Annotated in this window: 52 protein-coding genes and 2 pseudogenes (1 of these 54 only partly in view); 32 read left to right on the forward strand and 22 right to left on the reverse strand. The window is 61.6% G+C overall.

The genetic code is table 11. The features are described 5' to 3' along the window. From Thiosp_RS23660 to Thiosp_RS23680, 5 genes are all read left to right on the forward strand, one after another. A protein-coding gene (locus Thiosp_RS23660; protein ID WP_323696737.1) for an EAL domain-containing protein crosses the window boundary here: on the forward strand, positions 1 to 52 show its end. 2,453 nt of this gene lie to the left of the window's left edge; the window shows 52 of its 2,505 coding nt (coding positions 2,454–2,505); the start codon falls outside the window, past its left edge; it ends in the stop codon at positions 50 to 52. Between the two features lie 26 nt (positions 53 to 78). Continuing rightward, a complete protein-coding gene (locus Thiosp_RS23665) occupies positions 79 to 579 on the forward strand; it encodes an Hpt domain-containing protein (protein WP_242518218.1) in 501 nt (166 codons plus the stop codon). 555 nt (positions 580 to 1,134) lie between these two features. Further along, entirely contained in the window at positions 1,135 to 2,811 is a 1,677-nt protein-coding gene (locus tag Thiosp_RS23670) for a methyl-accepting chemotaxis protein (protein WP_201063322.1), read from the forward strand. Positions 2,812 to 3,175: 364 nt separating this feature from the next. Next, a complete protein-coding gene (locus Thiosp_RS23675; RefSeq protein WP_201063323.1) occupies positions 3,176 to 4,069 on the forward strand; it encodes a transporter substrate-binding domain-containing protein in 894 nt (297 codons plus the stop codon). A 16-nt stretch (positions 4,070 to 4,085) separates the two neighbouring features. After that, complete coding sequence (locus Thiosp_RS23680) at positions 4,086 to 6,830, forward strand: EAL domain-containing protein (protein WP_201063324.1); 2,745 nt, start codon at positions 4,086 to 4,088, stop codon at positions 6,828 to 6,830. Between the two features lie 54 nt (positions 6,831 to 6,884). Here the strand turns inward: Thiosp_RS23680 and Thiosp_RS23685 are convergent, their stop codons facing one another. Then, positions 6,885 to 8,210, reverse strand: coding sequence for a ClC family H(+)/Cl(-) exchange transporter (locus Thiosp_RS23685; protein WP_201063325.1), 1,326 nt, complete (start codon positions 8,208 to 8,210; stop codon positions 6,885 to 6,887). A 527-nt stretch (positions 8,211 to 8,737) separates the two neighbouring features. Between Thiosp_RS23685 and Thiosp_RS23690 the strand changes: the two genes are divergently transcribed. The 5 genes from Thiosp_RS23690 to Thiosp_RS23710 all read left to right on the forward strand — a co-directional run bounded on the left by Thiosp_RS23690 (position 8,738) and on the right by Thiosp_RS23710 (position 13,369). Further along, entirely contained in the window at positions 8,738 to 8,941 is a 204-nt protein-coding gene (locus Thiosp_RS23690) for a hypothetical protein (protein WP_242518219.1), read from the forward strand. Between the two features lie 64 nt (positions 8,942 to 9,005). Beyond that, the gene (locus Thiosp_RS23695) at positions 9,006 to 10,247 is read left to right on the forward strand and encodes a cation:proton antiporter (protein WP_242518220.1); all 1,242 of its coding nucleotides are present in this window, start codon (positions 9,006 to 9,008) and stop codon (positions 10,245 to 10,247) included. A gap of 323 nt (positions 10,248 to 10,570) precedes the next feature. Beyond that, a complete protein-coding gene (locus Thiosp_RS23700; protein WP_201063326.1) occupies positions 10,571 to 11,167 on the forward strand; it encodes a MarC family protein in 597 nt (198 codons plus the stop codon). A 201-nt stretch (positions 11,168 to 11,368) separates the two neighbouring features. Next, positions 11,369 to 12,067 (forward strand): carbonic anhydrase family protein, encoded by a 699-nt coding sequence (locus tag Thiosp_RS23705; protein ID WP_201063327.1) that lies wholly within the window; start codon positions 11,369 to 11,371, stop codon positions 12,065 to 12,067. A gap of 39 nt (positions 12,068 to 12,106) precedes the next feature. Next, positions 12,107 to 13,369, forward strand: coding sequence for an aromatic amino acid transport family protein (locus Thiosp_RS23710; protein WP_201063328.1), 1,263 nt, complete (start codon positions 12,107 to 12,109; stop codon positions 13,367 to 13,369). Between the two features lie 7 nt (positions 13,370 to 13,376). Here the strand turns inward: Thiosp_RS23710 and Thiosp_RS23715 are convergent, their stop codons facing one another. The 3 genes from Thiosp_RS23715 to Thiosp_RS23725 form a co-directional block, all read right to left on the reverse strand. Beyond that, the gene (locus tag Thiosp_RS23715; protein ID WP_201063329.1) at positions 13,377 to 16,370 is read right to left on the reverse strand and encodes an amino acid adenylation domain-containing SDR family oxidoreductase; all 2,994 of its coding nucleotides are present in this window, start codon (positions 16,368 to 16,370) and stop codon (positions 13,377 to 13,379) included. 117 nt (positions 16,371 to 16,487) lie between these two features. Continuing rightward, positions 16,488 to 18,251: a chloride channel protein gene (locus tag Thiosp_RS23720; protein ID WP_201063330.1), complete on the reverse strand. Its 1,764-nt coding sequence runs from the start codon at positions 18,249 to 18,251 to the stop codon at positions 16,488 to 16,490. Positions 18,252 to 18,374: 123 nt separating this feature from the next. Continuing rightward, a complete protein-coding gene (locus Thiosp_RS23725; RefSeq protein WP_201063331.1) occupies positions 18,375 to 18,758 on the reverse strand; it encodes an H-NS histone family protein in 384 nt (127 codons plus the stop codon). Between the two features lie 496 nt (positions 18,759 to 19,254). On the opposite strand from Thiosp_RS23725, the gene modD reads away from it, so the two are divergent. Beyond that, positions 19,255 to 20,121, forward strand: a complete 867-nt coding sequence (gene modD / locus Thiosp_RS23730) for a ModD protein (RefSeq protein WP_201063332.1) — start codon at positions 19,255 to 19,257, stop codon at positions 20,119 to 20,121. Here the strand turns inward: modD and Thiosp_RS23735 are convergent. Together Thiosp_RS23735 and Thiosp_RS23740 are read right to left on the reverse strand one after the other, a co-directional pair. Beyond that, complete coding sequence (locus Thiosp_RS23735; RefSeq protein WP_201063333.1) at positions 20,097 to 20,786, reverse strand: DNA-J related domain-containing protein; 690 nt, start codon at positions 20,784 to 20,786, stop codon at positions 20,097 to 20,099. The two genes, modD and Thiosp_RS23735, sit on opposite strands and share 25 nt — an antisense overlap. Continuing rightward, complete coding sequence (locus Thiosp_RS23740; protein WP_201063334.1) at positions 20,786 to 22,156, reverse strand: MFS transporter; 1,371 nt, start codon at positions 22,154 to 22,156, stop codon at positions 20,786 to 20,788. Before Thiosp_RS23740 ends, Thiosp_RS23735 begins: the two co-directional genes overlap by 1 nt. A gap of 62 nt (positions 22,157 to 22,218) precedes the next feature. Between Thiosp_RS23740 and Thiosp_RS23745 the strand changes: the two genes are divergently transcribed. The 5 genes from Thiosp_RS23745 (at position 22,219) to Thiosp_RS23765 (ending at position 28,754) form a co-directional block, all read left to right on the forward strand. Beyond that, positions 22,219 to 23,976: an alpha-amylase family glycosyl hydrolase gene (locus Thiosp_RS23745; protein ID WP_201063335.1), complete on the forward strand. Its 1,758-nt coding sequence runs from the start codon at positions 22,219 to 22,221 to the stop codon at positions 23,974 to 23,976. A 28-nt stretch (positions 23,977 to 24,004) separates the two neighbouring features. Then, entirely contained in the window at positions 24,005 to 24,820 is an 816-nt protein-coding gene (locus Thiosp_RS23750; RefSeq protein WP_201063336.1) for an HAD-IIB family hydrolase, read from the forward strand. Between the two features lie 129 nt (positions 24,821 to 24,949). Next, complete coding sequence (locus Thiosp_RS23755; protein WP_201063337.1) at positions 24,950 to 27,088, forward strand: molybdopterin-containing oxidoreductase family protein; 2,139 nt, start codon at positions 24,950 to 24,952, stop codon at positions 27,086 to 27,088. Positions 27,089 to 27,170: 82 nt separating this feature from the next. After that, a complete protein-coding gene (locus Thiosp_RS23760; protein ID WP_201063338.1) occupies positions 27,171 to 28,028 on the forward strand; it encodes a hypothetical protein in 858 nt (285 codons plus the stop codon). Between the two features lie 81 nt (positions 28,029 to 28,109). Beyond that, positions 28,110 to 28,754 carry a CDGSH iron-sulfur domain-containing protein gene (locus Thiosp_RS23765; RefSeq protein WP_201063339.1) on the forward strand — a complete coding sequence of 215 codons (645 nt, stop codon included), beginning with the start codon at positions 28,110 to 28,112 and terminating at the stop codon, positions 28,752 to 28,754. 130 nt (positions 28,755 to 28,884) lie between these two features. Here the strand turns inward: Thiosp_RS23765 and apbC are convergent, their stop codons facing one another. The 3 genes from apbC to Thiosp_RS23780 all read right to left on the reverse strand — a co-directional run bounded on the left by apbC (position 28,885) and on the right by Thiosp_RS23780 (position 31,533). Next, positions 28,885 to 29,976 carry an iron-sulfur cluster carrier protein ApbC gene (gene apbC / locus Thiosp_RS23770; protein WP_201063340.1) on the reverse strand — a complete coding sequence of 364 codons (1,092 nt, stop codon included), beginning with the start codon at positions 29,974 to 29,976 and terminating at the stop codon, positions 28,885 to 28,887. Positions 29,977 to 30,351: 375 nt separating this feature from the next. Further along, on the reverse strand, positions 30,352 to 31,065 hold the full coding sequence (locus Thiosp_RS23775) for an integrase core domain-containing protein (protein WP_242518221.1): 714 nt from the start codon (positions 31,063 to 31,065) through the stop codon (positions 30,352 to 30,354). Between the two features lie 132 nt (positions 31,066 to 31,197). Beyond that, on the reverse strand, positions 31,198 to 31,533 hold the full coding sequence (locus Thiosp_RS23780; RefSeq protein WP_242518222.1) for a hypothetical protein: 336 nt from the start codon (positions 31,531 to 31,533) through the stop codon (positions 31,198 to 31,200). Positions 31,534 to 31,728: 195 nt separating this feature from the next. On the opposite strand from Thiosp_RS23780, the gene Thiosp_RS23785 reads away from it, so the two are divergent. From Thiosp_RS23785 to Thiosp_RS23800, 4 genes are all read left to right on the forward strand, one after another. Continuing rightward, positions 31,729 to 32,814 (forward strand): Druantia anti-phage system protein DruA, encoded by a 1,086-nt coding sequence (locus Thiosp_RS23785; protein ID WP_323696510.1) that lies wholly within the window; start codon positions 31,729 to 31,731, stop codon positions 32,812 to 32,814. Between the two features lie 32 nt (positions 32,815 to 32,846). Next, positions 32,847 to 33,245, forward strand: coding sequence for a hypothetical protein (locus Thiosp_RS23790; protein ID WP_323696739.1), 399 nt, complete (start codon positions 32,847 to 32,849; stop codon positions 33,243 to 33,245). Between the two features lie 3 nt (positions 33,246 to 33,248). Continuing rightward, positions 33,249 to 33,527, forward strand: coding sequence for a hypothetical protein (locus tag Thiosp_RS23795; protein ID WP_323696740.1), 279 nt, complete (start codon positions 33,249 to 33,251; stop codon positions 33,525 to 33,527). A gap of 85 nt (positions 33,528 to 33,612) precedes the next feature. After that, positions 33,613 to 34,578 carry an RpnC/YadD family protein gene (locus Thiosp_RS23800; protein WP_201063251.1) on the forward strand — a complete coding sequence of 322 codons (966 nt, stop codon included), beginning with the start codon at positions 33,613 to 33,615 and terminating at the stop codon, positions 34,576 to 34,578. 258 nt (positions 34,579 to 34,836) lie between these two features. Here the strand turns inward: Thiosp_RS23800 and Thiosp_RS23805 are convergent, their stop codons facing one another. Then, positions 34,837 to 35,190 carry an integrase core domain-containing protein gene (locus Thiosp_RS23805; RefSeq protein WP_323696741.1) on the reverse strand — a complete coding sequence of 118 codons (354 nt, stop codon included), beginning with the start codon at positions 35,188 to 35,190 and terminating at the stop codon, positions 34,837 to 34,839. Between the two features lie 102 nt (positions 35,191 to 35,292). On the opposite strand from Thiosp_RS23805, the pseudogene Thiosp_RS23810 reads away from it, so the two are divergent. The 3 genes and pseudogenes from Thiosp_RS23810 to Thiosp_RS23820 all read left to right on the forward strand — a co-directional run bounded on the left by Thiosp_RS23810 (position 35,293) and on the right by Thiosp_RS23820 (position 38,562). Continuing rightward, a pseudogene (locus Thiosp_RS23810) lies at positions 35,293 to 36,694 on the forward strand (IS4 family transposase). 69 nt (positions 36,695 to 36,763) lie between these two features. Continuing rightward, positions 36,764 to 36,973, forward strand: coding sequence for a hypothetical protein (locus Thiosp_RS23815; RefSeq protein WP_242518204.1), 210 nt, complete (start codon positions 36,764 to 36,766; stop codon positions 36,971 to 36,973). Between the two features lie 23 nt (positions 36,974 to 36,996). Beyond that, positions 36,997 to 38,562 (forward strand): O-linked N-acetylglucosamine transferase, SPINDLY family protein, encoded by a 1,566-nt coding sequence (locus tag Thiosp_RS23820; RefSeq protein ID WP_201063252.1) that lies wholly within the window; start codon positions 36,997 to 36,999, stop codon positions 38,560 to 38,562. A 67-nt stretch (positions 38,563 to 38,629) separates the two neighbouring features. Here Thiosp_RS23820 and Thiosp_RS23825 read toward each other — a convergent pair whose 3' ends face one another. The 9 genes from Thiosp_RS23825 to Thiosp_RS23865 all read right to left on the reverse strand — a co-directional run bounded on the left by Thiosp_RS23825 (position 38,630) and on the right by Thiosp_RS23865 (position 46,477). After that, positions 38,630 to 38,980 (reverse strand): HVO_A0114 family putative DNA-binding protein, encoded by a 351-nt coding sequence (locus Thiosp_RS23825; RefSeq protein WP_201063253.1) that lies wholly within the window; start codon positions 38,978 to 38,980, stop codon positions 38,630 to 38,632. Further along, a complete protein-coding gene (locus Thiosp_RS23830) occupies positions 38,977 to 39,342 on the reverse strand; it encodes a toxin-antitoxin system TumE family protein (protein WP_201063254.1) in 366 nt (121 codons plus the stop codon). The genes Thiosp_RS23825 and Thiosp_RS23830 overlap by 4 nt, the downstream gene beginning before the upstream one ends. 442 nt (positions 39,343 to 39,784) lie before the next feature. Next, positions 39,785 to 40,861, reverse strand: coding sequence for an IS110 family RNA-guided transposase (locus Thiosp_RS23835; protein WP_201063255.1), 1,077 nt, complete (start codon positions 40,859 to 40,861; stop codon positions 39,785 to 39,787). Between the two features lie 177 nt (positions 40,862 to 41,038). Next, complete coding sequence (locus tag Thiosp_RS23840; RefSeq protein WP_201063256.1) at positions 41,039 to 42,253, reverse strand: IS110 family RNA-guided transposase; 1,215 nt, start codon at positions 42,251 to 42,253, stop codon at positions 41,039 to 41,041. 146 nt (positions 42,254 to 42,399) lie between these two features. Further along, positions 42,400 to 42,642 (reverse strand): hypothetical protein, encoded by a 243-nt coding sequence (locus tag Thiosp_RS23845; protein ID WP_323696742.1) that lies wholly within the window; start codon positions 42,640 to 42,642, stop codon positions 42,400 to 42,402. A gap of 139 nt (positions 42,643 to 42,781) precedes the next feature. Beyond that, positions 42,782 to 43,279, reverse strand: coding sequence for a hypothetical protein (locus tag Thiosp_RS23850; protein ID WP_323696743.1), 498 nt, complete (start codon positions 43,277 to 43,279; stop codon positions 42,782 to 42,784). 58 nt (positions 43,280 to 43,337) lie between these two features. Beyond that, positions 43,338 to 44,473 (reverse strand): IS630 family transposase gene (locus Thiosp_RS23855; RefSeq protein ID WP_323696744.1). Its coding sequence is split into 2 segments (ribosomal slippage): positions 43,338 to 44,047 and positions 44,047 to 44,473, totalling 1,137 coding nucleotides; the frame shifts between segments, so codons are not numbered across the junction. A 24-nt stretch (positions 44,474 to 44,497) separates the two neighbouring features. Then, the gene (locus tag Thiosp_RS23860) at positions 44,498 to 45,994 is read right to left on the reverse strand and encodes a tetratricopeptide repeat protein (RefSeq protein WP_323696745.1); all 1,497 of its coding nucleotides are present in this window, start codon (positions 45,992 to 45,994) and stop codon (positions 44,498 to 44,500) included. 204 nt (positions 45,995 to 46,198) lie between these two features. Then, a complete protein-coding gene (locus Thiosp_RS23865) occupies positions 46,199 to 46,477 on the reverse strand; it encodes a type II toxin-antitoxin system VapC family toxin (RefSeq protein ID WP_323697139.1) in 279 nt (92 codons plus the stop codon). Positions 46,478 to 47,188: 711 nt separating this feature from the next. Here Thiosp_RS23865 and Thiosp_RS23870 point away from each other — a divergent pair. From Thiosp_RS23870 to Thiosp_RS23895, 6 genes are all read left to right on the forward strand, one after another. Next, positions 47,189 to 47,758 carry a hypothetical protein gene (locus Thiosp_RS23870; RefSeq protein WP_323696484.1) on the forward strand — a complete coding sequence of 190 codons (570 nt, stop codon included), beginning with the start codon at positions 47,189 to 47,191 and terminating at the stop codon, positions 47,756 to 47,758. Between the two features lie 93 nt (positions 47,759 to 47,851). After that, complete coding sequence (locus tag Thiosp_RS23875; RefSeq protein WP_323696457.1) at positions 47,852 to 49,309, forward strand: DDE-type integrase/transposase/recombinase; 1,458 nt, start codon at positions 47,852 to 47,854, stop codon at positions 49,307 to 49,309. Next, positions 49,306 to 50,157, forward strand: coding sequence for an ExeA family protein (locus tag Thiosp_RS23880; RefSeq protein ID WP_323696456.1), 852 nt, complete (start codon positions 49,306 to 49,308; stop codon positions 50,155 to 50,157). Before Thiosp_RS23875 ends, Thiosp_RS23880 begins: the two co-directional genes overlap by 4 nt. Continuing rightward, positions 50,157 to 50,966, forward strand: coding sequence for a DNA-primase RepB domain-containing protein (locus tag Thiosp_RS23885; protein WP_323696455.1), 810 nt, complete (start codon positions 50,157 to 50,159; stop codon positions 50,964 to 50,966). The genes Thiosp_RS23880 and Thiosp_RS23885 overlap by 1 nt, the downstream gene beginning before the upstream one ends. Before the next feature lie 306 nt (positions 50,967 to 51,272). Then, a complete protein-coding gene (locus Thiosp_RS23890; RefSeq protein ID WP_201067332.1) occupies positions 51,273 to 51,965 on the forward strand; it encodes a tetratricopeptide repeat protein in 693 nt (230 codons plus the stop codon). Then, a complete protein-coding gene (locus Thiosp_RS23895) occupies positions 51,914 to 53,260 on the forward strand; it encodes a tetratricopeptide repeat-containing sulfotransferase family protein (protein WP_201067331.1) in 1,347 nt (448 codons plus the stop codon). Before Thiosp_RS23890 ends, Thiosp_RS23895 begins: the two co-directional genes overlap by 52 nt. 18 nt (positions 53,261 to 53,278) lie before the next feature. Here the strand turns inward: Thiosp_RS23895 and Thiosp_RS23900 are convergent, their stop codons facing one another. Both Thiosp_RS23900 and Thiosp_RS23905 read right to left on the reverse strand, forming a co-directional pair. Beyond that, positions 53,279 to 53,836: a hypothetical protein gene (locus Thiosp_RS23900; protein ID WP_201067330.1), complete on the reverse strand. Its 558-nt coding sequence runs from the start codon at positions 53,834 to 53,836 to the stop codon at positions 53,279 to 53,281. Positions 53,837 to 53,872: 36 nt separating this feature from the next. After that, complete coding sequence (locus Thiosp_RS23905; RefSeq protein WP_201067329.1) at positions 53,873 to 54,286, reverse strand: methyltransferase regulatory domain-containing protein; 414 nt, start codon at positions 54,284 to 54,286, stop codon at positions 53,873 to 53,875. 15 nt (positions 54,287 to 54,301) lie between these two features. On the opposite strand from Thiosp_RS23905, the gene Thiosp_RS23910 reads away from it, so the two are divergent. Further along, a complete protein-coding gene (locus Thiosp_RS23910) occupies positions 54,302 to 54,430 on the forward strand; it encodes a hypothetical protein (protein ID WP_274607939.1) in 129 nt (42 codons plus the stop codon). A gap of 84 nt (positions 54,431 to 54,514) precedes the next feature. After that, complete coding sequence (locus tag Thiosp_RS23915; protein ID WP_201067327.1) at positions 54,515 to 54,847, forward strand: hypothetical protein; 333 nt, start codon at positions 54,515 to 54,517, stop codon at positions 54,845 to 54,847. 1 nt (position 54,848) lies between these two features. Here Thiosp_RS23915 and Thiosp_RS23920 read toward each other — a convergent pair whose 3' ends face one another. Beyond that, positions 54,849 to 55,703, reverse strand: a complete 855-nt coding sequence (locus Thiosp_RS23920; protein WP_323696746.1) for a hypothetical protein — start codon at positions 55,701 to 55,703, stop codon at positions 54,849 to 54,851. 300 nt (positions 55,704 to 56,003) lie between these two features. Here Thiosp_RS23920 and Thiosp_RS24910 point away from each other — a divergent pair. After that, positions 56,004 to 57,098, forward strand: a pseudogene (locus Thiosp_RS24910) (recombinase family protein); the annotation flags it as partial. Positions 57,099 to 57,671: the final 573 nt, after the last annotated feature.

The raw sequence follows: 57,671 nt of genomic DNA on the forward strand, positions 1-57,671 counted from the left end.
GCAAGACACGCACGATCTCAACACAACCTTCAGCCAGTCGATAACAAAGTGACATAACTTGCAGCCCATGCCGAGAATTTGGCGCGCATCGACGCAGCACTGGCGGCCGGCGACATCGCACTGGCCGAGCGTGGGGCACACAGTTTGGCCGGTGCCGCCGGCAATCTGGGGCTGATGGCAATTCGCACCGCCGCGCGGGCGCTGGAAGATGCGCTAAGAGACCAGCCGCCGGCGGATGCCGCGCTGGCCGAGGCACGCGCGCAGCTCGCCGAGCGGCTGGAGCCAGCAATGGTCGCCATCGCCGCCTGGCGCGACCAGGCTGATAAGGATCAGACGACTACTCAGGCACCGGTCGAGCCGCCCACAGCGGTCAGCCGCGAACGCCTGCAAGCCGTGCTGGCGCGACTGTACGAGTTGGCCCAGGCATACGATCCGCTCGCGGAGGACCTGTGGCAAGAGGAGAACATCTTGCTGCAGGCTGGCCTCACCCCGCATCAATATCGACGCCTGGAGCGACAAATCACCGGCTATCGGTTTGCCGAAGCCAGCGAGACGCTGGCTCAGTTGCGGAAAACATAACGACGCCTGTCGCTTCCTGCCCAGTGCTAATGATGAAGCGCCGATGACCGCCGCGGACACAAAGCCTGAACAATCGCGGACTCGCCCGCGCTCCGGATTCCGGCCATCCACGCCCTTGCACCGCTTTGGGCTGCTGTTCGCCTACTTTCTGGGAGTCGACGGCCAGCATCGCGCCTGCGGACTGCAGGCCATTACAGTGCTCAAACAGCGGATCCTGGCTGAACATCAGCCACACAGCTCCGGACCCCAGCGACCCGATTTCCTTCCTGCTACTGTGCCTGCTGCTCGCCGGCATCGTGGCCTTGCAATTGTGGTATCTGCGCAAGAAAAACTGGTTTTAATCCCCGAAAGAAAACTGGCATATACAGTTTGAGTGAAATCGGCATCGGTGCGCCAATTATGAATTTGGTTGGCGTTTGTGATCTTGCGACGGCGTTAGGACTCCTATATAAAATAGTGCCAGGAGTTAGGAGGGGTGGGTCTCTGTTTTACCTTAACAGCGCCTGCGAAAACTATAAAGCGCGGCAATGACCGCGGAATTCGGGGATTGAAATCATGGGATTCTGGTTGATCGGCATCGCAATCGGTGCCTTCTCCGGAGCGGGCGGCATTGCGCTTTCGGCAATGACTGGCACGTTCTCGACCCCGGTTTTTGCCGGCAATGTAATACTGGGGGTTGTGATCACGATCACGTCCTCGCTTTTCCTGAAACACCTGTTCGGTGATCCTCTGGCGTGCTTCGCATCCACCTTGCAGGTGATGACAAAGGATGGTGATCTCTCCCTGCGCGTGCCGGCGTCCTCGGGGCCGGTCGGGCACTGCGCGGAAAGCTTTAACGCGCTGATCGAGTGCTTCCAAGGGATTATCGGGAAAGTCATCTTCGACGCGCAACGGGTCGCGGATGCCTCCGATGTGCTCGCCGAGCATGCCCGCAATGTCGCGGATGGCTCACACGCTCAGCGCCAGGCATCGGGCAGCTTGGTCACCGTGATCGAGACCATGACGGCTGGCGTGAACGCGGTGGCCGGTCATGCGACCCAAACCTCAGAAAACGCTCGAGATGCCAGGGATTTATCGGATGACGGAACGCGCACCGTCTCCGATGTATCGAACGAAATCGAACGCATCGCTCAGTCCGTCGAGGCATCCGCTCAGGTGATTGAGGGGCTTGGTCAGCGCTCCGAGGCGATCGGCGGCATTGTCCAGGTGATCCGCGAGATTGCTGAGCAGACCAACCTGCTCGCGCTCAATGCCGCCATTGAGGCAGCCCGCGCTGGCGAGCAGGGCCGAGGTTTCGCGGTGGTCGCCGACGAGGTCAAAAAACTCGCGGAGCGCACGGCTTCCGCCACCAGTGAGATCAGCACCATGATTGCTGCCATTCAGGATGAAACGCGCGCGGCGATCACCTCAATCCGCGCGGGCAGCGAGCAGGCCCATGCTGGTGCGGAGTTGGCGGGACAGGCGGCTGGTTCGCTTGAACGCATCAATCAGGGCGCGCAGCAGACGATGGACAGCATCGGCGAAATCGCAACGGCCATTGCCCAGCAAAGCCAAGAGGCTGATCGAGTGGTCGGGCATGTGCATGAGATCATGTCGATGGTGGAGCGTAACGCAGCGGGTGCCGCCGAGACACTCCAAGAGGCGCAGGCACTCGAAAGCCTTGCGGTCAACCTGCACGAGATTAGCAAAATTTTTAGATTGGGCACTGAGGGCCAGCAGGCGATGGTCATTCACCAGCGCATGCCGGCGATTACCCAGCAGGCCGCAGCCGCGATGGGCAAGTTATTGGATGAAGCGCTCGCCTCGAAACAGGTCAGCGAGGAGGCGCTTTTCCAACCAAGCTACAAGCCGATTCCCAATACCCGACCGGCGAAATTCACCACCGGCTTCGACGCGCTGACAGACAAGCTCTTTCCGCGGATTCAGGAGCCGATTCTCAAGGAAAATTCAGAGGTGGTCTACGCCATCGGCTGTGATCGTAATGGCTATGTTCCCACGCACAACACCCGTTTTTGTCAGCCATTGACCGGGGATGAGGAAATTGACCTCGCCAACAACCGGACCAAGCGTCGCTTTGACGACCCGGTCGGTAAGCAATGCGGGGCGCACGAATTGCCTTATCTCATCCAAACGTATCGACGCGACACCGGTGAGATTATGCATGACATCTCAGTACCCATTTACGTCCAAGGTCGTCATTGGGGCGGGTGTCGCATCGGTTACAGGGCTTGAGCCTAATTCGGCTCAGTCTTTCGATCTCGGGAGCATACGATGAGCAAAGTTCTTTGGACGCATTCATTCAGTCACTTTGACCTGCGTATATGCGACGTTCCAAGACCACACTGCTGTTATGAAGTCGACACCGAAATCATTCGCCTGAGCGACGGCGGCGAAGGCACTTTCTGCTGCGCAAGACACGTACGATCTCAACACAGTCGTCGAACCGTCGATAACAAAGTGACGTAACTTACAACCGGCACCCGGCCATTTCGTTCGAAGTCCGGGCAATATTCATGAAAGCACTCGGACGCGATAGCAGCCGGCGCAGCCCAGCAGGTATCATCGCCGCGTCAATATTGAGGATCGGCAACAAAAAATGACTTCTTATCGCCTGCTCTCGCTCCCGGTTTTCCTTGCTTGCTGGCTCGCCGTGAGCGTCGCGGCAGGCGCGGCCGATCTACCTGAGATCAAGGCCAGGGGCGAGCTGCGCCACTTGGGAATCCCCTACGCCAATTTCGTGACCGGCGCTGGAGATGGTTTTGATGTTGATATGACCCGGGGATTCGCCGAGTTCCTGGGCGTGGATTACAAACTGGTCTACAGCGACTTCTACTCGGTGATGCGTGATCTGCTCGGCAAGAAAGTCGTGCGATCAGGCGACACCGTCACCCTGGAAGGCGACTTTCCGATCAAGGGGGACATGATCGCGACCGGATTCACGGTCCTGCCCTGGCGCGAGCAGGTGCTGCTCTATTCTGAACCCACTTTCCCGTCCCAAGTGATGCTGATCGCCCGTGCTGACTCGCCAATCCAGCCGATCAAAGGCAGTGACAACCTGCTCCAGGACATTGAGGAGACCAAGGCACTCATCGGTCAACAGAGTTTGCTGGTCATGGAGAAGACCTGTCTGGATCCGGCCAACTATGGCCTGGATGGCGTCGGGATTGAGCTGCACGTCTACACCAAGAGCAGCAACATCAATGAAATGGTCCCGGCCTTGCTCAAGCTGGATGCTGATCTGTCGCTCTTGGACGTCCCTGACCTCATGCTCGACATGCAGAAGTGGGCCGGCACCTTCAAAGTCATCGGTCCCATTTCGCAGGAGCAGGCGCTAGCCGCCGCCTTCCCGAAGGACGCACCACAGCTGCGCGATGCCTACGACGCCTATCTCCGCCAAATCAAGGCAGACGGGACCTACGACCGGTTGGTGCAGAAATACTATCCAGGAGTGCAGCGTTACTTTCCCGCGTTCTTCGCCAAACAGGACTAAGGCGGGGGAGCCCAAGGTGCGATCTTTGCAGCTCCATCGCCACTGGCTGCTTCTGGTCGCCGCCGTCTTCTCCCTGTACCTTGCGCTCCTTCTGACTAACGCCTATCGGTCCCAACATCAGCTGCGCGCCGCTGCGGAGGCACGTCTGCTGGCCGAGTCGCAGCAAATAGCCACCCTGATCGGCGGCTTCCTCGCGGATCAGGAGGACTTCGTCTCCGACCTCGCCGAGATCAATGAGATCCAGACCTTTCTCGGCAACAAGGCCCTCGGCATGTCGATGCGCTATGGCTTGAACGTCAATCTCTCTGCGATTGATGAGAGTTTCCGCCGAAAGCTGAAACAGAAGCGCCTGCTCGGCGCGCCCATCTACCAGCGGCTGCTCTATTTCGATGAACAGGGGGCCCTGCTCGTCGACACTGCCCCTGACACGCCATTGGACCCGCACGTCAGCGGGCAGGACCCTAGTTCTCGCCTGATCATTGACGAACAGCACGGCAAGTTCTTCGTTGCGGCGCCAGTCGACTATCGCGGTCAACCGGGCGGTCTGGTGATGACTGTGTCCGAACTTGATCTGCTCTCTCGTTATCTATCCCCGTCTGCGGTCGACCTGAGTTTCCGGCAGTTTCTCATCACCGACGTCGGACGGATGCTGACAGCGGCAAGCCCTGAGCTTCCAATTGAAGCCCCTGAACCACGCCTGGCCAGCATTGCGCCGAACAGGCTGACTCCGCTGAGCGACCTTCCGACCCTCAAGGCAATCGGCTTGGCCCGAGACTTCGATCTGGTGTTGCGCGTCCCAGTCGCCCAAGCCCCGCTTTCTGTAGTGACCTTGCTGCCCGATTCTCTGCTGTATGGTCACATCACCTCGCGCGGATTCCTGATCTTTGCCAGCACGGTTCCGCTGATCCTGCTGCTTGCAGCGGCCTGGATCCTTCGCATGCGCCAGCAAACCCAGCGCCTGGAGGCCGATGTCATCGCGTCCAACCGCAACCGCGCGGAGCTGCAGGGTCGCAACCTCGCCTTGACCACCGAGATCGCGCGGCGCGAGGCTCTGGAGCATCAGTTGCGCGAGAGCGAGGAGCGTTACCGCACCTACATTGAGCATGCGCCAGAAGGCATCTTTGTTTTGAACGAGAATGGCCGGTTCGTCGATGTCAATCCATCAGCCTGTGCCATGGTTGGCTACAGTCGCGATGAGCTGCTGGAGATGGCCGGCGCGGACCTCGTCCCACCGGAGTTGGTGGGCAGGCATGCCGGCGCATTTGCCAAAGCTCTGACCGATCGCCACCACGAGCTGGAGATCGGTCTGCGCCGCAAGGATGGTGCCGACATCATCAGCAGCCTGCGCGCGATCATCTTGCCAGATGGACTCGTCATGGGCTTCTGCGTAGACATTACAGAACGAAAGCGCGCCGAAGAGCAGATCCACAGCCTGGCCTATTTCGATCCGCTAACCGGACTTGCGAACCGCCGCCTGCTCCTCGACCGCCTGCGTCAGTCGATGGCGGTCAGTCATCGCCATGGGGATTATGGCGCCCTGCTGATGCTCGACCTGGATCACTTTAAGAACCTTAATGACACTCAGGGCCATGACATCGGGGATCGCCTGCTGGCCGAAGTGGCCCGCCGACTTGCTGAGCAAATGAGGCCTGAAGACACAATCGCGCGCCTTGGAGGGGACGAATACGTAATCATTGCGAATGAGCTGGGTGCGGATGAGGCGACCGCCGCAGTGCATGCGGAGCAGATCGCCGAGAAGATTCACCGCGCCATCGATCAGCCCTATACCCTGGTTCAGGAGCGGCCGGCGTATCACAGCTCCGCCAGCATTGGCGTGACCTTGTATTGCGGTCAGAACTTCCCTGTCGATTTGCTGCTGAAGCAGGCGGACGTTGCCCTCTATCAGGCCAAGAGCGCGGGCCGAAACACCATTCGCTTCTTCAATCCAGACATGCAGGCCGCAATCGACGTGCGCGCGGAGATGGAAACGGCTTTGCGGCACGCCATTGAACGCGGTGAGCTGCACCTCTACTACCAGCCGCAGGTGGATCGCGAAGGCCAGGTCATCGGCGCCGAGGCCCTGCTGCGCTGGCTGCCACCCGATAGAGAGCCGGTCTCCCCGGCGCGTTTCATTCCCTTGGCTGAGGAGTCCGGGCTGATCATCCCCATCGGTCTCTGGGTGCTGGAGCAGGCCTGCGCGCAGCTGCGGGTCTGGCAATCAGATACCAGGACACGAGGGCTTAGGCTTGCGGTCAATGTCAGTGCCCGCCAAATCCACCAGCCGGACTTCTTCGCGCAGGTGCGTGACACCATCGCGGCCTCCGGTATCGACGCGCGCGACCTGAAGCTCGAGTTGACTGAGAGCGTGGTACTCGACCGCGCCGACCAAGTGATCGAGCGCATGCGCAACCTGAAGGCGCTTGGCCTCGGCTTCTCGCTCGATGACTTCGGGACCGGCTACTCCTCGCTGTCCTATCTCAAGCGGCTGCCGCTCGATCAGGTGAAGATCGACCAGTCATTTGTGCGCGATCTCGCGCACGATCAAAACGATGCCGCTATCGTACGCGCGGTACTGGCCATGAGTCAGTCGCTGGGGCTGAATGTGATTGCGGAAGGCGTCGAAACCCTGGAACAACGCGCCTTTTTGCTCAACCACGGCTGCGAGCATTTCCAGGGCTACCTCTTCGGCCGCCCGGCGCCGATCGAGGAGTTTCCGCTAACTGATCAGAACAACGGGAGAAATCGGGATCATCGAGCCTGATCCCACCCGCCGGGCGCTCCCCTGATACAAAAAACGATGACCCAGCGCTGATAATTATTGAGGTGTCGGTGAAGGATTCGACCGCGAGGCGCGACGCCCCAGCGAATCGTAGACCGGCGGATTTCCGACCCATGTCGGGACCACCATCGCCGTGAAGCTGGCGGCAACCATCGGCAACAACAGGGTCGTGCTGCCGGTCATTTCGGTGACCAGCGCGATCCCTGTCACCGGTGCGCGCACAACGCCCGCGAAAAAAGCCGCCATGGCAACAGCGGCGAAGGCTTCGGGATCGATCTCGATACTCGGGAACACAAGGCGGCAGGCGAGCCCGAAGAACAAGCCGGCCTGGGCGCCGAGCACAAGAACCGGCGCCAGTAGCCCACCTGGCGTCCCTGCTGAATAGGAGGCGGCTCCCAGCGCCAAGCGCACAAGAAACAGCAAGGGGAGCATCACAATGACTTCGGCGCCGTTTAAGGTCCGCTGCGTGATCTGATCACCGCCACCGACGAGGTCCGGTGCGAACCATGCCAGGGCGCCGACACCGGCTCCAATCACAAACGCCCGTGTCTCGGGCTGCCAGCCCAGGCGATCGACGGCTGCAACCGATGCAAGCATGCTGCGGTTGTAAAAAACGGCCAACCCCCCGGTGAAAAGGCCGAGAAGGATGTAGAACGGCTTGATCACGATGCCGCCGGCGGTCACATCAGGCAACACAAAGTCGGTTGCGTCCCCGAGCAGCAGACGCGCAACGCTGATGGCGCTGGCAGAGGCGCCCAAGGCGACCACAGCGATTCTGGGATCGAAGCGTCCGACCAATTCCTCGAGCACGAAGATCGCCCCGGCCAGTGGCGCATTGAACGCGGTTGCCAAGCCGGCACCGCCCGCACCGGCCATCAATACCCGGCAATCAGCCTGGGTGCGCCGGAAGGTCTGTCCAACCCAATGCGCCAGGCTGACCGCCATCTGAACGCTCGGGCCTTCTCGCCCAAGAGCCAGGCCGGACCCGATTGCAAGCACGCCGCCGACGAATTTGATCGGGACAAGGAGCAACGGCGCAGGCGTGAGCCCGCCTTTCAATACGCCCTCGATATGCGGGATCCCACTGCCCGCTGCGGTCGGCACAAGCCGTCGCACCAGAAATGCCGCAAAACAGGTGGCTGACGCAGCCCCTCCGACAATGGCCGCGAACCCGAGCCACGAGTGCCCATGGGCCCATCCAATCAGCGCGTTCCGTTCCGTATCTGCCCATTGCAATGACAGCCGGAACAGGCCGCCAATCAGCCCCGCACCAAGGCCGATCAGACTTGCCAGCACAGCCAGCACAAGGAGGTTGCCCTCGTTGGTATCCCGCTTAGCCACTTTCATTTTGAACTCGCTCAAACTTACCGACCCCCTTACCCGGCCCTGCTCCTCTCGTGGATCGGGGAATTCTGGAAATGACGTTCGAATAGTGCCGTATCACCAGGAGTTACGACTAACCATTTCGCGCCAAACGGACGGCTTGGCTGTTTCGCGGGAATGCTCAGCCAAACAATCGATACGAGGGGACCGCTAGGAGAGGGGCGTGCAGTTCAAACTTGTCGCTGGCGATCAACTCAGAGAGCATCAGCGGGAAAAGCTCATAGAGAAAGACGCGCCCAGCCAGTGAGTCTTTAACGCTTTTCAGCAACAGAATCTGCGCCGAGCCCAGCAGGGCGGTAAATTGTAATAGGCGAGGTCGGAATAAAGCCGGCGGATCGATGTCGTTTTTCCGGTCTGACGCGCTCCCGTCAACAAGACAAGGCCGCGCAGATCCGCCGTCGGAAGAACCTGCTCAATCCATCTTTTTACCTGTAATTCTTCTTGCATAAGAAGAAATATAGCGGGTATAAAACCCTTAGTAGCGGTTCAAAAATTGCCGATACAGGATGATCGTGACCTCCGGCGGGCGTTTCGCTGGATTCGGCTTCTACCTGCTCGAAGGCAAGCCGGTCTTCCTGTGGAACCTGCTTGATCTGGAGCGCATCAAGTGGGAAGGACCGGAGGCCCTCGCACCCGGAGAACACAGCATCGAGTTCGCCTTCACCTATGACGGCCTCGGCGCGGAAACCATGGCCTTCAAACAACTTTAGCTGCATCGGACGCTCGGGTACCGGCACGCTGAAGGTCAATGGTAAGGAAGTCCAGACCATCAAGATGGAGAAGACCATCCCGATCATCCTGCAGTGGGACGAGAGCCTCGCCATGTATGCAAACCTCAGCCTTCTCGCACTCTTTGTCTTTGTCTACAGCGCCATTGCCGGCGGTGTGGAGCGCACGCCCGTCACCGGCCCCATGGTCTTTACCGCCTTTGGCTTGGCGCTCGGGCCCGTCGGGCTTGGTTGGCTGAATCTGGATATCGACCGAGAGGGTCTGCGCACCCTGGCGGAACTGACCCTCGCCTTGGTCCTGTTCACGGACGCGGCCAATGCCAATCTCTCGGTCCTGGGCAAGAGCTGGCACATTCCTGAGCGCCTGCTGAGCCTGGGTCTGCCGCTGACGATCCTGTTGGGATTTGCGCTCGGGGTCCTGTTGTTCCCCGACCTCGGACTGTTTGAGATCGCCATCCTCGCGACCATGCTCGCCCCCACCGACGCGGCCCTCGGCAAGGCCGTGGTCACCAACGCGTCCGTCCCGGCGGACGTGCGTGAGGGGCTCAACGTGGAGAGTGGTCTAAACGACGGTATCTGCGTGCCGATCCTGCTCGCTCTACTGGCCCTGGCGACCGGCGTCGAAGAGTATCGGCTGGGGTTTAGCCTGGGGTATTTCGTCGAGGCGATCGGCATTGGCGTTGCTGTGGGGGTCGGGGCCACTTTGGCCGCGACCTGGCTTTTGCGGCTCTGCACCCGTCAGGGTTGGATCGCCGAGACCTGGCGGCAACTCCCCGTGGTGGCGCTCGCCTTGTCCTGCTTTGCACTGGCCCAGTTGCTTGGCGGCAGCGGCTTCATCGCAGCCTTCTCCGGCGGCCTTTTGTTCGGCGCCTTGGCGCAGAAGGAGAAGCATACATTTCTGCTCCCCGCCGAGGGCAGCGGCGACACCCTGGCCCTGGTCACCTGGGTGCTCTTCGGTGCCGGATTGGTGGGCCAAACGCTGGGCTACTTCAATTGGTCCGTGCTGCTCTACGCAGTGCTCAGCCTGACCCTAATCCGCATGCTTCCGGTCTACCTGTCCCTGTGGGGGCTACCATTGCAGCCCAGAACCAAGCTTTTTATCGGCTGGTTTGGGCCGCGCGGTCTGGCCAGCATCGTGTTCGGTATCATGGTATTCAGCGCCGACTTGCCCGGTGGAGGCATCCTGACCGGTACCCTGGTCTGCACCATCCTGCTGAGTATCCTGCTGCACGGCCTGAGTGCCAATCCGCTGGTTAAGGCGCTGACTCGAGCCTCGCGACCTTCTTGATCTCACGCAAGCACGCCACGTCGCTCGCGACCCTGCGCAAATACGCCGAAATCCTTAGCTTGCAGGATCGATATCCGACTAGCGCCGCGGTAACTGGGCCGGTGCACGCTCCAGTGGATATATCACCTGTGGATAGTTGCGCGTATGATCCCGGCGGCCTTCTTTATCGAGATCGTCTATGCAGTGCCACCAGACGCAAAATCTGTCTGGTAAGCAGGGCATTCCCTGGCATTGGGGAGACGACATAGCCGGAATTTTCCGACTACGATAGGGCATCCACCGCGCTTCCACGACCGATTACTCAGCTTAAGAGGAGAACGCCTTTGGAACAGCAACTCCAGGCCATTGCGACAGTGCTCTCCCTCGTGAATCCCGCGATCTGTGGGGTGTTGTTCGCCCAAGTCGAGGGGGAAAGTTCGCGACGCAAGCAGTTTGTCGACGCGACCAAGGCCGCGATGGCCATCCTCGCAATCCTGCTGGGAGCAGCCCTTGCAGGAACAAGGGTGCTGGACCTGTTCGGCGTATCGCTTGATGCCTTCATGGTTGCGGGCGGAGGCGTGCTCGCCTGGATGGGATTCTTGATGCTCAGCGGCAAGGGGTCCATTGCCTCGTCACCGGCAGCAGATTCAACACCTTCACTGACACCCCTGATCCTGTTCGCCGCCAGCCCGGGCACCATTACGGGCGTTATTACGATCGCGGCGGCCCATACGCGGTTGCAACTCCCGACGACAGCCCTTGTTGCCATCGGCGTAGCGGTCGCGACGACCTGGCTGGTCATGATATTGACAGCAGTTCTCGCTGGCCGACGAAATGATGCAGGGTTTCTGCGGGACACGATAACCCGTTTAATGGGGCTCCTTGTACTCTCAATGGGCGTCCAGTTCGCGTTGACCGGATTCCGTTCCTTTACAGTCTGAGATGCGTGCTTCTCGGAGCGACGCTGGCGATTTTGGTCCCGGCGTCGCGGCCCAGCGCGTGGTAATACGCGGCTCCTGCGCCGTCGAGAATTCGCCAACGCCTCGATGGCTTTTTGACCGATCACCCACCCCGTGCGTAAGATGACCATGGATGTTTCGCTAACGGATGCCAACTAACCAGTGCTTTTGAGGAACAATATAATGAAATATCAATCACTTTTGTTCGCAAGCGTTCTTCTCGGTCTAACGCAAGTATGCTTGGGACAAGACGCCGACTTACCATTAAGTCAATCAGGCCAACAAGCCTTTACACCCGATCAAGTCCTTGAAGCGCTATTGGCTGGGAATGAACGCTTTGCTGCGGGCGAGGCGACTCAACGCGATATCACCGCGCGGATCGCTGCTTCAGCGCAAGGCCAGTACCCGAAAGCCGTTATTTTGTCATGCCTGGATTCAAGGGTTCCGGTGGAAAAAGTTTTTGATGTCAGCATTGGTGACATCTTTGTTGGCCGTGTTGCAGGGAACATTGTGAATGAGGATCAGTTGGGCTCCATGGAGTTTGCAACGAAACTGGCTGGAGCAAAGCTGGTCATGGTGTTGGGTCATAGCCAATGTGGCGCGGTCAAAGGAGCCATTGACGGCGCTGAGTTGGGCAATTTAACCGCGCTATTGGCCAAGATCCGCCCAGCAGTGGATGGCGTGGAGGGGTTTTCCCCCGACCAGCGAACATCGTCTAACGATGATTTTGTCGAGCAGGTCATCGACCAAAATGTGCATGACATGGTAGCCCAGGTTAGAGAACAGAGTTCGGTCTTGGCGAATCTTGAGCAATCTGGCCAGATCAAGATCGTCGGGGCGTCTTACGACCTCAATACAGGCAAGGTCGAGTTAATCGATTAGCACGCGAATTTGCCCGATGCGAGAGTGAGTTGCGGGACAGTGCGGCCTGACAAGGCTGCGCCCCCCGCCCTGCCTGCCGTGCAATTCATCGCCTGGGTGCTCGCCCTGTTTGGCACGGCGGTGGGTGCCGGTGTCTTGTTTCTGCCGAACCAGGCCGGTCAAGGGGGCTTCTGGGTGCTGGGCGCGGCGGCGCTATTGGTCTGGCCCACCATTGCCTTTGGGCATCGATTCTATGCCCTGATCCCGAGCCGGGCCGAAGGGGGCGCGGACTTCTCTGCTGCGGTCGCGCACTGGTGGCCGCGCTTGGCTGGCCTGCTGCGGCTGCTGTTCGTGGCCTGGCTGTTTGTGCTGCTGATGGCCTATTCGATTGGCCTGACGAACGGGCTCAGTGACCTGCTGAGGCAGCATCGCTGGTTGGGTTTGGAGGCTCTGCCGCGAGCCTGGCTTGCGGTAGCGGTGCTCGGGACTATGTTATTGCTGCTGGGCGCGGCGCGGCCGGTCTTGGTGCGTCTGCTGGGCGGATTGAGCTTGGTGCTGATCGGGCTTTTAGTAACGGTCTCCTTCGCGCTTGTGCCGCATTGGAGCGAAGGGATCGCCCTTGCCGCGCTGGCGCCGCCCGAGCCTGCTGTTGCCTTGCGGCAGCTGTTGGTGCTCTACCCGCTGCTGACACTGTCGTTCATGTTCTTTCCGAGCCTGTCCGGGCTGGTGCTCGATCTCCAGACGCGGCTGCCGGATCGCGCCGCGCGGGAGCGCGTGACGGGGCACGTCATCACGGCGACCACGCTCGTTCTTCTCGGGTTTGTGCTCGGCTTCGTCGTTGCTTTCATGCTCGCGCTGCCGGCGGCGGACTTCGTCGCCGCCGAGCGCGAGAACATCTCCGCCCTAGACCTGGTGGGCGAGCGCTTCAGCCACAGCTGGCTGGGCGAGCTGGGTCCGGCGGTCAGCCTGCTCGCGCTGACCAGCTCCTTTATCGGCATCTATGTCGGATATCGGCTGTCGCTCCTGGCATTGCTGGCGCGCGCAGCAGGCAGCGATCACGGCCCTCGCCGCTGGACCGAGGGCCTGCTGCTGATCGGGACCTTCTGCCTGCTGTTGCCGCCGGTGGTCGCCAATGTGCCGGTGATGGACATCCTTGGTGACCTGGTGGCACCGCTCGGTGCGATCTTCCTGCTGCTGGTGCCGGCCGGCATCCTGCTGACCGCGGCCGATTTCCGCGCTGAGCGCGGCCCCGCGGCCTGGTTCTCCGTCACTGCCGGTGTCCTGGTGGTCGGGGCCTACTTCGTCGGCCAGGCGCTCGGCTGAAGCTGACTCAGAGCCCCATGGCGCCGCGCAAGGTCCGGTCGAAGGCGTTGCGCAGCAGTTCGCGATAGTCGCTGGGGAACTCAACGCCCAGCGGCCCAAGTCGGGCCTGTGCCTGCCTGGTCTCGAAGTGCTGGATCTCCTCGGTGGGGCCACCCTGGAAGTAGAGGGTTAGCGGATAGAGCGGGTCGGTTTCGCGCAGCGGGGCGATGACGCGCCGCTTCCAGTCCTCATAGGGCAGGATCTCGATGGATTTGCCGGTCAGCTCGGACAGCAGGCCGACGTACTCGGGAAGCGCGATCTCGTGCGGGCTGGACAGGTTCAGCATCTCGCGGTCGGTGTTATCGTCCATGGTCAGGGCGACCATGGCGGCGGCGAGCCGGTCCACGGGCACCGCCTCGAACACGAGATCCAGGTCGGGCGCGAGGCCACGGGACAGGTAGGCGCGCATCATCAAGAGCGCGAAGTTGCTGCCGGCTGGGCTGGCGACGCCGGTGCGGCTGTTGGCGAAGATGTTGCCGGGGCGCAGGATCAGGCCGCTCAGGCCGCGCTCAAAGCCCTGCTCCAGCAGCCGTTCGGAGACCCATTTGGACAGCGCATAACCGCCGAAGAAGTCCGCCGGGGTCGGTCCGACGCGCCCCTCGTAGCCGATACCTTGGGCGTCGGCCTCGGTGATGGCGCTGGCGGTGGACACAAAAGTGAGCTTCTTCGGGCGCCCGCGCATTGCAAGGCGGATCAGCGCCAGGGTGCTGAAGGTGTTCGCGGCCTTGAGTCGGTCATAGCCGTAGATGTGATGGACGAAGGCGCCGCAATGAATGATATGCGAGCAGTGGTCGCGCAGCCGCTGCGCATCCACTGGACTCAACCCCAGCCCGGACTGGGCGAGATCGCCGGCGACCGGGCGGATGCGCTCGGCGGCATCGCCGGGGTCGAGGCCGAGACGATGCAGGGCATTGCACTGCTTGGCTTGCAGGTCGCCGGCCTCGGCGTCTGGCTTGATCAGGCAGTAGACCGAGCGGTTGGTCTTCTCCAGCAACTCAGCGAGCAGGTGAGCGCCGAGGAAACCGGTCGAGCCGGTGAGCAGCACGGCGCCCGCGCCGGCATCCCTGGCGGGCTGAATCCACACCGGCTGGATGCTCGGGTCGAGCACGGCGTCGGCCTCGGCAGCGGAGCGATCGGCGGCGTGATCGGCCTGCCCGCCCAGCTCGTCGATGGTCTTGGCCAGGCCCTCGATGGTCGGATGCTGCAAGAAGGCGTCCAGCTCGAAGGGCTTGGCGATGCGCTCGCGGATGCCGGCATAGACGGTCGCGAGCAGGATGGACGAGCCGCCGAGAGCAAAGAAGTCGTCGGTGACGCCGAACTCGGTGCGATCCAGACATTGGGACCAGACCTGCCAGATGACGCGCTCGGTGTCGGTGCGCGGCTTCACCGCGTCCGGCCGCGCGGTCTCCTCCAGCACCGGTGGCGGCAGGCGCTTGCGGTCGATCTTGCCACGCGAGGTGACCGGCAGCGCGTCCATGATCATCAGTACCCCGGGCACCGAGTAGGCCGGCAGTTGCTCGCCGAGCCAGCGCTTGTAAGCTTCCAGGTCGAAGTCCGCCTGCTGCGTGGCTTCCGGCTGCACGTAGCCCACCAGCACCTTTTCGCCCTTCACCTTGACCATCACCACCGCCGCGTTGGCGATGTCCGGGTGGTTGACCAGACTCTGCTCGATGCCGTCCAACTCCAGGCGGAAACCGCGGAACTTGATCTGGCGGTCAGCGCGGCCAGCGAAGGCCAGACTGCCGTCGTCGCGAAAGTGCACCAGGTCGCCAGTACGGTAGACCCTGTCGGTAGGGTCACCGGTGAAGGGATTCGCCAAGAAGTGCTCGGCGGTGCGCTCGGGCAGATTCAGATACCCCTTGGCGAGTCGATGACCGCCGATATACAGCTCGCCGGTCTCGCCGGACGGAACCGGATTGCGGTTCTCATCCAGCACATAGAGCACGGTATCCGCCAGCGCCTTGCCGATGGGCAGCGGCTCGGCCGGATCGGCCAGCTCCGTGATCAGCTGAAAGGTGGCCAGGATGCCGGTTTCGGTGGGGCCATAGCCGTTGACGAAGGCGCGGGGCCGGCCACTCGCGTTGTTCAGCACCTTATGGACGGTTTTGGGATTGACCACGTCACCGCCCGAGAGCAGGTACTTGACCCGGCGGAACATGCCCGGGCGGAAGGCCACCAGCTGGTCGAACAGTGCCGAGGTCACCCACATGACGCTGATCGCCTGATGCTCGATGAAGTCGGCAAAGGCCTCCGGGTTGATGATGGTCTCGTAGTCGACGCAGACCAGGGTGGCGCCATTGAGCAGCGCTGTCCAGATCTCGAACGAGGCGGCATCGAAGGCGATGCTGCTTGATGACAACACCCGGTCATCGGCATCGATGCTGAGATAGCGGGGACTCAGGATCAGCCCGCTGATGGACAGGTGCGGCAGCAGCACGCCCTTGGGCCGCCCGGTGGAGCCGGAGGTAAAGAACACGCAGGCCACATCGCCGCTATCGATGTGCGGCCGACGCGGCTCCGGCGACCAGGCATAGGGGTCTTTCAGGTCATCGAGGCTGATGGGCGCAGCGAAGTCAAAGTCGCCGCGCTTGTTCGCTGCCACCAGCAGGCACTTGGGCGCCGCATCCTCAACGATCGCCCGGCGGCGCTCCAGAGGTTCGCGCAGGTCGATCGGCACATAGGCGGCACCGCACTTGAGCGCCCCCAGCATCGCGACCATGAAGTCGATGCCGCGCGGATAGGCGATGCAGACCAGGTCGCCGTGCTCGACCCGGTGTTGGCGGTGCAGCCAATCGGCCACCCGGTTCGAGAGAAGTTCCAGCTCCGCGTAGGTGATGCAGGCACGGCCATACTGCACTGCGATGCGCTGCGGCATGCGCGCGGCAACGCGGGAAAACAAGCCTGGCAGGGTCTGCGGATCATCCAGGTTCAGATCGGCGGGTACGCTCGGGGTTGAGTTCATCTGTCATCTCCATTGGGACCCGGGGTGGTCGGTTCCCAGAGTGTTAAATTGGTTGCCCACGGGCTGCCACGACGAGGGCGCGGGCGGGCGCTTTTGCAGTCCCCTCAGTATGCATGGTCAGTATTCATAAGCAGTGTCGATGCGGGATCGGGTTAAAACACCATAGACGTGGTCGATACCGGGTGCCAGCGGCCGGCGCACGTAAAGCGCTTGGGCGCCAGTGGTTTTCAAGGTGTCGAGTGCCTCTTGCAAGGTTGCCTGTAGGTGCACGGGTGCGAGCTCTAGGCGATCGCCGGGAATCGCGAGCAAATCGATGCTTTCGACATCCGGATTCTGCGACAGGAAGCTCGCCACCGCGATTGCGGGCATCAGATAGGTTGGCTTCTTGTCGGTGTTGATGATGATCCAGTCCGGACTGGCCGCCACCAGGCGCTCTGCCCTGGCGCGATCGAGCTTGGCTTCCTGATGCACAAAATTGCGATTCATCACCCCGCCGACAGCGCGCCGGCGCAGTTCGCGCGTGAGAGGATTGACCCGATAATCCAACCCATTGGCGCGCAGCATGGTGATGAAGAGCGAGTCTTTGCCAAAGCCTTTGTAACTAACCAGGACAGCGATAATAATCGCCAACATGCCGGGCATGATGACCCCCGGGCTATGCGTTAATTCCACGACAGCTGTCAACCCCGCCAGCGGCGCGAGCAAGCTCGCCCCCATCATCGCGCCCATGCCAAGCAGCACATAGAAGCTCACGGGCACCGCGCTCGCATCCATGAACTGAGCCGCACCCACGGCGGTCAGATTGCCGACAACCGCTCCCATGAACAACGCCGGCCCGATCGTGCCGCCGGGGATGCCCAGACCAATGCTGGCCGATGTGGCAATGAGCTTGGCAGCCAGCAAAATCAGCAAGAAATCCCACGCGAGGTGCGTCTCGAGCAACCGCGTCAGAGAATCAAACCCCAGCCCCATCACCTGTGGAACCATGGCCCCGCAAGCCCCGGCCGTCACCCCCGCAAGCACCAGGCGCCAAAAGAAAGGAATCCGCTTGGTCGCCATGGCAATGCTCTGCACCCCATGAGTATAGGCCGCTGATGTCACGCCAGCAGCGATTCCGAGCAGCACAACCGGCAGCAAATCCGCAAGGGAGCCGACAACCGCTGGCGGCACTTTGAACAGTGGATTGGCATCGAAGACAGAGACGAATAGCCAGTCCCCACTGGCCGCCGCGAGAATAATCGGAATAAAGCTGGCGACGCTGTATTCCAATCCAAGCACCTCAAGCGCGAAAATCACCCCCGCCAGCGGTGTATTGAATGACGCAGCGATTCCCGCGGCGGTGCCACAGGCAACCATGATGCGAATGCTGTTATTGGGCAACACAAGCAACTGCCCCAACAAACTGCCGCTGCTTGCGCCGAGATAAACATGGGGTCCTTCGCGCCCGACCGAATGTCCGCTCACAATCGCCACAGCTGCACCGACGAATTGCAGCATGAACCCGCGCCAGGTCAGATGTCCCTGGTGATATTCCATGCGCTCGAGCACTCGCGCAACGCCGAGCACGCGAATACCGGCGGAGAAGCGCAGGAAAATTACGGCAATCAATAGCGCACCGCCAAGTGGCAGCAGTGCTCGGGTGATGGGGGAGAGTGCCTCGTAGTTCTCGCCATGATGCGGCAGCATCATCGCTTGCGTGCCTTCAACTGCGAGACGAAACCCGATAATTACCACGCCGGTCGCAAGACCAGTCAGAATGCCAAGAAAGGCATGCCATAGCAGGGCGTCGGGACGGGCGATGCTGAGGCGCAACCGGTCGAGCAACGCATCAGGAGCAGTACGCGCGCGGCGCCAGAATCGCGCCAGATCAGATCCGGGCATCGGAAACGGCAGACAGCCGGCAGGTAAGGGAGGGGTGGAGGATTGGAGGCCACTGGAGCCCCCTTAACAAAACACGCCCGGGCATTTCCAGGCCCGGGCGCCAAGACATGACAGCAGAGCCGATTAGGCTTGCGCGTGCATGTATTCCTGCTTGTAGCGCTCGCGGTCTTCCTTGTTTCCCGGATTCAAGCCGACGGCACTCATTCGCTCTTTCATCCAGCCAGGCAGAGGACCGCGCACGTAAATGCAATCTGGGTCAGCATTATCGACATAGCGCGGGTAAGAACGCTGTGCGCCTGCGGAACGCCGCGCGCCGCGACGACCACCAAAGATATCGGCAAACTCCGCAATCGCAAAACCTTCGCCCGTGATCCTTTCCTTAAACTCAGCGACCAGCTCGGCCTTGCGCTTGTCGCGCTTGGAGGCAAGGGCGCGCTCGACTTCTTTCTGTTGAGCCTCAAGGGATTCAAGCTTGGCCTTGAGCTCGGTATATTCCATTTCGTCCATCAGTACTTGCTCTCATTGATTGGCAACATGTGAAAAAATTTGCTCTTTAGCAGGAAGGGGCATGCTTGCTGATTGAATCCCAGTCACATCCCCTCTGCTCGTTCGTTCATTATAACGCCTGTTCATGGCCAATGCGCAAGAGAAAACAAATAAGTTTATCGCGAATAAATTTTGGCTGTACCTTAGGTAAGGGTACCAGCCGCCAACATCGCCGGCAAAACATTCACGGCGCCCTTGCACCCTCACCCGATCAAAAACCGAAAGACCATTGCGATGATGATACAACTGCGTTGTTTAGCCGCGCAGGATGCTTGCGCAATAGCCGCAACTGATGCCTCCAACCTGAAGAAACAACCCTGCCGCCACTGTTTTTCAGCGGCCGGGAACTTGTCTCTATCCTGACAATGGCAGTTCGCTGCGGATTGTCATTGCTGCCTGCTTGATGTCACTTGGAGACTGCAGTTTCGATGAATCCACAACGCCTCTTTAGCCGACTATGACCACATTATCAACCTCCCTGGAGGCACGCCCAGCACTCGGTGACGCCGCGCTCCATCGCTTGATTGAAGAGGACGTTCCCTATGGGGATCTGACAACCGAGTCGCTTGGCATTAGCCGCGCGTCGGGCTGTATTCGGTTTTTCGTGCGTGACGCGATGCGCGTTTGCGGCACGGAAGAGGCCGCGCGCATGTTCGAGCTCTGCGGCGCGCGAGCCTCCCTAAAAGTCCCGTCAGGAGAGGATGGGGCGCCCGGCACACTGCTGCTCGATGCCCAGGGCTCGGCAGGGGCCCTGCATCGCGTCTGGAAGAGCGCGCAAACCCTGGTTGAGTGGTGCTCTGGTGTTGCCAGCAGCGCGGCGGAAATCACGGTGGCGGCTCGCAGCGGCCATCCTGACGCGCTCGTCGCCGGCACGCGCAAGAATGTGCCTGGTAACCGCCGCTTGGCCGCCAAGGCCTTCGTCGCGGGCGGCGCGGTGATGCATCGGCTCGGTCTGTCGGAAACCCTGCTGGTCTTTGCCGAACATCGCGAATTTCTGGGAGCGAGCAACCCGGCTCGCACGCTGAAGCACCTGCGTCAGCGCTGTCCTGAGAAACGCGTGGTGGTGGAGGTCAGCAGTCTTGACGAAGCCCTTGCCTGGTCCGACGCCGACGTGCTACAGCTGGAGAAGTTCGCGCCTGAACTGGTCGCTCAGACCCTGGCCGCACTGCGCGATCGCCAATCACCTGCTCTGGTTGCTGCGGCTGGGGGGATTAACGCGCGCAATGCGGCGGAGTACGCGCGCGCCGGCGCGCATCTGCTGATTACCACTGCGCCGCACCTGGCTCCACCGCGCGATGTTCAGGTGCGCTTCGAGGCGCTGTAGTTGCCGCAGCGCTCGAGCACCCGGCGAGCGGACAATAGCCGCTGAAAAGACTCAGCATTCCCACCGCGATCGGGATGCAGGCGCATGGCCAGTTCCCGGTAGCGGCGCGTGACATCCTCGGCGCTGACCGGATCGGTCAAGCCAAGCACAGCCAACGCGGCCGCGCGATTCTCTAGCGCGAAATAGCGCATCCAGAACCCTCCCAACAACTCGGCAATCTGCTCTGCATCGGTTTCAGCCAGTTGATTGATATCGAGATAATAGTCACGTAAAGGATCGCGTCGCACCAGGGCCCATGGCTCAGCGCTTGGCAACCCTGCTCGCGAGTGCAGCACGATGCCCAGAGTATCGATTTCCAGCCAGGCCTGGCCGTTCGCCGCAAGCCAATCGCGCAACCGATAGAGCGCATTGAATAAGAGAAAATGCGCCTGAAACAGTGCCAGATCATTACGGAAAGGTGCACGGGCGAAAGACGCCTGGTATGTCTGCTCAAGCTCACGCAGCAGATCATACTCGCTGATACCCTCCGGGTGCGCTTTGAGGATTTCGTGCAGTCGGTTGAGCACATCATCACTCAAAGCACCCGAGCCGACACTGGCATGCATCGCCTCATCGGCACCCTCTATTGAATACCCGACCCTGTGCCCGGTGATCGGATCAGGCATCAGGCACCGCCCTGGGGCAGCGGACGCCTGGGCAATTGCAGCAGCAGACCGCCACCAACTAGAAACAGCAGCGCCAGCGACAAAATACTTGAGCGCGGCCCGGCGGCGACAAAGACCAGCGGGGTCAGCGCCATCAACAAGGGCCCGAGAACGGTCGCGAACTTACCGACCAGATTGAAAACACCGAAATACTCGGCGCTCTTTCCAATCGGCACCAGAGTGGCGAACAATGACCGCGACAGGCTTTGCACACCGCCTTGCACCAAGCCGATGGCGACGGCGAGCAGATAAAAGTCCCGGCTGGACTCAAGAAAGGCCCAGGCATAGAAGACCACGAACAGATATACACCAAGGCCAATCAGAATGCCCGTGCGCGCACCGATGCGCTGCCCGACCCAGCCAAACAGCAGCGCCGATGGCAGCGCGACGAACTGCGTGAGCAGAAGCGCCGTGATCAGCCCGGACTGATCCAGTCCCAGCACCCGATCGCCAAAAAACACCGCTGTCTTAATGACGGTATTGACGCCATCAATATACAGCCAGTAGGCAATCAGAAAGACCATAAGCATCCGCTCGGCGCGAATCGCACGCAGCGTCTCCCACAACTGGCGCCAGGCGCCATTCCAGACGCTGGTTTGGGCCCCGCCTGCCGCTTGCGCGGCTCGCGCTGGCCGAACCATCAGCAACACCGGCAGCGAGAACAACAACCACCAGACCGACACCGACAGGAAAGACGCCCGCACCGCCGCGCCCTGATCAGCCAGCCCGAACCTTGCAGGCTCAAGCACCATAACGACATTGAGCGCGAACAACAGCCCACCACCGCCGTAACCGAGTGCGTAGCCCAGTGCCGAGACCCGGTCCATATTGCGACCGCGCGCAACCTGCGGCAGCAGGGAGTCGTAGAACACATTGCCCCCGGCAAAACCGATGCTGGCCGTGGCATAGAGCAACAGCGCCATCACCCATTGGCCGCTGTGAATCCAGGCCAGCGCGGCGGTGGCGAGAATGCCGACAGCGGCAAAACCGGCCAGAAATCCCTGCCGCCAGCCGCCCCGGTCGGCGATTACACCCAGCATGGGCCCGCTGATGCCGATTAACAGACTGGAGACCGCCAGTGCGATGTTGAACCAGAATTGTGATTGCTCGGCATCCAGCCCGACACTGACAGCGCTGTAGAACACTGGGAAAAACCCGGCCATCACGGTGGTGGCAAAGGCTGAATTGGCCCAGTCGTAGAGCGCCCAGGCGATCACCTCGCGGGTTGGGGCGCGGGTTGGGGTTGGGGTTGGGCCTGGGACGGCGCTCGGCGCTCGCTGTGACTCACCCACTGGAAACTGCGCGGAGGGCTTTGCGGTCTCGGAATTCATTGTGTCTATGTTACAGTCAAACCCTGATCTTTCCATCCGCAAATGTTCGAAAAGTCCTGTTTATGAAGACCAGTTCCACGCAACAGAACCCGCAACAACTCCCCAGCGGAGTGATGTTCAATGCCTATCCGGACAGCATTGGCGAGCGCATGTCCGACCTCGTCGCCCTGCTGAAAAGGCCTGAGTTCGAGGATACCTTCTCCCTGCTCTATATCCTGCCGACCTTTTTCAACAGCGATCTTGATCGCGGCTTTTCCGTCATCGACTACGACATCAATCCCGAGTTGGTATCGCCGGAGGATATTCAGCAGCTCAAGGACTTGGGCATCCAGTTCAAGTTCGACCTGGTGCTCAATCATCTCTCGGTGCGCTCGCCCCAGTTCCAGGATTTGCTTGCGCATGGTGATGCGTCGAGCTATCGGGATTTCTTCGTCGACTGGAACGAATTCTGGAAAGACCACGCCACCATGGGGCCGGATGGCTATGTCATCCCCGATGACTGGTGCCTGCAGAAGCTGTTCATGCGCAAGCCGGGTCTGCCGATTCTGATGGTGCGCTTTCCCGATGGATCGCTACGCCCATACTGGAACACTTTTTATCAGAAGATCATCTATCAAGAGCTGGAAATGGACGATCTGGCTCCGCTCACCGAGCTCGACGCCGAGGCAAAAGCGCAGCTATTGGACATGACGAACGAGGCCATTCGCGCCGATTGTCACATCGATACCGTCAATTTCGGCGATTTTGGCGTTTACCGCCAACAGATCACCGAAATCGTCGAAGGCAAGCGCGACTATCTTGGGCAGATGGACCTCAACGCACAGTCAGACAAAGTGTGGGAGTTTTATGCCGAGACCTTCGCCAAGCTCAAGAGATACGGCGCGCGCATTATTCGCCTCGATGCTTTCGCCTATCTGCACAAGTCCCCGGGCGAGGCCAATTTCTTCAACAAGCCTGGGACTTGGGACTATCTCGACCGCCTCAAGCGGATTGCGCTCGATTACGATCTGACCATCTTCCCGGAAATTCACGCGGAGTATGGTCGTGGTCTGCACGAGGAAGTCGCCGCCGAAGGCTTTCCGATCTACGACTTTTTCTTTCCCGGCCTGGTCATCGACGCACTCGATCGCGGCCAAAATCGCGCCTTGGTCAACTGGATCAAAGAAGTCACTAGCAAAGGGCTCAGCACCATCAACATGCTGGGTTGCCATGACGGCATACCGGTGCTTGACCTGCGCGGCGTCGAAGTCGACGGCGGTGTGCGCCCCGGGTTGCTCGACGATGCCCAGATTGAGGTCACCATGGAGCGCCTGGTCGACCGCGGCGGGCGGGTCAAGAACCTCTATGGCGCCGATGGCAAGAAGATCGCTTACTATCAGCTCAACGCGACCTTCTTCAGCGCGCTCGGCGAGGACGAACGCAAGTTGCTGCTTGCCCGCGCCATTCAGATGTTCATTCCCGGTATTCCGCAGGTGTGGTATCTGGATCTGTTTGCCGGCAAGAACAACTATATCGCCGCCGACCGTGGTGGCCCGGCCGGCCACAAGGAGATTAACCGCAGCAACCTGAGCGCGGAGGACATCGAGGAAGGCTTGCGCCGGCCCGTTGTTATCGACCAGCTTGATCTGATTCGCATGCGCAATCTCGCCCCCGCCTTCGGCGGCGAGTTGACCATCCCCGAGACCGAGCCCGAGCAGCTCTCGCTGCACTGGAAGCAAGACAGCTTCATCGCCGAGCTCGATGCCAACCTGAGCGACCTGACCTTCAGCATCCGCTACACCGATGCCGAAGGCCAGGAGCACGCGAAGCAATATCTCTAACACTACCCGAACAGATTAGGAGCTTGTCATGAAGGTACTGGCAACAGATCTCGACCGCACCCTGCTCCCCAACGGCAGCTGGGAGGCCGACCCGCAGGCCATTGACTTATTCAACCGGCTCACCGAGGGGCAGCAGACTTATGTGGTCTATGTCACCGGGCGCAGCCTGGAGCTGACCGAAAACGCCATCGCCGAGTTTGGCATTCGCCACCCGCATGTGCTGATCGGCGACGTCGGCACCACCATCCGCGACTACAAGGACGGGCAGTGGAGCTTTAACGATGACTGGATCAGCCATGTGCGCGCGAAGAGCCCGCGCTGGGATGTGCCCGGCATCAAGGCTGCGGTCGACAACATCGACGGCCTGCGCGAGCAGCCGCCGGAGAGCCTCAACCAATTTAAACAGAGTTATTTCGTCGACCATGACCGCAGCGAAGCCATCCTCGAACAGGTCGATGATCGCGTAAAGGGCCGTTTCGACGAGAGCGCCATCTACAGCTACGACTCCCAAAGCGGCGATGGCCTGCTCGACTTTCTGCCCGAGAGCGCCAACAAACAAACCGCACTGGAATTTGTCGCCGAGAAACTCGGGCTGGAGAAATCCGGCGTGGTCTTCTGCGGCGACAGCGGCAACGATGTCTTCCCGCTCACCGCCGGTTTCTCCGGCGTCCTGGTGCGCAATGCCGACGAGCAACTGGTCAAAAGCGTCAAGGAGGCCCAAACCGCCAATCCGGCGCTCAAGGTCTACTTCGCCCAAGGCGACTTCAAAGGCCTGTCGGGTTACTACACCAGCGGGGTGATCGAGGGCGCGCATCACTATGGCGTCTTCAGCGATTGGGACTGACCCTGCGCGCGATTGGCGGCTTGGTCGCCCCGCCAGTCAAATCGCATTGGCAGGGGCAATCGCATTGAAAATTGGCGCTGTCGGCTGTATTGAAGGAGATCAAATCACAGCCGAGGCGCCCGCCAACCAATGCCGACCTTACCCAGCACCTGCTACGAATGCGATGCCAATTGCGCGATCACGGTCGAGACCGACGACACCGGCGAGCCGGTGAGCATCAAGGGGCCGGACTGCCCGCGCTGCTACGCCCAGATCGACCGGCGCAATCACCCCGAACGCCTGCTCTACCCGCTAAAGCGCAGCGGGCCCAGAGGCAGCGGCGCGTTCGAGCGCATCAGCTGGGACGAAGCGCTCGACACCATCGCCGCCCGGCTCGATCAGACCCGGCGTGAGCATGGCGCCCCGGCGGCGGCCTTCTTTGCCGGCTACACCAAAGAGGCCCGCCCGCAGTTGCAGCGCCTGGCGCACGCCTTCGGCTCGCCGAACTACATGACCGAGAGCGGCTGCTGCTTCTCGGCCACCCTGGTGGCGGAAAAGGTCACCCTGGGGGCGCGCATCAAGACTACCTCCACCGTGTCCTCGCCCAAGACCAAATGTATTCTCAACTGGTCCACCAACCCGCGCGGCTCCATCCCGCCGTTCGACACCCACCCGCTGGCGAATCGCAAACCCGGCCTGGCGCTGGTGGTGGTCGATCCGCGCCGCACACCGCTCGCCGAGCAGGCCGATGTGCATTTGCAGATCCGCCCCGGCACCGATGGCGCCCTGGCGCTCGGTTTTCATCATCTGATCTTCGAAAACGGCTGGCAGGACCAGGCGTTTCTCGATGAGTGGTGCAGCGGCGTCGAGGCCTTCCGCGACTATGTGAAGGAGTTCCCGCCCGAGCGGGTCGCAGAAATTTGCGGCATCGACGCAAACGACCTGCGCCGTGCGGCAGAACTCTACGCCACCACCAAACCGGCGCAGATCACGCTCTCCCCCACCGCCACGGTGCAGCACAGCAATGGTTTCCAGAACCATCGCGCGCTCATTCTGCTGGTCGCCGTCACCGGTAACCTCGATCGCGAAGGCGGCAATCGGTTCTTCAACACCAAGGTCAGCCCCAAGCCAATCGAGCTGTTCGACCACTGCCTGAACGACCTGCCGCCGCGCGTTGGCGATGAGGTTTTCCCGATCTGGACCCGCTACTGGCCAGCCGCGCAGAGCATGCTGCTACCCAACTGCATCCTCGACGGCCAGCCCCAGCGCATCCACAGCCTGCTCGCCATGGGCATCAACACCGCCATGTGGCCCAACTCCGCACGCATGAAAGAGGCCCTGCAGGCGCTGGATTTCTTCGCCGCGAGCGATTTCTTCCATAACGAGGCCACGCTCCAGGCCGACATTGTGCTGCCCGCCGCCACCAACCTTGAGCGCCCAGCGCTAATCGCCTACCCCGGCTGCGCCTACCAGGGCGAGCTGCGCTACCGCCGTGCCGTGGTGGCACCCAAGGGCGAGGCCAAACCGGATGCGCAGATGTTCTTGGAACTTGGCGTGCGCCTCGGCATGGGTGAGCAGTTCTGGAAAGGCGACCTCGAGGCCTCCTGGACCGAGGCCGGGGAGGGTATTCCGGAAGAGATTCGTGAAGAGGTCTTCAACAACCCCGATGGCGTCACCGTCTATGCCGATGTGATCGAGGAGCTGGTCGAGCACGGATTTCTCGATGCCGACCGCAGCTATCGGCTCAAAGGCATCAGGACGCCCACCGGCAAAATCGAATTCGACGCTGCCGAACTCAGAGATGCCGGCTACGATGGGCTACCCGTCTATCGCGAGCCAGCCGAAAGCCCCCTGTCCACCCCGGATCGGCTCGGCGAGTATCCGCTGGTGCTGACCAGTGGCGCCCGCACCAAGTTCGACACCCACTCGCAGCACCAGTATATCGAGCGCATGCGCCGCGCCATCCCCAACCCACTGGTGGAATTGCACCCCGAGGATGCCGCTGCGCGCGCAATTGCAGACGGCGATACCGTCGTGGTGCGCTCCGCGCGCGGGCAGGTGCGGTTCATCGCCAAGATCACCGACTGCGTCAAGCCCGGCGTGGTGCACTGCGTCCATGGCTGGCGCGGCGCCAATGTGAACGAGCTGACCGACGACCGCACGCTCGACCCCATCAGCGGTTTTCCGCCCTTCAAGTCGAGCCTGTGTCAGGTCGAAAAAGCCGCGGCGCCAGGTCTGCAGCTGGAGAACAGTGCTGCCACGCAGACGGACATGCCAGCCGCTGCCTGATAAAGACCGAATCTCAGCCAAAACCCAGCCGCAACAGCCGCACCCCAGCCTCGCTGGGCCGAATCGGAGCCAGCATCAAGACATGCCTTTTATTGGAATCCAACCCGGACGTGAGTGGCTATTCGAGCCGCAGCCGCAGTGCGACCTCGCAGTGAATGACGTGAACGCGTGGCGACTCAACCCCAGCCACTGCCGGATTTACGATCGGCTCAATCTGGCGCTGGCCGCTGGACTTCGCGCGGCGCCCTGCGGCCTGCCGCCAGCGGCTTACGGCATCAGCGCCGAGACCGAATTATTCGTCAAACCCATCATCAATCTCTCTGGCATGGCGCTTGGTGCCCGCGCGCTGCGGGCCGACCAGATACCCAACGAGCCCGGCAGCTTCTGGTGCGAGCGCCTGGAAGGCGAGCAAAGCAGCAGTGACTGCCTGGTCGAGCAAGGCAAGGCCCGCTGGTTCGCCCACACTCGCGCCTCCGAGCTGCGCGATGGCGCGCGTCCGGTCTATTGGGAAATTGGCGCCGACATGCCCCATATTGAACCTATTCTCGCCACCCTGGTGCGCGATCATCTGGCGGGCTACACCGGCATCTGCAACATCGAGCTCATCGGCGGACAACCCGTCGAGATGCACCTGCGCGGCTCCAACGGCTTTTTTGATTTCTACGGGCCCGAGTTCTTTCGCGCATGGGTCGCGCTGGCCGATGGCTTGGCGTTTCAGCCGCCGCCACAAATCCCCGGCGGCTTCGTGATCTCAGTCTTCGGTGAGGGCGAGCCGGACTCGGCTATCACAGCTCAGGCCGAAGCCAAGGGCGTTCAGCTTCAGCCGGACGCCCATACACCCGATCGCATCGCCATCCTGCGCACCCGCGAGCTTGCCGCGGGCCTTGAGGTGGCGCGCGCACTCGGCGCCGATATCCCAACCGACGCGAGCGGCACCTGAGCCTATCGGCTCCCGTCTTGGCTCCCATCACATTCATTCATTCGCCAATCCATTCATTTTCACCCTTTGAGGCTCTCAACCATGGCAGATGACCAAATCACAGATTTCCCCGGCAAAGACATTGACGTCCACTTCGACAAGAGCCTGTGCATCGGCGTCGCCGAGTGCGGGCGCGCATCCGGCGACCTATTCCAAAAAGGCCGCAGCCCCTGGTGCATGCCAGACGCCAGCACCCCAGCAGAGGCGCGCGAGATCGTCGAGCGCTGCCCCAGCGGCGCCCTGAGCTACACCGACAAAGTCGGCGGCACGGCGGAGCAGGTGCCTGCAGAGAATTGCGTCACCGTCGTCTCCGACGGCCCCCTCTACGCCACTGGGGATTTGCACATCGAAGGCGCGCCTGAGGATAAACCTGGGCTAAAAACCCGCGCTGCGCTGTGCCGCTGCGGGCAGTCGAAGAACAAGCCCTTCTGCGACAACTCGCATCGCGACAGTAATTTCCGCGACTATGGAGCGGTGGGTGACTCAGGCCCGGGACTGGAAAGCGCGGGCGGCCCGCTTGAGCTCAAGCCCATCGAGCACGGCCCATTGCTGGCAAAAGGCAACTTCAAAATCCGCGCCGCCAGTGGCCGCATTGCCTGGGCAGGGGAAAAAGTCGCTCTCTGCCGCTGCGGGGCTTCGGAGAACAAACCCTTCTGCGACGGCAAGCACCGCGAGATTGGTTGGTAATGAAGCGCGAGGCAAACAGGGAAGGAAGGAAAAGACGAGGTGGACCGCGGTTTTAAGCCGCGGCCACTTATACAATCTCAAATTGATTTTCGGTTTTGGGTCGGGTGACGGATGCTCACCCAAGAACGCATCAGTTGTTCTCGATGACAATCCGCGGGAATTTTGCCCCGTAGTCCTTCGCCTGCAGGGACAGCTTGGCAGCAGTCGTGCGGGCAATTTCACGGTAGATCTCGGCGATGCGCGATGTCGGCTCCGCAACCACACTGGGCGTGCCGTTGTCGGCCTCCTCGCGGATGTGAATATCCAGCGGCAGCGAGCCGAGCAGCTGCACGCCATACTGCTCAGCCATGGAAGCACCGCCGCCTTGGCCGAAGATGTGCTCCTCATGCCCGCATTTGGAGCAGATGTGAATGCTCATGTTCTCCACGATGCCGAGCACGGGCACTTCAACCTTCTGGAACATTTTCAGCCCCTTGCGCGCATCCAGCAGAGCAATATCCTGGGGTGTGGTGACAATGATGGCGCCTGAGACCGGCACCTTCTGCGCCAGCGTGAGCTGGGTGTCACCGGTACCGGGCGGCAGGTCGATGACCAGATAGTCGAGATCTCCCCAGTTGGTGTCATTGAGCAGCTGCTCCAGCGCCTGAGTCACCATGGGACCGCGCCAGATCATGGGCGTTTCCTCGTCGATCAGAAAGCCGATCGACATCGCCTCCAGGCCGTGACTCATCATCGGCTCGAGGCTGTTGCCGTCTTTCGATTCCGGCTTGCCGCTGATACCGAGCATGCGCGGCTGCGACGGACCATAGATGTCCGCGTCCAGGACGCCAACCTTGCCGCCCTCGGCCACCAAGGCCAGTGCGAGATTCACGGCCGTGGTCGATTTGCCCACGCCGCCCTTGCCGGAGGCAACGGCGATAATGTTCTTGACGTTGCCAATCGGCTTCAGCGACTTCTGCACCGAATGCGCCTTCACCTCCCAGTCGATATCAACCTGGGCGGCACTGACGCCGGGCACCGACTCGATACGCTCGCGCAGCGCAGCAGACAGCGCATCTTTCGCACCCTGGGCGGGAAAGCCCAGCGTCACCCGGACCTTGACCTGATCGCCCTCAATGTCGATGGACTTGACTAGCTTGGTCGACACCAGGTCGCGGCCCAGATGGGGTTCTGTGTAGCCTTTGATGGCTTCTTCGATGACGTCTTTGCTGAGGTCGGACATGTGTCGCTCCGTTGTCGCTTACTGTCTGGGAAAATTCGACTGCGCAAAATGGCGCAACACAGCGCCTGATCCGCCCCACGGGCCGCAGTCGGACTTGGTATCGTCCGGACGTGGTATCAGGAAATGCTAATTCAAGCAGGCAGCTGTAATGGTCAAAAACCAATCTAAGCCGCGAATCGTGGGTTTTAGCCTAACCGTCAAGCCCATTCTAGGCCAAACCGGGCATCGCGAGCACAGCCAAAAGCCTGAAATCAGCACGCAAACTCTGCTGGATAACAGCCTCTTGCCGAATTCCGCGAATTCCAGGCGCAAGCCATTCTCGGCTGTCGGTGCCGAAGTCCGCAACCCGAGGCTGGCAAGCTTCAGAGCAGGGTGCTAAGCCGCCCAGCGATAACTGCTATGCAGTCCGCCGAGCCACTGCTCACGCACCAGCTTGCGTGGTGTTTTGAAAAACTCTGGATCGTTCGCCGCTAGGTTGCCGGTCAGGTTCGGCAGAATCGGCGGCTCGACACCATTTGCCATGTGCGGCCTGGCGGTGTTGTAGTACGCCCGGAACTCAACCAGCAGCCGGTTCAAATGGCGGTCATTGAGTGGTTGGACATACCGCAACAGATCCTGATCAAGCGTGCGGTGAAAGCGCTCAACCACGCCGTTGTGCCACGGGCACTTGTAGCCGATGCGAATGGGCTTGATGCCCATGGCGGGCAGTGTCTGCTTGATGATGGGAAGGAAGGTACTGTCGCGATCCAACACGATGGCCTCGGGCATTGCATCCAAGTCCATGAAAGCGTTGCGCAGTTGTTGCGCCACCCAGGCTGCCGTGGGATGGTAAGTCGCGCGCGACCAGTGCAAGACCCGGCGCCCGTGGTCGATCAGATTCAAGATATAAAGTGTGTCTCCGGCCAAGTCCAAGGTGACCTTGAAATCGATGGCCATGACATATTGGTTGTAGAGAATGGTCAACCAACCCGGCTCTGACTCGCGCGGCGGTTGCTTGCCTTTTGGCCGTGGCGCAAAGCCATGAGCCTTGAGCATGCTGGCCACCGTCTTCTTGGCGATCCGCAGCTTCAGCTCGCCACCGGACAACATCCGCGCGATCCGACTGGCACTGTAATAGGGATGAGCGTTCTTGATGGCCAGGATGGCATCAACAACGAACGGTGGCGTCGGTGGGCGACCACGACGCTTACCCTCGGCGCTCTTCAGCGCATGTCGCCGCCGTCACTTGGCTTGCAGCCAGCGGATATCGGTCATGGGACCAAAGCGAAGAAAGCGCGTCAGCCAGGGCAACGGCCGACGCAGCCAAGCGATCAGCCATTTTTGCCAGACCTCGAGCCTGGGTAGTTTTCTCACCAGTCGTCGCTTGGCCGGAGGCGTCCCGCGCCCATCGGCCGAGACCACCTTCTGGCGCAGGCTTTTGAGCTCCAGCGACAGCACCTTCAACTGCAAGCGCCGCTTGGCCCAAGTGATGCGGTCGCGCCGGTAGCGCCGCACGCTCAGCAGGCCGACCACTAGCGCGATGGTAAATGTCAGCAGCGGTATCCACCAGGGAATCATTGCACCTCCGATGCGCAAAAAGCGGCGGAGGATACGCCAGGTAACTTGCTTGATTCAAGGAGAGTTGGCAGAATGTGCAGGGCGGAACCGTTCTAGACGGAATTAAACGGTCGTAGAAAAACTTACCCTCGATTCTGGACATTTCCTTCCGTCTGGTTCAAACTGCTGGCCATTGCTAACTGGCGAGGCGGCGCGATGAACCTGCACGAGATCACCCTGCGTCTGGTCGCCGCGGATGAAGAGCCGCGCTTCAACGCCCTGCTTGAGGAGCATCACTACCTGGGGGCTTCGGCAAAGATCGGTCACACCCTCTGGTATGTCGCCACCTGGCAGGAGCAGTGGCTGGCGTTGCTGGTGTTCAGCGCGGCCGCATGGAAGTGCGGCGCGCGCGATCGCTGGATCGGCTGGGATCGGCGCTATCAATTCGACCGGCTGCATCTGATCGCCAACAACGCCCGTTTTTTGATCCTGCCCGCGTGGCATGTGCCGAATCTCGCCTCGCGTGTGCTGGGGCTATGCGAGCGCCGGGTCAGCGCCGATTGGCCGGCGCGCTTCGGCTATCCGCTGTGGTTGCTGGAGACCTTCGTCGATCCGCGCCGGTTCGCCGGTACCTGCTATCGCGCCGCCAATTGGCTCGAGGTCGGGCAGACACGCGGGTATCGGCGCACCCGCGCCGGCTACAGCAACCGCGCCGATGGCGCCAAGCGGGTGTTTGTCCGCCCCTTGATCGCGCAGGCTCAAGCACGCTTGTCTCATCCAACACTTGATCCTGTCTATCACCATGGAGTCCCAAGACTGATGTTAAGTGCACAGCAGATGCGTTCGTTGCCCGAGTTCTTCGCCGATGTCCCGGATCCGCGCCGCAGCCAAGGCCGACGGCATCCGTTGCCGGTGGTGCTTGCCATCTCGGCCGCGGCGGTCTTGTGCGGGGCGCGCGGCTACAAGGCCATCGCTGAATGGGCGCAGGACCTCAGTCAGACCGCCCGTGCGCGTTTTGGCTGCCGCTATCGCAATGGCCGCTATGAGGTGCCCAGCCGCACCCGCATCCGCGATGTCCTCACGCGGGCGGACCCCAACGCCGTCGATCGAGCACTGCAGGGTTGGAACGCGCAGATGGCCACCGAGGACGAGGGCTTGGCCCTTGATGGCAAGACGATGTGCAACGCCATCGACGCCGAGGGAAACCAGACCCACATCCTCGGTGTCGTTGGACATGAGTCCAAGCGCTGTCACACCCAAAAAAAGTCGGCTCTCTGCCCGTCAATGGCAGCGATGAGCTGAAACGCACCCCAAAAAAACAGTGGGAGATCGGGATGGCGATCCCGGTGCTCGATTCCCTCAACCTCACCGGCAAAACCCTCACCGCCGACGCGCTCCTCACCCAGCGCAAGCTCGCTGCCTACCTGGTCCAACGCGGCGCGCACTACGTTTTTATCGCCAAGGATAACCAACCGACCCTCGCGGCCGATATTCGGTTGAACTTCCAGGATCGTGGCGAACCGGACTTCCGCGAGCGCCCGGAACTCAAGCACGGGCGCATCGAAAGCCGCGCGATTTGGACCTCCACGAAGCTCAACGCGTATCTCGACTTCCCCGCTGTCGGTCAGGTCTTCGTCATTGAGCGGACCATCACGAACAAGAAGACTGGCAAGACGACCATCGAAACGGTCTACGGCCTCACTGATCACACCCCCGAGAGCGCCAGTCCCTAGCGCTTGCTGGCCTTTAACCGTAGCCACTGGGGCGTTGAAGCCCATCACTGGATCCTCGACTGGAACTGGGATGAGGATCGCTGCACCATCCGCACCGGCCATGGACCGGAAAACATGACCCGCCTGCGCCGGTTCGCCACTGGCCTGATCAAGGCGAAATCCACCGACTCCGTCTCGGCAACCATTGATAAACTCGCGCGCAAGGTTCGCCGTGTCTTCGACTATCTGGGGATGACGGCGAACTCAGTGCCACGTGCTGCTCGAGCAGCGCCTGTCAGCTAGAACGGATTTGCCGTGGCGCTCTGAATCGCGCAGGTGCCGGCCAAGCCTCTCCCACTCCCGCCCCCGAATCGGCTAAACTCGGCCCATGACAGCCGACACCCAAGCCGCTGACCCCAGCGAGAAACCTGACTACGACAGCCCCTGGAAAGAAGCGCTGGAGCGGTTCTTCCCGGAGTTTCTGGCGCTGCTGTTCCCGGCCATCCATACCGAGATCGACTGGTCGCAAGGCGTGCAGTTTCTGGACAAAGAATTCCAGCAAATCGTGCGCGAAGCCAAGACCACCCGGCGCTATGCCGACAAGCTGGTCGGGGTCTATCGGCGTGATGGCACGCCGGTGTGGGTGCTGATCCATATCGAAGTGCAAGGCGACCCGGAAACCGTCTTTGCCGAGCGGATGTTCACTTACCACTATAAAATCCGCGATGTCTACCAGGTGCCGGTCGCGAGCCTGGCGGTGCTGGCCGATACCAATCGCCGTTTCCGGCCCAAGTCCTACAGCGCGGCGCTGTGGGGCTGTCGGGTGCAATTTGACTTCCCGATGGTCAAACTGCTTGACTACGCCGAGCCGGAGCGTTGGGCGGGGCTGGAAGCCAGTGACAATGTCTTCGCCCTGGTCGTGATGGCCCAAATCCGCGCCAAGGAGACCGACGATGCCGAGACCCTGAAACGCTGGAAATTTCGCCTGATGCGACTCATGTATGATCGCGGCTACGAGCGCACGCTGATTGAAGAACTTTTCCGGCTGATTGATTGGATGATCCGCCTGCCTGAAGGGCTGGAAGCGGAGTTTCGCCGGGAACTCTATGAATTAGAGGAGCAATGCCAGATGCCTTATGTCACGACTGTTGAGCGAGCGGGGATTGAGAAGGGGAAAAAACTGGGAGTGCAGCAGGGCGAGGCCAGGACATTGCTGCGCCAGCTCGATCAAAAATTCGGCCCTGAAGCCGTGCAAGCCCATCGCGAGCGCATCGAAACGGCCGAGCTTGAGCAACTCGACACCTGGTTGGATCGCATCCTCACCGCCGAGACGCCCGAGACCATCTTCCACTGAGGCGCGGGCCGCGCTGGCAACATCACCTGTAATGGTCAAAAACTAATCCCAGCCGCGAGTCGTGAATTTTAGCCTGACTGTCAAGGCCATTTTAGGCCAAACCAGGCATCGTAAGCGCAGCAGAAAGTCCGAAACCAGCTCGCAAACCCGGCTGGATACCATCCCGCTGCCCAAGACCCCGAATTCCAGACGCAAGCCACTCTCGGCTGTCGGTGCCGAAATCCGCGACCCGAGGCTGGCAAGCTTCAGAGCAGGGTGCTAAGCCGCCCAGCGATAACTGCTATGCAGTCCGCCGAGCCACTGCTTACGCACCAGCTTGCGCGGTGTCTTGAAAAACTCCGGATCGTTCGCTGCCGGGTTGTTGGTCAGATCCGGCGGAATCGGCGGCTCGACACCATTGGCCACGTGCGGCCTAGCGGTGTTGTAGTACGCTCGGAACTCAACCAGCAGCCGGTTCAAATGGCGGTCATTGAGTGGTTGGACATATCGCAACAGATCCTCATCAAGCGTGCGGTGAAAGCGCTCAACCACGCCGTTGTGCCACGGGCACTTGTAGCCGATGCGAATGGGCTTGATGCCCATGGCCTGAAAGGGGCCTGGCCCGAATGGCACTAAGATAAGCGCAAGGGATTGAAAACAATTGGGTAAGGCTGGCAGCTAGGGTGATACGGTGAAATCGCCAAATCAAACCAACCACCCGAGGAGCCAGCCTTCATGCATGCTAACCATCGCCCGGGCTTGGAGCAACAGAAACAGATTCAGCGTCGCGCCGAGGAGACCGACTCCTACGCGTTCTTCAACGTGTTGACCAGTTCGCAACTGCTCGACGGAGTCGAGGCACTCTTGCCAGCGCATCGCGAACGCGTGTTTCCGCCGACGGAGACATTGTCGATGTTTCTGGCGCAGGTACTCGCCGACGATGGCAGCTGCCAGCAGGCGGTCGACGACGCGGCGATCAAGCGCATCATTGGCGGTCTGCCGCGCTGCGCGGCGAGCACCAGTGCATACTGCCAGGCCCGCGCACGCTTGCCGGCAGAGGTGGTCTCGACGCTGGTGCGCCAGGTGGGAGGCATGATCGGTGCGGGCACACCGAACTGGTGGCATACGTGGAATCGCCCGGTGCGCCTGGTCGATGGTGCGACCATGACCATGGCTGACACGGAGGAGAACCAAGCGGTCTATCCGCAGCCGAGCAGCCAGAAACCCGGCTTGGGCTTTCCGATCTGCCGCATGGTGGCACTGATCTGTTTGGGCAGTGGCGCACTGCTCGATGCCGCCACTGGCCCGTGCGAAGGCCAGTGTGGAAGCAGGGGCAGCGATGAGCAGACGTTGCTGCGCGGCATGCTCGATGCGCTCGCTGCGGACGATATCCTGCTCGGCGACGCCTTCTACCCGACCTACTTTCTGCTCTGCGAATTAGTGCGCCGGGGCGTCGATGGGCTGTTCGAGCAGTACGGCGCACGCAAACGCAGCACCGACTTCAAAACCGGGGAGACGCTCGGCGCGCGTGATCATTTGGTGGTGCTGGAGAAACCAGAAAAAGCGACCGGATTGGATGACGCAGGAGCAGTACGCGCAAGCCCCGGAAACGCTGAAGGTGCGCGAGTTCGCAGCCGGTGGGAAAATCATGGTCACCACCTTTCTGGATGCCAAAGCGGCCCCGAAGAACAAACTCAAGGTGCTCTACCTGCGCCGCTGGAACGTGGAGCTGGATCTGCGCAACATCAAGACCACCCTCGGCATGGCACAACTGCGCTGCAAGACCCCGGAGATGGCCATCAAGGAACTGTGGGTCTACCTACTGGCCTACAACCTGATCCGCTTGCTGATGGCCCAAGCCGCTTTGCTGGCCGACCAAGTTCCCAGGCAACTGAGCTTCAAGCACACCGTGCAGGTCTGGTCATCCTGGCAGCAACGCGGCGGGGCAACGCCCAATGGTGTTTGCGTGCTTGCCGTACTGAATCTGATTGCCGAGCCGCGCGTCGGTCTGCGACCCGGTCGCATCGAGCCGCGGGCGCTGAAACGTCGAGCCAACGCCTACCCGCTGCTGACCAAGCCGAGGAAAGCCGCTCGCGCTGAAGTCCGCGAACATGGACATCCGAAAAAACAACGCTGAATCAAACCGGTATCCAGCTCATCGCAATGCGCCATCGCTTATCTTAGTGCCATTCGGGCCAGGCTCGAATTGTTTTCCCAAGCCAACACCAAGAACTGCATTAAGCCCAGCGACTGGGCCGAGGCCACCTGGCAGCCGCTCAAAAGCCAAGGCCAGCGCCTGCTCAAAGAGGGCAAGCCGATGGAGTCCGAGGAAGACAACCGCGCCGAGCTAAGGCACCAGGCCGAGGCGTTCCCGGCCAAGCAGCTGCCGATCTTGAAGGTGCTGCAGGTGGTGTAGGGTAGGCGGTTACAATCACCGCCATGCTCTGGACCACCGACCTTGCCGCCGCCCAACACTGCGCCGCCCGCGCCGACTTCAGCGGTTGCCTGGCGCGCTGCCAGACCCTCGCCAGGGCGCACGCTAACGACCCCGAGGCCCTGTTGAGCATCGGCGCCCTGCTGCTGTCCGCCGGTCTGCTCAGCGCCGCCGAGACCTGCTTCGAGCGAGTCTGCACCCTGGCACCCAAGGATGCCCGCCCTTGGGTCAACCGCGCCAATCGCGCCCGCGAGGCTGGCGAGCACGCCCGCGCCCGCCAGATCATGCAGGCCCTGCTCGAGCAGTTCCCCAACCATCCCGTGATCCGCCGCACTGCGCTCACCAGCCTGGAATACGATCCCGAGGCCACCGCCACCGAGCGCTTTGCCCAAGCCCGCGCCTGGGGCCAGTGGGCGCAGACCCGTGCGGGCGGCCCACATCCGCGCCCGCCGCTGGTGCCGCGCGACAGCCGCCCGCTGCGGGTTGGCTATGTCTCCGCCGACATCTGCCAGCACACCGTCGGCCTGTTCATCAAAGACGTCCTGGCCGCCCATGATCCAGCCCGGATCACCCCCATCGTCTATCACGCCGGCCAAGTGCGCGACTGGGTCACACAGCAGATCAGCCAATCCGTTCAGTTACGCGAGGTCAGCGCCCTGGATGATGCCGCGCTGGTCGCGCAGATTCGCGCCGACCACATCGATGTCCTGATCGACCTCTCCGGCCACACCGCCGGCTCGCGCCTGAGCGTATTCGCCCACCGCCCCGCGCCGGTGCAAGTGAGCTGGCTGGGTTATTTCGCCACCACGGGCCTGACGGAGATCGATGCCGTGCTGCTGGACGCCTGGCACGCACCACCGGGGACCGAGGATCAGTTCATCGAGCCGACCTTGCGTCTGCCGACAGGACGCTTCTGCTACCAGCCGGTGCCCTGGGCGCCAAAGGACCTGTCACCACCGCCGGTTGCGCACAGCGCTCGGATTACCTTCGGCAGCTTCAACAACACCGCCAAGCTCAATGACGGCGTCTACGACCTCTGGGCTCAGATCCTGGCGGTGGTGCCGGATTCCCGCCTGCTCCTCAAGTGGCGCACCTTCAACGACGCGGCCTTGCGCCAGCGGGTGACCCAAGCCTTTGTGGCTCGCGGCATCGCCGCCGAGCGCATTGAGCTGCGCGGCCCCAGCTTTCATGCCGACCTGCTGAAAGAATACGCGGAGCTGGACATCGCGCTTGATCCCTTCCCCTTCACCGGCGGCCTGACCAGCTGCGAGGCGCTGTGGATGGGTGTGCCCGTGATCACCTGGCCGCAAGCGCGCGTGGTGAGCCGCCAGACCCACGCGGTGCTGCACCAGATCGGCCTGCAGGAGTGCTCCGCGAAACACCCTGACGCGTTCGTGCGCCTTGCCACGGAACTGGCCGCGGATACCCCGCGCTTGCGCGCCCTGCGCTGCGGCCTCAGAGCGCAGATGCAGGCGTCTGCGCTGATGGATGTGGCGGGCTTTGTCCGCAGCCTGGAGGAGACGTTGATCCAGCTCTATCGGCAGATTGAGGGGGATGTGGCCGAGGGCTGAGCATTGCGCATCGCATCAATCCCCGCACAACCTGTTGCCTGGTAACGATGGCTGTTACGCATTACACCTATGCCGTCAAAATCCGAAACTCGGTTGCTTTGGCAATTGGACGCACATGCCGCTTCTCCCGCTGCATATCGACGATGCCGTAATTCGACAGGGTCTTGAGCGTACGAGAAAGGTTGCTGGGCTTGCGGCCGGTGGCTTCGGCCAGCGCTGTAATCGACTCCGGCTGGGTCTCGCTGATGACCTTCAGCAACGCGCGATTATCATCGCTCAGCACTTCGGCAAGCGACTTCATTGAGGTGAACCAGACCTTGGGATCGCCGGGCTTTGGCCGGTACTCACCCCGGGCGATAGCCAGCATTCGAGCGCGGATTTTTTCCTGCGGCATGATCCCGATCACAATGGCCTTCATGGTTGTTGAACCTCCAGCAGTACGCGGTCCACATCCGCGAAGAAGTCTGTCAGTAGTTGGTGGGCATCCTGAAATTCATAGGGCACCCCTGTGTCCGAGCGGTGCCGGTGCTTGTGATCGAAGGTCAGAATGCGCCCGGCGTATTTGAACGTTCTCGACGGTTTGACCGCGTGCGCGTTGTCATAACCGAGTATGCGCTGCCCGGATGGCTCGTGGAGCGTCAGCGAGTAGCGAATGCCGTGCGGGATCTCGCTTGTCGGCTCAACCCGCCATGCCACGATCTTGAGCCAATAGCCATGGCCCTGCTCGATGACCTGATTGTGCAGATCAAGGAGGGTGTCGATTCCAGAATCCTCACGCATGCCGTAGCATATCATCGGCTGATACTAGTTGCTGCGTCCAAGAATTTGGAGGCTACCGCTGCCCTACCCGAACCCGGCGCGGTTTGAAATCAAAGGAAATCAAAGGATAAAATCAAAGGGGCCATATATGGTCCGCCCCGCGATGCAAGAGGAAAATCGCTGATTTGGTCGAAGGAAACGTTGCGGCCATATATCCGGCATCGTTGAAGGATCATCATCGAAGTCGATCCCGTGCCCTGATGGAATTCGCGTACCTTGCCGTCCTCAATCAGGTTCTCAGTCTCAGCCTAAGCTGGCTTTGGCCCCTTCCAGGTTCTCGGCAAGGCGGTCGTACCTTTCATGCCATCACAGTGATGTTCACTCTCAGCAACTCGTGGTGTGGAACTCGGTTGGAAGCCCGTTCAGGGCTGGTTAGTCGTAATTGTTCGTCGCTAGCGAGGCGTTACGCCGTCACGGCTGCAGGTCCAGGCTTCGCCAGCGCGCCACGCTCGGCATCGAAGGCTTTCCTGGTGGTCATCACCGCCCAGGCGATGCGAGTGAGCTTGTTGGCCATCGCCACAATGGCGACGTTTGGATGACGGCGTTGTTTCAGGTTCTTGGCCCAATGGCTGACGGCATCCTCCTTTTTCTCAATCCAACGCATCATCGCGCGTGCACCGTGAATCAACAGCTGACGCAGATAGACATCCCCGCGCTTGCTAATCCCCAGCAGGCGCGGTTTTCCGCCGGTGTAATGCTGTCGTGGCACCAGCCCCAGCCAGGCGGCCAACGTGCGGCCATTGGCGAACAGTCCCCAATTGTCGCCCAAGGTGGCGATCAAGGCGGTAGCCACCAACGGGCCGACGCCGGGGATAGTCCTCAACAGCTGCACAGACTCGCTGGCGTCGGCTATGGACTGGATCTGGGTATCGTAGTGCTTGACCCGCGCATCGAGGTGGCGCAATTCTTCCAAGAGACCGTGGAGTTCCTCGCGGAAGCGTTCGCTGAGTCTGTTCTCGGCATCCTCCAGGATCTCAGGCAGACGACGCATGGCTGCCGCTCGGCCTTGAGGCATGACGATGCCATATTCAGCCAGCAACCCGCGTGCCTGATTGACCAGCGCGGTGCGCTGGGAGATGACCTGGGAGCGCATGCGGTGAATGGCTTGGATGTCTTGCTGTTCGATGCTCTTGATGGGGACGAAACGCTGGCGTGGACGTTGAGCCGCTTCACAAATGGCCTCGGCATCAGCGGCATCAGTTTTGTTGTTTTTCACAAAGGGCTTGACGAACTGCGGAGCGATCAGCACCACCTCATGGCCAAAGCCCTGGAAGGTGCGCGCCCAGTGGTGGGCGCTACCGCAGGCTTCCATGGCGATGCGACAAGGCGGCTGTTGGGCGATGAAGGCACTTAAGGCCCCACGCGAGAGCTTGCGACTGAAGACGGTCTCGCCGTTGGCGTCAACGCCAAAGGCGTGCACACTATTCTTGGCCAAATCGATGCCGATGGTTGTCACGGGTTCTTTGCTAAACTTTGCCATGGTTCTGCTCCGCTTTCGGTTGACGCTGGGTGGTTTGTCCACCGCCTATTTTGCCCGCTGTGGGCTCGTTTTAGGAGCGGGGTGGACCATCCCATTACCGTGAAAGATGCAGGTAGCTTGAGGCAAACCACCCCCTGACCGCTTGGCGGCCTGAAAAAAACGGATTGTCGCGGCGGCTCAGGCTGGAATGTAGTGGTACTTCCTGAGCATCCGAATCCAACGCGGTGCGTTGCGTTCAACGCTGATGGCTTCGTAGTTGACCGTGGCATCCCGGTAATAATCGCCACGGTGGATCAACACGAAGACGATTTTCAAAATTTTGTGGGCCAGCGCGAAGATCGCCCGTTTTCGCCCACGACGAACGAGCAAGACTTTGAACTTCTCAGCCAACGCACAGCGGGTGCGGCTGGCCGCATGGGCGGCCTCGCAGAGAATCCGTCGGACATAGGGATTGCCCTTGCGCGCGCGTGCGCTCTTGCGCTTGCCGGCCGATTCGTTGTTGCCTGGACAAACACCCGCCCAGGCGGCGAGCTTCTCGGGAGAGCCGAACGCGTCCATGTCGGTGCCGATTTCCACCAACAGCATGGCCGCGCCGGGCGCGTCGAGCCCGGGAATGGTCTGCAAGGCATGCAGCAGCGACTCATGGGGCTGCAGAGCGCTGAGCAAGTGGTGTCGAAACACCTCGATGCGCGCTTCGAGCTCTTCGATGTGGGTGAGAATCTCCCGTAGAACAAACCGATGGGTGTCGCTGAGTTCCCCATCGAGCGCATCGAGCAATTCCTCTTGCGTGGCCTTCAGCCGCTTGCTTGCGTAGCTCAAGACCTGTTGTGGCGTCTCCCCGGCCAACAGCCCCTTGATCATCGCCCGCGCCGAGGTGCCGTGGATGTCACTGACCACCGCCGAGAGGCGAATGCCCCCGTCAGTGAGCACCTTGTGCAAGCGGTTCTTCTCCCCGGCCAGAATGCCGGTGAATTTCTGCATCTGGCGCGAGACCAAGCGCAGTTCGCGCAGATTCTGCGGCGGCACGAAGCTGCCCGTGAGCAGCCCGCTGCGCGCGAGGATCGCCAACCATTGCGCATCGGCGATGTCGGTCTTGCGCCCAGGCACCTGTTTGACATGACGGGCATTGACCACCAAGGCGGCTATGCCCACCCGTTCCAGGGCCGCATAGGGGCTCTTCCAGTAGATGCCGGTGCTTTCCATGACCACCACCTCGGGCGCGAAGGAGGCCACCCACTCGGCCAGGGCGCGGCGCTCACGTTTGAACCCGCCAAACTCCTTCAACTCAACCCGTACCTCACCATCGGCGTCCGCAATCAACGCACAGGCGGTGATCTTCGCATGATGAATATCCAACGCCACAACGCTGTTAAAGATCGGTGTCAGTTCCATGCGCGCTCCCCAACGATTACACTGACGACAGGGAGCCCGCGCAGGCCGCCACCGACATCCCTCTCAGGCGGTGTGCGCCTGGACCTCTTTACCGTGCGCTCTGTGGCGATGCATTCCGGGGTTCGGAGCAGCGGCGGCGGGTCACGTTAGGAATCAGGATCAAGTCGCCAAATAGTTGACCGACCTCGCTGCCCGGGCTCCCCCTTAGCATCTTTCATTTTCCGGGGTGCCGCTACCCCTGCATGACCGTTAGACCAGTCGATCTCGGCATGGATGGCTGGGAACAGCAACGCGAGAAACTCCGGGAAGAACTTCTCCAGGGCTTCCTTCCAGGGGCTGTCGTAGTCGTTCGCGGCGCTGGTGTCGGCGGCTTGGGTGTCGGCTGTCATGGGCTGAGTTTAGCCGATTGCCGTTGATTGGGTGTGAGCCACGCTACCCCGGCACATGCCCCAGCGCCAACGCCCGCAGCGCAGCCTCCGCCAGCGGCTGTCGATGCGGTTGCATCTACACCACCATGGCATGGCGCCGCTAACCGCGCACCCAGGCGTCGGCCTGAACTTGTCCCTGTGCGCTCGGTGCTAAGCCGAGCCAATCAATGAGCCGTTTGCGTGAGGCAGGGTCCTGGCGAAAGCGCTCGAAATTCAGCATCAGTGCGTCATCAGGCTGGGCGAGGAGGTGTTCGAAGATGGCCTGATAGAGTCTGCTCGCGCCTGCGGCGCCGTAGGGCGCCCCCCAACCACGGCGCTGTCGCGATGTTTCGATGGCGCTGAACGGGCGCATCATGATCAGCCAGCGGGGGTTACAGATGGCGGCCATCTCAGGCATCACGAAGGCCAGCAGGGGATGTTTCAGAACCAGCTGTGTGCTGCCGTTGGATCTGGCTTGCGCGCATTGGTCCTGCCACCATGACTGAAACCAGTCGGCAAACCCCTCGCCGCGCTGCGCACGGCGGCACAACTGCTGCTCATCCACCGCCTCAAGCAAAGCCGCGCGCAAGGCGGTGGGCTCGTAGCTGCTCGGCGTCATGGGGTCATTGAGTTGCAGATGCGGTGGGCAGCTGTAGGCACCCAGGCGCTCTAATACCTCATTTCAGCTTAACTTGCGGATATAAGTGCTTCAACTTCACACGCGCTTTGTCGTTGGTGAATTGCCAGTCGACGCCGATTTGGGCCTCGTTGCGTTGTTCTGCCCAGGCGGCGGTTTCGCGGCGAAGCGTTTCGATATCGCCGATGCGGCGGTCTAGGCACTGCTTGGTCATGACACTGAGTTCGATTTCGGCAATGTCCAACCAGCTGCCGTGCTTTGGGGTGTAGTGGATTTCCAAGCGCTCGATCAACCGCCGCGCTTCCTCAGGTGGGAAGGCTTTGTACAGAGAGGCGGGCGTATGCGTATTGAGGTTGTCCCAGACGATAACGACTTTCTCGGCTTCGGGATAGTCCACGTCCAGCAATGTCTTGATTTCTTGGGCTAAATCGATCGCGGTTTTGGTTTCGCGCACACTGACTTTGCGCCATTGCCCCAAGGGTTCTGTGATCATGAAGTTCACCGCCGTACCGGCGCGCTCATATTCATAATCGTAGCGTTCGGGTTGGCCCGGTTGCATCGGCAGGGGCTGGCGTGTCTCGGCAATCAACTGGGTCGGTTGTTCATCAATGCAGACAACTGGCTTCTTGGGGTCGTAGGGGCGGCGGTAGACCTCCAGGACATCTTCCATTTGCGCCACAAAGGCGGCGTCTTCCCCGGGGGGAATCACCCAGCACTTGCGCCGATGCGGTTGGAGTGCGTTTTTTTTAGTGCGCGCATCACCGTGGGTGCCGAGATGCTCTCAACGACATCCAGTTCCACCAACTTCCCCGCGAGTAAATTCAACGTCCAGCGCGCGTATCCGGGAGGCGGCTCGCTACAGGCAATTTGCACCAACCGCGCCTGCTTTTCCCCATCGAGCAGGGGCTCGCAGCTCGGGTGCTCACGTTGCTTGCGTGAAAGCGCCGCTTCAAATCCTTGTTCGACGAACCGCTCGCGAATGCTGAAGACAGTGCGCGGCGCGCAACCGAACGCCTCAGCGGCTTGTGCATCGCTCCAATTCGCCCCTTCGGCATCGACCTTGAGCAATACATTCGCATGTTTGATCTTCTGCGCCGCCGCTTGCCCTTTGCTCACCAGGTCTTCCAACAAACCACGCTCTTCATCGCTGAGACGGACTACATATTTCTTTGTCATAGCGGTATCTCCTTCTGCAATGCTCTAAGAGATACCACTAGCGGCTTGTTTTCGCAACATAAGCCGAAATAAGGTACTAGATAGCCGGTTAACGCGGTGGTGCCACTGGAGAAGGCGCCTAGCACGCAGCCTCGCGCGCCGCGCGCCGTCGTTGGCCAGTTCGGTGGCGATGCGCACAAAGCCGTCGTCGTCCTCGGCGATCAGCTCCGGCAAGCCCACGGTGGACAGGATGCTGGTCGCATGACGCCCCGGCCAGGTGCCGCCGCGTAGGGTCACCACGGGCACGCCCATCCACAAGGCCTCGATGGTGGTGGTACAGCCCCCGTAGGGCTGGGTATCCAGGGCCACATCAACGCCATTGTAGGCCTCAAACACCGCTCTGCGGGGTGCGCCGCCTTCCAACAGCAGGCGCTCTGGGGCGATGCCGGCGGCGGCGAAGCGCGCATGCAGGTTGCGCTGCTGCAGGGGATCATCCAGGGAGCGATACTTGAGCCGCAGGCGGGCCTCGGGGTTGGCGGCCAACACTCTTGACCAGAGCGCGATGGTCCGCGCCGAGAACTTGGTCGGGTTGCTGAAGCTGCCAAAGACGACGACGTCGGGCTCGGGGGGGGCGCGCGCCGCCGAGAGGATCGCACCATCGGCACGGGCTTCACGGTAATGCAACGTCAGCAGTCGGTTACTATGGGTTCCTGGATGCTGCGGGACGATACGCAAGGCCTGCTCATAGGCCTGCAGGGCGTCATCGAAACGCCCGAGGTCCTTAAGAGCATTGCCCCGGTTGAAGTGCGCCTGGGCATCATCGGGCTTAAGCGCCAAGGCTTGGTCATAAGCCTGTAGGGCCTCCTCCAAGCGCAAGAGGGCTTGCAACATGACACCGTGGTTGCAGTGATAGGCCGGAACTTGATCATTGTTGCGAATCGCGCGGCGAATGAGTGCCTCGGCGCCGGCGGGGTCGCCGCGCTGGTACAGAACCAACCCCAGACGATGCAGGGCCTCGGCGTGTGCGGGGTTCTGGGCGATGAGTTGCCGGTAGCCTGCTTCGGCTGTCTGCAGATCACCACTTTGATGCGCTTGCATAGCCTGCTGATAGCGCTCGCCTGGCGCGTTTATGGAGCTGTCAGCTCGCTGGTGCACCGCGAGGTATTCTCGCAGCCTTTGGACACCGCCTTCATCCAGAGCGCTGCTCTGCGCTTGGGCGACCAGGGATTGCGCCTCGTCGGGGCGTGCGCAGCGCACCAAGGCATCGGCACTGCTGAGCCAGTATTGGGTGACCGCGGGATTGCCCGCGCGTGCCGTCTCAAACAGCGCAAGCGCAGCAGCGATCTGATTCACGGAAACGGCCAGCACGCCAAGGTTGTGGTTCGCGTCGGGATGCTTGGGCTGTACCTGCAAAATGGCCCGATACAATCGCTTGGCATCCTGGAGCTGGCCGGCGCGATGATGCGCTACCGCCTGGTTTAGCGCCTCCGGGATCGGGATCTGCTGATTGGAACTGGGTGTTGTTTCACGCGGGTGATTCATCGTGGTTCTTGCTCGTGTTCACGACACGCGCAGCGGCCCTACACCACCCCCAACGCCTTCAACATCGGCAGCTGCTTGGCCGCGAACGCCTCGGCCTGTCGGGCCAACTCGGCGAGATGGTCAGGTCCGAGTCCCCGATTCGCAGGTCAGTAGATTTTTGACGATTGCCGACTGCGCGTCCTTGCCGGGATGATCCAACGGACATCAATCCGCTGGAAGGGAAATACACCCAGGATGAATCGTTTTCAGGGAATTGAAATGCGGATCGGTTGTGATGAAGCGTTCGCAACCGTGATACCTGGCGATTGCTACATGGACGGCATCCATCGCCTTCAACCCTTCGACACGCGCCAACTCCAACGCATCAACGAACACTGACGCTGGAATACGCAAGGCGTGATTGGCGTCAAGCAGGCCAAGATACAGATCGAGCAGTTCATTCTGCTTCAAGCGCGGCGGTCTAATCAGCACCTCTAGCCGCACGGCGTCGGACGCGCACAATTCCCAACCATCCTCTGCCAGGGCCGCAAGTGCAGCGCGAATCGGTGGTCGATATTGGTCCTACCCTTCAACCAGGGTAATCCAGACACAGGCATCGACATAGGCGAGTTTCATCTCGACTCGCGAAAGTCGTGCAATGCATCGAGTATTTCTCGGTGACTGCGACGTGGAACATCAACCACGTCGACCTTGTCGATCATGGCGGACAAAGCACGCCACTGCGGCGACGATTGGCTTACCCTATCCTCAATGCTGATACGCACATACCGTCCGCGATACCGATCCGGGACCCGTACCGTTAGCACACCCTCTTGCGAGACCTCAGCTTCAATCTGCATGGGGAAACCTCTGATTGGCATATTCATTCAGAGAAAACTCAACAGGTTTTCTATGGGTGGTTCGGGGTATTGATCACCATGGCGAAAGTGTAGCGGATTGTGCGGCTGCGGGCACAGCCGCTCGCGGCGCCGAGTGCCCCACAAAAAAGCCCCGAGGCGCGAACCTCAGGGGCCGAACGGTGAAACCTGCAGCAGCCAGGGCAGTTTGATGAGCCTGAGCAGACTATTTGCGGGAATCGGCCGCGATTCTGAGCAAATTCAGTGAGGGAAAACAAAAAACCCCCTCAAACAACTTGACGCAAGTTGCCCGAGAGGGCTGTCTCCGAATTTCGCCAAAAACCAGGAGACAGTCCCAGTGTGTCACGCCTTTCTTGCCGACACGAACTTTTACCACCTGCTCACCCGGATCGACGAGTCGATTGCCGAGGAAGTCCGCGCGGGCGGCTGTGACTGCGGTGGTGCGTTGCACAGCGCCCGTTATCCGCGTAAGCCCCGAGGTGTTGTGCGTGGCGTCTTGGATGAGAGCTACCAGAGCCGTCTGAGTTTCTGCTGTGCCGCGGACGGGTGCCGGCGGCGCAGCACCCCGCCTTCCGTTCGGTTTCTGGGCCGCAAGGTCTATCTCGGGGTCATCGTCGTGCTGATTTCCGCCCTGCATTGCGGGCTGAGCGCATCGCGTCGCCAGCGCTTGATCAAGACGCTCGGTGTCACCGTCCAAACCCTGCGGCGGTGGCAGCACTGGTGGCGTGAGCAGTTTGTGCAAACCCGCTGCTTTCGATCCTTGGCTGGTCTGTTGATGCCGCCGATCGCCACCGAGCACCTGCCAGGATCCCTGCTGGAAAAATTGAGCGCAAAAGCGTTGTCCGAGCGCGTCGTGCAACTGCTGATATTGATCGCCCCGAGCACGACAGCGACAGGCTCGCTGTAGGGCAACGCCAACCCGCAGAAGACCTCATCGCGCCGCTGGGCGGCGCCTTCTAGACTCCCGGTGATGTGTGAAACAACTGGGAGGTGAAGACGAATGTCCGATGACAACGGCCTCGGTGATCCCGATGGTTGGGCGCGGTTGCGCTTTGCCATTATTGGTCCTTTATTGGCTGATCCTGCGCCGGCGAACGCGCTGGGCGCGCGGCTGAAGGCGCTAGCGGCCAAGTCATGGCGTCATCCGGTGACTGGGCGGGCGGTCAGTTTTAGCTTTGGGACCTTGGAGCGCTGGTATTACCTCGCACGCGATGCCCAAGACCCGGTGACCGCACTGCGCCCGCGCCGGCGCAGCGATGCCGGGGAGCAGCGCGCGCTGAGCCCGCGCCTGATGGAGGCCGTACAGGCGCAATACCGCGACTACCCCGGTTGGACGGTGCAGCTGCATTACGACAACCTCGCCGCCTTGTGCGCGGGCGATGAAACCCTGGGGCCGCTGCCCTCCTATGCCACCGTGCGCCGCTTCATGAAGCGCGCGGGCCTGCACCGCCGGCGTGTCCCGGCGCGCAAGACACCCGGGGCCGAGCAGGCCGCGCGGCGCCTGGAGGCCTGCGAGGTGCGCAGCTATGAAGCCCAGTATGTCCATGCCTTGTGGCATCTGGACTTTCATCATGGCTCGCGCAACGTCCTCACCCGGGGTGGCGTCTGGGTCAAGCCCCTGCTGCTGGCGGTCATCGACGATCACTCGCGCCTGATCTGCCATCTGCAGTGGTACCTCGATGAGACCACCGAGACCTTGGTGCATGGTCTGGGACAGGCGTTGCACAAGCGCGGGCTGCCGCGCGCCCTGATGAGCGATAACGGCGCGGCAATGCAGGCCGAGGAATTCACCGCCGGATTGCATGCGCTGGGCATCCTCCACGAGCCGACCCTGCCGTACAGCCCGTATCAGAACGCCAAGCAGGAGCGCTTCTGGGCCACGCTGGAAGGCCGCCTGATGGCGATGCTTAAGGGGCTGGAGGAGCTGAGCCTGCAGCGGCTCAACACCCTCACTCAGGCGTGGGTGGAGCAGGAGTACCACCGCAAGGTCCACAGTGAGACCGCCGCCACGCCGCTTGCGCGTCTTCTCGATGCGCCCAACGTGGGGCGCCCCTGTCCGGACAGCGAGCAGGTCCGCGCCGCTTTTCGTTGTCGCGTCCAACGCCGTCAGCGCCGCAGCGATGGGACGCTCAGCCTGGCGGGCAAGCGCTTCGAGGTGCCGGCGCGCTTGCGTCACCTTGAGCAACTGCATATCGCTTATGCCCGCTGGGATCTGAGTGCTGTGGACGTGGTTGATCCCCACTCGGGCGCCATCCTCTGCCGCCTCTATCCCCTCGATAAAGCCGCCAATGCCTCCGGGCAGCGTCGGCGCCTTGAGCCCGCCGGCGCACCGCCACCGCCATCACAACGCGCCACGACGCTGCCACCGTTGCTGCGCGACTTGCTCGCCGAGTATGCCGCCACCGGTCTGCCGCCGGCCTATCTGCCAAAACACGATGACCTGGAATCCAGTCGATGAACAAGACCCTGCTGGCCCTCTATGGACTGAAGTTCAATCCGTTCTCCCCGGAGCTGCCGACGGCGGCACTGCATCGCAGCGCGCCGGTGGAGCAGTTTTGCTGGCGCATCGAGCAGAGCCTGATCCGCGAAGGCGGTTTTGCGCTCATTCAAGGTGATCCGGGTACCGGCAAGAGTGCGGTACTGCGCCTGCTCGATGAGCGTCTGCGCCAGCTGCCCGATATCAGCGTTGGGGCGCTCACGCATCCCAGCTCGAAGGTGGCGGACTTCTACCGCGAGATGGGCGATCTGTTCGCCGTTGACCTCAAGCCCCATAACCGCTGGGGTGGCTTCAAGATCCTGCGCGAGCGCTGGCTGGCGCATCTGGAGACGACGCTGTTGCGCCCGGTGTTGCTCATCGACGAGGCGCAGGAGATGCATCCGACGGTGCTCAATGAGCTGCGTCTGCTGACCTCCATGCAGTTCGATTCGCGCACGTTGTTGAGCGTGATCCTGGCCGGCGATGGCCGCCTGGCGACCAAGCTGCGCCGTGAGGAGTTGCTGCCGCTGGGCAGTCGTATCCGTACGCGCCTGAGTATGGAGTATGCCAGTCGCGAGGCGCTGGTCGCCTGCCTGGAGCATTTACAACACAGTGCCGGCAATGCGAGTCTGATGAGCGCAGGGCTGATGAAGACGCTCGCTGAGCATGCGTTGGGCAATTATCGCGTGCTTACGACCATGGCGGCAGAATTGCTGGCGCAGGCTGCTCGGCTCGAACGCGCGCAGCTCGATGAACAACTCTACCTTGAGGTGTTTGGTTCAGCGGCGGGCAACGCCCGCCAACGCCCGAGTGCCAGGGCGGGCGCCTGATGAGCCGCTTGAGCGCTGAGCGCCCGCACCAGGCCATGACAGCGGCAAGACACACCGCCGTGATGCTTGAGGCATGGCACGACGCTGGCATCGTGCGTGCCGATTTGGCGGTGCGCACCGCCAAGGCGACGATGCTGTGGTTCCATGATCGCTCTTTGGATCAGCTTCCGTTGGGGCTGGCCAGAGCGCGCAATGTCCAACAGGCCGATATTTATATCCGTCCAGCCCGCGGCTATCCCTGGCCAATGGTGTTTCTCGATGATGTCGCACGGCCGATGGCGCAGCGCATCGCTCGGCACTATGCGGCCCTGGTGGTGCAGACTTCGACGCTCGGGGGCTGCCACCTGTGGCTACGGCTGACCCGCGCGCTCGATGAGGCGCAGCGCTGTGATGTGCAGCGTTGGCTGATCCCGCGCGTTGGCGCCGATCCGGGCTCGGTCTCCGGTGAGCACCTCGGTCGGCTCGCCGGGATGAAGAATGCCAAGCGTGGCGGGGAGTGGGTCAATGTCCTTCGGCGACCAAGCCCGCAGGAGCGCGTCTGGGATCCAACTCCGGCCTTGCCAACGATGGCTCCGGCTCCGCCGCCAGTCGTCAACTGCGCTCCACGGGCGCGCTTATCCACCGGGGATCCGTCCGAATCCGCCCGCGAATGGGGCTGGGTCTGCGGCGCTCTTGAGGCGGGCCTTGCACCGACCACGGTCTACCAGCGCTTGCTCGAGCGCGCGTCCCCGCGTCGCGGAGCCGATGCCGAGCGCTATGCCCGCTACACCCTCGCTCGCGCCATTCGCCAGAGCGCTAGAGGCAACTGAACCCGCTGCGTCTCTCCCCCCTCAGGGGGGGAGCGTGGTTCACGATTCCGGCTTCCCGCTGTCGGCCAGTAACGGCCCCCGTGATCCCACACGCATTCCATGTCCTTCAAATGGCTTGGAAATGGGTCCCGCAATTATCGTGATTACGCTCAGTTTGAGAGCGACTGCGGGTGGCAAATCCCGCTCGCCTTTCCCGAGATGCCTTAAAATAGCCCCATCAGCAAGGCTAAAGCGCACGACTTGAGGCTTGCCCGATTTTTTTCCCTCTACAGTGCTCATGAGTGAGCACATCAAGAGTCTTTTGCGATGCATCCAGCCACTCAGCCGCAACCACCACAGGGTACGCAGCTCACCCTCGAAGAGGCTTTGCCGCAAGCGGTTGAACACCATCGCGCTGGCCGACTTCAGGCCGCCGAGCAACTCTATCGCGCCATCTTGCAGGCGCAGCCCGAGCATCCCGATGCCAATCACAACCTGGGCGTGCTTGCGGTGTCGGTGGGCCGGGTGGAAGCGGCACTGCCGCTGTTTGAAGCGGCGCGCCGGGCCAATCCGCACATCGCGCAGTTCTGGCTCAGCAGCGCCGATGCGCTGGTGCGCTGTGGGCGGGAATCAGAGCTCTCCGCCTTGCTCGAGGCAGCCCGATCGGCGGGCCTGGGTGAAGACGGGCTCGGGCAGTTGGCTCAGCAGATTGACAGCTCAGGGGCGCAGAACATCCATCATGGCCGAACAAGCGCACAGCTCGAGGCGCGTCAGGATGAGAAGGCCAAGCCGTCGCGCTTCAGCCAACGCTGGCAGGCGAAAAACGCAACAAGAAAGCCAAATCACGGTCGGGCATCACGGCAGCGCAAGGACCTGGACACCGCGACGCCATCAACCGGCTTTTCGCACCGGCCACAAGCGCCTTTCAGCGCGGCGACCTTCAGACGGCAGAGGGGGACTGCCGCACGTTGCTCTCCCAACACCCCGAGCATCCCGATGCCCTCCACGTGCTGGGGCTGATCATGTATCAGCGCGGCGATTTGGTCCAAGCCGAGGCGCTGATCCGCCGCGCGATTGCGCAGAACGATCAGGTTGCCGCCTACCATTGCCATTACGGTGTTGTCTTAAGAGCTTTGGCGCGCCTCAAAGAGGCACTTGTCGCCTGTGAGCAGGCGTTGCGCCTGAAGCCGGAGTTTGCCGAGGCTTACTCGAATCGCGGCATGATGCAGAAAGACGCCGGATATATCGATGCCGCCCTGCGCGATTTAAGGCGGGCGTTGGAACTCCGCCCAACTGAGCCGAGAGCCCTGGCTGGCTATTGCTGCGAGCAGCGCGTCGCACCCGATCATCCAGCGGTGGACATCCTGGAAGCTGCTCTGGCGAAGCCTTGGGTGAGAGAGAAAGACGCGCAGTATTACCATTTCGCGCTTGGCCGACTGTATGCTGATCGCCAAGGCCCCGACGCGGCCTTTACGCATTATCAGCGCGCCCGTGTATTGCGCGCTCGCCGTCATGAGCAACCCTGGAACGCGGAGCAATCCCGGGCGGACTGTCAGGCACTGATCCAGAGGATCACGCCTGCCTTTCTCGCCGCCCGGCGCGACTGGGGCCATCCGAGCACCCGGCCGATCTTCATCGTCGGCATGCCGCGTTCGGGCACCAGTCTGACCGAGCAGATTCTGGCCAGTCATTCGCAGGTGCATGGCGCCGGCGAATTGGCAGCGCTCTCCGAGTTGGCGCAGCGCGTGCAGCCGCAATTGACCACGCTGACAGCAACCGCTGCCCAGGCGCTGGCAGAAGACTATCTGGCCGCGCTGCACCAGGCCAACACTACAGCCGCGCGGGTCAGCGACAAGATGCCGCATAATTTCGAGCATCTGTGGCTGGTCGCACTGCTGTTTCCAAACGCCCGGGTGATACATTGCGAGCGCGACCCCATTGCGACCTGCTGGTCGATCTATCGTCACAACTTTGCCAAGGGCCATGGCTACGCCGATGATCTGGTGACCCTGGGTGAGCACTATCGCGACTACCAGAGCCTGATGGCGCATTGGCAACAGGTGTTGCCGATTGAGATTCATCCCCTGCGCTACGACGCCCTGGTCAATGATCCCGAACCCCAGATTCGCGCCCTACTTGCGCACTGCGGGCTTGAGTTTGAGCCGGCCTGCCTGGCTCCCCACCAGACCAAGCGCGCGGTCAAGACTGCCAGTGCTTCGCAGGTCAATCAGCCGATCTACCGCCACGCCGATGACCACTGGCGCGCCTATGAACGCCAGCTAAAGCCCTTGATTGAGGTGTTGCGGCGACCGTAGGCCACTGCCGCGCAGTGACTAAGCCACCGCGCCCAGCGCGCGCAGCCTTGGCAGGGTGGACTCGAGGAAGGGTTGCAGGCGATTGCTCAGTTCGGCGTCTTGTTCGGCGCCGACCGGTACCCTGTTGCCGTCTTTGAGCAGCCCGCGGTTGAGGGCAGCCAGGCGCGTGGTGACGCCGGCCACCAGGGCCGGGAGGTCGGTGGCGCCTTGGTGCAGGGCATCCAGCGCCATCCAATCGATGTCGGCCAGGCTCAGGCCGCTGCCTAACCCGGGCGCGGCGGCCGTGTTGTAGGGCGCCCCGCGCGTCACCAGGTCGGCCACGACCCGGTTGAACCGCTGAGCCGGTTCGGTCACCGGGGCCAGTTGCGCCATACCCACGGCGCCGCTGTGGGCGAGCAGGCTGAGCGCCTCCACCAGGGAGGGAATGTTGAGCGCCGGAAGCGCCTGTTGCAGTTCATCGAGGGTGCGCGGTCCCTCGGCCAGGGCGTCGATCAGCGGGCGGTAGATGGCCTCTTGCCCGGAGAGCTCGCCCAGCGTGGTCTTGAAGGTCAGTTCGATCCGCTCCGCCGGCTGCAACAGTTGGAAGCCGCGCCCGCCCCAGCGGGCCAGGCGCTAGCCGTTCCATAGCGGCGCGGCACCGCGGACGAAGACATCGCGGCGAAAGCTTTGGTTAATCAGCAGGTCTTTGTACAACTCACGCAGCGCCGGGTCGGGGGCACGCTCGAGTTGCTCGCGCATCGCGGGCGGCAGCGCGGAATCGAAGTTCTCCGGCAGGGTGGCGCTGGCCAGGTAGGTGAGCTTGCCGAGCGCTGCTTCGTGCATCACGTCGGTGCAGTAAAACAGGGTCCAGGCGCCGTTGAAGGATTCGTGATAGAGATAATTCACCTGGTCCTTGGGGTGCTTTTGCAGTTGCTCCAGGCGCGCGCCGAGTCCGGGTTGGGTGTTGAACACATGCGCGCCGGCCTCGCGCAGGCCTTGCAGGGCGGCCAGGGCGCTCTCGAAATCCCCGAGCGCACGATCGGGCATGGCAAGACGGGCATCGTGGGGGTTTTCAACCAATACCATTACCGCGCTGAGACGCGCGCCGCTTTGGAGCAATGGGAGCGCGCCCTGCTCGGGCTGGTGGGCTTGCCGGCCGCCACCGCGGTGAGCTTCCCCATGGCTGCCTAGGCGCATGCGACAAGGGCTGTCAAACAGCTGTTTTACACTAGGGTTTGACAGCGGTTTTACCGCTGTTTAACCGGGATTAAACAGGTGTCTAACAGGGGCAAGACCATGTATTGCGTGCGCGCCACGGCGGGCTTTAAGGATCGGGTGGCGGCCTTGTGCCAGCCCGGGGAGACGCAGGCGCAGCTGCTGGAGCGTCTGGTCAGTGCGGCAGAAGCGCCGTCGCGGGCGGTGTGCCTGCCCGGGTGGGCTTGGCCTGGCTCGGGCGGGAGGCGCGTTAGCCATGGGCTGGTGCCGCCGGCGGTGTGCCTGCGCGTGCGCTTCCTCGCCCGTGCTAATCCACCCCCGTCCAGCGCGGCGCTGGCTGCGGCGGTGGCGCTGCCGGAGATGACTGTGCGCGAGATTCTCGGGACTGATTGAGTCAGTGAAAAATCGTCTCGGGGGTCTCGGCGGTAAGGATGCGATCGAGCCAGGTTTCCAGTTGCTCAAGCTCAGCCGCTTCAATGAGCGCGCGATGTGCCTGCGCGGCCTCGGGGCCAAATTTTTGATCAAGCAAGCGAAGGATTGTCCGGGCTTCGCCCTGCTGCAAACCCTGCTGCAAACCCTGCTGCACTCCCTGTTGCAAACCCTGTTCAATAAAACGATCAGCAAACGCGCTCATGGTCTCGATCTCCTCGGCATAGTGTTGCTGGTAGCGCTGGCGTTCATTCTCATCAAGAGCGGCATAGATGTCGACGAAGTCGAGGTATTTGATCTGCCGCTCGCGGTCGGGTTCCAGCGTGCGCAGGCCGCGCACGGCTTGGGCGTAGACTTCAACCTTCTCCTCGGGCGCATACTGCATGTTGGGCAGGTTCAACCGCGCGACCAGGTTGGGGCTGTCGAAGTAATCGCGCGCCTGGAGCCCGAACAGCGCACAGGCCAGATAGCTGAACTGTAAATAGGCGCGCGTGTCGCTGCCGAGGCTGAGCGTTTCGCGGAAGCCACCGGGGTGCAGGAAGATGACCACCGGCACCACGCGCTCGGTCTGGTAGAGCTCGGAGAGGTCCAGGCAGTAATGGGCCAGGCGATGGATGGAGAAGCGCCCGGGCTCGGTTTCTTCCTCGAAAACAAACAGCAGTGCCTGGCGGCGGCCATCGGGCCATTCGAGCAACAGCGGCACGTCCAACTCCCGAAAGCGCTCGCCGAGGCGCTCTTTGAGCTGCTCCTCGCGCAGCGGCAGAGTGTAGCCGATTCGCTGGATAAGATGGGAGCGACAACGCCACCAACAACGTAGCAAACTCCCGCGTACAATGGGGCCTACGGGTCGCGCGAGCCTGTCTCTCGTGGGGCTTTCAGGGGACGGTGGATGCCGAGATTCGGCTGGTCATTGACGTCCCCACGACGCGGGAGGCTCAGTGATGAAGCGACCACAGCGGGCGTTGTCGGTGCGCATTGCCTTTGAACCGAACCGGTTTTCAGCCGAACGCTTGAGCGAGATCTACGCCCAGCTCAAGCCGACGGAATCACGCCCAATCGAAACGGCTCCTGCTGCGGCAAAGACCGCTCTACCACAGCGCCAACAGCGCCGAGGTGCGCGATGAGCCAGCCCCTGAACGTCGCCCTCTATGCCCGTGTCTCCTCCGATCGCCAGGCCAAGGCCGGCACCATCGACAGCCAGGTTGCGGCGCTGAAAGCGCGCATTGCCAGTGATGGCGAACAGCTTCCCGAAGAGCAGTGTTTCATCGACGCTGGTGTCAGCGGCGCGACCCTCATTCGCCCGCAACTGGAGCGGTTGCGCGATCGCGCGGCCATGGGCTTGATTGATCGGCTCTATGTGCTGGCCCCGGATCGCCTGGCGCGGAAATACGCCCATCAGGCCCTGCTGTTGGAAGAGTTCCAGCAAACCGGTGTCACCGTTGTCTTTCTCAATCATGCCGGCGGTGTGAGCCCGGAAGAAGACCTGTTATTACAGATGCAAGGCATGATTGCCGAATACGAGCGGGCGAAGATCATGGAGCGCAACCGTCGCGGGAAATTGCATGGCGCGCGTCATGGGCGCGTCAATGTGCTTGGCGGCGCGCCTTACGGCTATCGCTATCAGCGCAAGCAACTCGATGGCGCACCGGCGCAGTATGTGATTGATCTGTCCCAAGCGGCCACCGTGCGGCAAATCTTTCATTGGGTTGGCGTGGATCGCTTCAGTATCGGCGAAGTGACCCGCCGGCTTGATGCCGAGGGCATTCCCACCGCCACCGGCAAAGCGCATTGGGACCGCAGTGTGGTGTGGGGAATGCTGCAGAACCCGGCCTATATGGGTCGTGCCGCCTTCGGCAAGACCCAGTCACAGCCGCACCGCCCGCGCGTGCGCCCCGCCCGCCACAGCGCCGAAACGCCCAAGAAGGCCACCTCCGTCGTGCGTACCCCGCGCGCGGACTGGATTGAGATCCCTGTCCCGCCGCTGGTCAGCGAAGCGCTGTTTCTCGCCGTGGGGGAGCAATTGGAGGAGAATCGCCGCCTGGCACGCCAACGCCGGCGCGGCGCGCGCCATCTCCTGCAAGGGCTCATCGTCTGCGGGCACTGCCGCTATGCGTATTATGGCAAGCCTGTCAGCAAAAGCGCGGCCAAAGGTGGACAATGCTATGCCTATTATCGCTGCGTCGGCACCGATGCCTATCGCTTTGGCGGTGAGCGTATTTGCGACAACAAGCAAGTGCGCACCAGCCGGCTCGATGACCTGGTGTGGGAGCAAGTCCTGGCGTTGTTACAACAGCCTGAGCGCTTGCAGCAGGAATATGAACAGCGCCTCAATCGCCTGCAGCAGGCTCATGCGTCGCACACCGATACAGATGTGCTGGAAAAACAGCACCAGCACCTGAAACAAGGGAAATCGCGGCTGATCGATAGCTATACCGAGGGGTTAATCGATAAAAGCGACTTCGATCCCAAAATGGCGCAGCTCAATAGCAAACTCGAGCAACTTCACATTCAGATTGAGACAGCTCGCCAACAAGATGCTGGCCAGGCCGAACTGTTTCTGGTGATCAATCGGCTGGAGGAATTTGCCGCCGCGATTCAGGAACGTTTAACCGGCCTGGATTTCGAGACCAAGCGCGGCATCATTCGCGCGCTTGTCAAGCGTATCGAGATTTACCATGAGGAAATCCTGGTGGTTTTTCGGGTTGATCCCGATCCAAACATCGGCGACCCGGATGACAACGGCACCCCGGAAAAACCATCGGAGCAATCCAATGGAGCTTCAAGTATG

This window comes from Thiorhodovibrio litoralis, from assembly GCF_033954455.1.
Classification (GTDB): Bacteria; Pseudomonadota; Gammaproteobacteria; order Chromatiales; family Chromatiaceae; genus Thiorhodovibrio; species Thiorhodovibrio litoralis.

Coding starts and splice junctions, on each gene's coding strand:
- Thiosp_RS23720 (WP_201063330.1), bottom strand. CDS start 18,251: ATGCCCGGATCTGATCTGGCGCGATTCTGGCGCCGCGCGCGTACTGCT.
- Thiosp_RS23695 (WP_242518220.1), top strand. CDS start 9,006: ATGGAGAAGACCATCCCGATCATCCTGCAGTGGGACGAGAGCCTCGCC.
- Thiosp_RS23885 (WP_323696455.1), top strand. CDS start 50,157: ATGAGCCGCTTGAGCGCTGAGCGCCCGCACCAGGCCATGACAGCGGCA.
- Thiosp_RS23735 (WP_201063333.1), bottom strand. CDS start 20,786: ATGCCTGATCCGATCACCGGGCACAGGGTCGGGTATTCAATAGAGGGT.
- Thiosp_RS23880 (WP_323696456.1), top strand. CDS start 49,306: ATGAACAAGACCCTGCTGGCCCTCTATGGACTGAAGTTCAATCCGTTC.
- Thiosp_RS23835 (WP_201063255.1), bottom strand. CDS start 40,861: ATGGCAAAGTTTAGCAAAGAACCCGTGACAACCATCGGCATCGATTTG.
- Thiosp_RS23840 (WP_201063256.1), bottom strand. CDS start 42,253: ATGGAACTGACACCGATCTTTAACAGCGTTGTGGCGTTGGATATTCAT.
- Thiosp_RS23775 (WP_242518221.1), bottom strand. CDS start 31,065: ATGTTGTCCGGTGGCGAGCTGAAGCTGCGGATCGCCAAGAAGACGGTG.
- Thiosp_RS23890 (WP_201067332.1), top strand. CDS start 51,273: ATGCATCCAGCCACTCAGCCGCAACCACCACAGGGTACGCAGCTCACC.
- Thiosp_RS23740 (WP_201063334.1), bottom strand. CDS start 22,156: ATGAATTCCGAGACCGCAAAGCCCTCCGCGCAGTTTCCAGTGGGTGAG.
- Thiosp_RS23845 (WP_323696742.1), bottom strand. CDS start 42,642: ATGACAGCCGACACCCAAGCCGCCGACACCAGCGCCGCGAACGACTAC.
- modD (WP_201063332.1), top strand. CDS start 19,255: ATGACCACATTATCAACCTCCCTGGAGGCACGCCCAGCACTCGGTGAC.
- Thiosp_RS23785 (WP_323696510.1), top strand. CDS start 31,729: ATGAACCTGCACGAGATCACCCTGCGTCTGGTCGCCGCGGATGAAGAG.
- Thiosp_RS23860 (WP_323696745.1), bottom strand. CDS start 45,994: ATGAATCACCCGCGTGAAACAACACCCAGTTCCAATCAGCAGATCCCG.
- Thiosp_RS23790 (WP_323696739.1), top strand. CDS start 32,847: ATGGCGATCCCGGTGCTCGATTCCCTCAACCTCACCGGCAAAACCCTC.
- Thiosp_RS23830 (WP_201063254.1), bottom strand. CDS start 39,342: ATGCGTGAGGATTCTGGAATCGACACCCTCCTTGATCTGCACAATCAG.
- Thiosp_RS23765 (WP_201063339.1), top strand. CDS start 28,110: ATGGCAGATGACCAAATCACAGATTTCCCCGGCAAAGACATTGACGTC.
- Thiosp_RS23780 (WP_242518222.1), bottom strand. CDS start 31,533: ATGATTCCCTGGTGGATACCGCTGCTGACATTTACCATCGCGCTAGTG.
- Thiosp_RS23820 (WP_201063252.1), top strand. CDS start 36,997: ATGCTCTGGACCACCGACCTTGCCGCCGCCCAACACTGCGCCGCCCGC.
- Thiosp_RS23750 (WP_201063336.1), top strand. CDS start 24,005: ATGAAGGTACTGGCAACAGATCTCGACCGCACCCTGCTCCCCAACGGC.
- Thiosp_RS23755 (WP_201063337.1), top strand. CDS start 24,950: ATGCCGACCTTACCCAGCACCTGCTACGAATGCGATGCCAATTGCGCG.
- Thiosp_RS23800 (WP_201063251.1), top strand. CDS start 33,613: ATGACAGCCGACACCCAAGCCGCTGACCCCAGCGAGAAACCTGACTAC.
- Thiosp_RS23670 (WP_201063322.1), top strand. CDS start 1,135: ATGGGATTCTGGTTGATCGGCATCGCAATCGGTGCCTTCTCCGGAGCG.
- Thiosp_RS23690 (WP_242518219.1), top strand. CDS start 8,738: ATGATCGTGACCTCCGGCGGGCGTTTCGCTGGATTCGGCTTCTACCTG.
- Thiosp_RS23850 (WP_323696743.1), bottom strand. CDS start 43,279: ATGACGCCGAGCAGCTACGAGCCCACCGCCTTGCGCGCGGCTTTGCTT.
- Thiosp_RS23675 (WP_201063323.1), top strand. CDS start 3,176: ATGACTTCTTATCGCCTGCTCTCGCTCCCGGTTTTCCTTGCTTGCTGG.
- Thiosp_RS23825 (WP_201063253.1), bottom strand. CDS start 38,980: ATGAAGGCCATTGTGATCGGGATCATGCCGCAGGAAAAAATCCGCGCT.
- apbC (WP_201063340.1), bottom strand. CDS start 29,976: ATGTCCGACCTCAGCAAAGACGTCATCGAAGAAGCCATCAAAGGCTAC.
- Thiosp_RS23875 (WP_323696457.1), top strand. CDS start 47,852: ATGTCCGATGACAACGGCCTCGGTGATCCCGATGGTTGGGCGCGGTTG.
- Thiosp_RS23905 (WP_201067329.1), bottom strand. CDS start 54,286: ATGCCCGATCGTGCGCTCGGGGATTTCGAGAGCGCCCTGGCCGCCCTG.
- Thiosp_RS23705 (WP_201063327.1), top strand. CDS start 11,369: ATGAAATATCAATCACTTTTGTTCGCAAGCGTTCTTCTCGGTCTAACG.
- Thiosp_RS23725 (WP_201063331.1), bottom strand. CDS start 18,758: ATGGACGAAATGGAATATACCGAGCTCAAGGCCAAGCTTGAATCCCTT.
- Thiosp_RS23760 (WP_201063338.1), top strand. CDS start 27,171: ATGCCTTTTATTGGAATCCAACCCGGACGTGAGTGGCTATTCGAGCCG.
- Thiosp_RS23745 (WP_201063335.1), top strand. CDS start 22,219: ATGAAGACCAGTTCCACGCAACAGAACCCGCAACAACTCCCCAGCGGA.
- Thiosp_RS23715 (WP_201063329.1), bottom strand. CDS start 16,370: ATGAACTCAACCCCGAGCGTACCCGCCGATCTGAACCTGGATGATCCG.